The organism is Vibrio pomeroyi (assembly GCF_024347595.1).
GTDB lineage: Bacteria > Pseudomonadota > Gammaproteobacteria > Enterobacterales > Vibrionaceae > Vibrio > Vibrio pomeroyi.
In genome coordinates this window covers 1095759-1153429 of record NZ_AP025507.1, presented here as the reverse complement: position 1 = coordinate 1153429, position 57671 = coordinate 1095759, and the positions used below count along the sequence as shown (strand labels likewise).

At 44.0% G+C, this 57671-nt stretch carries 49 protein-coding genes (1 of these 49 only partly in view); 23 read left to right on the top strand and 26 right to left on the bottom strand.

Annotation, left to right across the window (positions count from 1 at the left end; translation table 11 throughout):
- Positions 1-83: 83 nt before the first annotated feature.
- Entirely contained in the window at positions 84-629 is a 546-nt protein-coding gene (locus OCV12_RS21200) for a GNAT family N-acetyltransferase (protein ID WP_017633065.1), read from the bottom strand.
- 166 nt (positions 630-795) lie between these two features.
- Between OCV12_RS21200 and OCV12_RS21195 the strand changes: the two genes are divergently transcribed.
- The gene (locus OCV12_RS21195; RefSeq protein ID WP_261886047.1) at positions 796-1938 is read left to right on the top strand and encodes an acyl-CoA desaturase; all 1143 of its coding nucleotides are present in this window, start codon (positions 796-798) and stop codon (positions 1936-1938) included.
- A 236-nt stretch (positions 1939-2174) separates the two neighbouring features.
- Entirely contained in the window at positions 2175-2465 is a 291-nt protein-coding gene (locus OCV12_RS21190; RefSeq protein WP_123300793.1) for a putative quinol monooxygenase, read from the top strand.
- A gap of 230 nt (positions 2466-2695) precedes the next feature.
- Here OCV12_RS21190 and manA read toward each other — a convergent pair whose 3' ends face one another.
- The 4 genes from manA to mngA all read right to left on the bottom strand — a co-directional run bounded on the left by manA (position 2696) and on the right by mngA (position 9910).
- A complete protein-coding gene (gene manA, locus OCV12_RS21185; protein WP_261886046.1) occupies positions 2696-3883 on the bottom strand; it encodes a mannose-6-phosphate isomerase, class I in 1188 nt (395 codons plus the stop codon).
- Positions 3884-3885: 2 nt separating this feature from the next.
- The gene (locus tag OCV12_RS21180) at positions 3886-5052 is read right to left on the bottom strand and encodes a glycerate kinase (protein WP_261886045.1); all 1167 of its coding nucleotides are present in this window, start codon (positions 5050-5052) and stop codon (positions 3886-3888) included.
- A 45-nt stretch (positions 5053-5097) separates the two neighbouring features.
- Positions 5098-7737, bottom strand: coding sequence for a mannosylglycerate hydrolase (gene mngB / locus OCV12_RS21175; protein WP_261886044.1), 2640 nt, complete (start codon positions 7735-7737; stop codon positions 5098-5100).
- 238 nt (positions 7738-7975) lie between these two features.
- Positions 7976-9910, bottom strand: a complete 1935-nt coding sequence (gene mngA, locus OCV12_RS21170) for a PTS 2-O-a-mannosyl-D-glycerate transporter subunit IIABC (protein ID WP_261886043.1) — start codon at positions 9908-9910, stop codon at positions 7976-7978.
- Positions 9911-10227: 317 nt separating this feature from the next.
- Between mngA and OCV12_RS21165 the strand changes: the two genes are divergently transcribed.
- The 5 genes from OCV12_RS21165 (at position 10228) to OCV12_RS21145 (ending at position 15451) form a co-directional block, all read left to right on the top strand.
- Positions 10228-10944, top strand: coding sequence for a GntR family transcriptional regulator (locus OCV12_RS21165; RefSeq protein WP_261886042.1), 717 nt, complete (start codon positions 10228-10230; stop codon positions 10942-10944).
- 221 nt (positions 10945-11165) lie between these two features.
- A complete protein-coding gene (locus OCV12_RS21160) occupies positions 11166-12062 on the top strand; it encodes a hypothetical protein (protein WP_261886041.1) in 897 nt (298 codons plus the stop codon).
- Positions 12063-12240: 178 nt separating this feature from the next.
- Positions 12241-13059 (top strand): DUF481 domain-containing protein, encoded by an 819-nt coding sequence (locus tag OCV12_RS21155; RefSeq protein ID WP_261886040.1) that lies wholly within the window; start codon positions 12241-12243, stop codon positions 13057-13059.
- Positions 13060-13313: 254 nt separating this feature from the next.
- A complete protein-coding gene (locus tag OCV12_RS21150; RefSeq protein ID WP_261886039.1) occupies positions 13314-14270 on the top strand; it encodes a polysaccharide lyase family 7 protein in 957 nt (318 codons plus the stop codon).
- Positions 14271-14539: 269 nt separating this feature from the next.
- Positions 14540-15451, top strand: a complete 912-nt coding sequence (locus OCV12_RS21145; protein WP_261886038.1) for a 2OG-Fe(II) oxygenase family protein — start codon at positions 14540-14542, stop codon at positions 15449-15451.
- A 160-nt stretch (positions 15452-15611) separates the two neighbouring features.
- Here OCV12_RS21145 and OCV12_RS21140 read toward each other — a convergent pair whose 3' ends face one another.
- The 4 genes from OCV12_RS21140 to OCV12_RS21125 form a co-directional block, all read right to left on the bottom strand.
- On the bottom strand, positions 15612-18689 hold the full coding sequence (locus OCV12_RS21140) for an efflux RND transporter permease subunit (protein WP_261886037.1): 3078 nt from the start codon (positions 18687-18689) through the stop codon (positions 15612-15614).
- Complete coding sequence (locus OCV12_RS21135; RefSeq protein WP_176679598.1) at positions 18676-19998, bottom strand: efflux RND transporter periplasmic adaptor subunit; 1323 nt, start codon at positions 19996-19998, stop codon at positions 18676-18678. Before OCV12_RS21135 ends, OCV12_RS21140 begins: the two co-directional genes overlap by 14 nt.
- A gap of 193 nt (positions 19999-20191) precedes the next feature.
- Positions 20192-21385: an outer membrane protein transport protein gene (locus OCV12_RS21130; RefSeq protein WP_261886036.1), complete on the bottom strand. Its 1194-nt coding sequence runs from the start codon at positions 21383-21385 to the stop codon at positions 20192-20194.
- Positions 21375-23594: a lipase gene (locus OCV12_RS21125; RefSeq protein WP_261886035.1), complete on the bottom strand. Its 2220-nt coding sequence runs from the start codon at positions 23592-23594 to the stop codon at positions 21375-21377. The genes OCV12_RS21130 and OCV12_RS21125 overlap by 11 nt, the downstream gene beginning before the upstream one ends.
- A 356-nt stretch (positions 23595-23950) precedes the next feature.
- Between OCV12_RS21125 and OCV12_RS21120 the strand changes: the two genes are divergently transcribed.
- The 3 genes from OCV12_RS21120 to dcuC all read left to right on the top strand — a co-directional run bounded on the left by OCV12_RS21120 (position 23951) and on the right by dcuC (position 26962).
- A complete protein-coding gene (locus OCV12_RS21120; protein WP_261886034.1) occupies positions 23951-24655 on the top strand; it encodes a winged helix-turn-helix domain-containing protein in 705 nt (234 codons plus the stop codon).
- Positions 24648-25154, top strand: coding sequence for a hypothetical protein (locus OCV12_RS21115; protein ID WP_261886033.1), 507 nt, complete (start codon positions 24648-24650; stop codon positions 25152-25154). The genes OCV12_RS21120 and OCV12_RS21115 overlap by 8 nt, the downstream gene beginning before the upstream one ends.
- Before the next feature lie 440 nt (positions 25155-25594).
- Positions 25595-26962 carry an anaerobic C4-dicarboxylate transporter DcuC gene (gene dcuC, locus OCV12_RS21110; RefSeq protein ID WP_123285646.1) on the top strand — a complete coding sequence of 456 codons (1368 nt, stop codon included), beginning with the start codon at positions 25595-25597 and terminating at the stop codon, positions 26960-26962.
- A gap of 189 nt (positions 26963-27151) precedes the next feature.
- Here the strand turns inward: dcuC and OCV12_RS21105 are convergent, their stop codons facing one another.
- A complete protein-coding gene (locus OCV12_RS21105; protein WP_008219279.1) occupies positions 27152-27784 on the bottom strand; it encodes a response regulator in 633 nt (210 codons plus the stop codon).
- The gene (gene narQ / locus OCV12_RS21100) at positions 27771-29501 is read right to left on the bottom strand and encodes a nitrate/nitrite two-component system sensor histidine kinase NarQ (protein WP_261886032.1); all 1731 of its coding nucleotides are present in this window, start codon (positions 29499-29501) and stop codon (positions 27771-27773) included. Before narQ ends, OCV12_RS21105 begins: the two co-directional genes overlap by 14 nt.
- 253 nt (positions 29502-29754) lie before the next feature.
- On the opposite strand from narQ, the gene napF reads away from it, so the two are divergent.
- The 6 genes from napF to OCV12_RS21070 all read left to right on the top strand — a co-directional run bounded on the left by napF (position 29755) and on the right by OCV12_RS21070 (position 34380).
- A complete protein-coding gene (gene napF, locus OCV12_RS21095) occupies positions 29755-30234 on the top strand; it encodes a ferredoxin-type protein NapF (RefSeq protein ID WP_239846434.1) in 480 nt (159 codons plus the stop codon).
- Between the two features lie 22 nt (positions 30235-30256).
- Positions 30257-30562, top strand: coding sequence for a chaperone NapD (locus tag OCV12_RS21090; protein WP_017058194.1), 306 nt, complete (start codon positions 30257-30259; stop codon positions 30560-30562).
- Positions 30559-33048 carry a periplasmic nitrate reductase subunit alpha gene (gene napA / locus OCV12_RS21085; RefSeq protein WP_017633043.1) on the top strand — a complete coding sequence of 830 codons (2490 nt, stop codon included), beginning with the start codon at positions 30559-30561 and terminating at the stop codon, positions 33046-33048. Before OCV12_RS21090 ends, napA begins: the two co-directional genes overlap by 4 nt.
- A gap of 110 nt (positions 33049-33158) precedes the next feature.
- Positions 33159-33620 (top strand): nitrate reductase cytochrome c-type subunit, encoded by a 462-nt coding sequence (locus OCV12_RS21080; RefSeq protein WP_017062614.1) that lies wholly within the window; start codon positions 33159-33161, stop codon positions 33618-33620.
- 29 nt (positions 33621-33649) lie between these two features.
- Positions 33650-34231: a NapC/NirT family cytochrome c gene (locus tag OCV12_RS21075; protein WP_170964248.1), complete on the top strand. Its 582-nt coding sequence runs from the start codon at positions 33650-33652 to the stop codon at positions 34229-34231.
- Positions 34232-34242: 11 nt separating this feature from the next.
- Entirely contained in the window at positions 34243-34380 is a 138-nt protein-coding gene (locus tag OCV12_RS21070) for a TIGR02808 family protein (protein WP_010430103.1), read from the top strand.
- 175 nt (positions 34381-34555) lie between these two features.
- Here the strand turns inward: OCV12_RS21070 and phaC are convergent, their stop codons facing one another.
- The 5 genes from phaC to OCV12_RS21045 all read right to left on the bottom strand — a co-directional run bounded on the left by phaC (position 34556) and on the right by OCV12_RS21045 (position 40171).
- The gene (gene phaC / locus OCV12_RS21065) at positions 34556-36382 is read right to left on the bottom strand and encodes a class I poly(R)-hydroxyalkanoic acid synthase (protein ID WP_261886031.1); all 1827 of its coding nucleotides are present in this window, start codon (positions 36380-36382) and stop codon (positions 34556-34558) included.
- A 75-nt stretch (positions 36383-36457) separates the two neighbouring features.
- Positions 36458-36805 carry a phasin family protein gene (locus tag OCV12_RS21060; protein WP_132764780.1) on the bottom strand — a complete coding sequence of 116 codons (348 nt, stop codon included), beginning with the start codon at positions 36803-36805 and terminating at the stop codon, positions 36458-36460.
- A gap of 121 nt (positions 36806-36926) precedes the next feature.
- The gene (locus tag OCV12_RS21055) at positions 36927-38138 is read right to left on the bottom strand and encodes an acetyl-CoA C-acetyltransferase (protein WP_261887117.1); all 1212 of its coding nucleotides are present in this window, start codon (positions 38136-38138) and stop codon (positions 36927-36929) included.
- 26 nt (positions 38139-38164) lie between these two features.
- Positions 38165-38905, bottom strand: a complete 741-nt coding sequence (locus tag OCV12_RS21050; protein WP_239846429.1) for an SDR family oxidoreductase — start codon at positions 38903-38905, stop codon at positions 38165-38167.
- A gap of 585 nt (positions 38906-39490) precedes the next feature.
- Positions 39491-40171: an SH3 domain-containing protein gene (locus OCV12_RS21045; protein ID WP_261886030.1), complete on the bottom strand. Its 681-nt coding sequence runs from the start codon at positions 40169-40171 to the stop codon at positions 39491-39493.
- 96 nt (positions 40172-40267) lie between these two features.
- Here OCV12_RS21045 and OCV12_RS21040 point away from each other — a divergent pair, with 96 nt between their 5' ends.
- Positions 40268-40843 carry a hypothetical protein gene (locus OCV12_RS21040; protein WP_261886029.1) on the top strand — a complete coding sequence of 192 codons (576 nt, stop codon included), beginning with the start codon at positions 40268-40270 and terminating at the stop codon, positions 40841-40843.
- 270 nt (positions 40844-41113) lie between these two features.
- On the top strand, positions 41114-41356 hold the full coding sequence (locus OCV12_RS21035) for a hypothetical protein (protein ID WP_146490726.1): 243 nt from the start codon (positions 41114-41116) through the stop codon (positions 41354-41356).
- 170 nt (positions 41357-41526) lie between these two features.
- On the opposite strand, the gene OCV12_RS21030 is transcribed toward OCV12_RS21035, so the two are convergent.
- Positions 41527-41985 (bottom strand): Lrp/AsnC family transcriptional regulator, encoded by a 459-nt coding sequence (locus OCV12_RS21030; RefSeq protein ID WP_132969305.1) that lies wholly within the window; start codon positions 41983-41985, stop codon positions 41527-41529.
- A 149-nt stretch (positions 41986-42134) separates the two neighbouring features.
- Here OCV12_RS21030 and OCV12_RS21025 point away from each other — a divergent pair, with 149 nt between their 5' ends.
- Complete coding sequence (locus OCV12_RS21025; RefSeq protein ID WP_261886028.1) at positions 42135-43064, top strand: DMT family transporter; 930 nt, start codon at positions 42135-42137, stop codon at positions 43062-43064.
- 146 nt (positions 43065-43210) lie between these two features.
- Positions 43211-43675: a hypothetical protein gene (locus OCV12_RS21020; protein WP_008219313.1), complete on the top strand. Its 465-nt coding sequence runs from the start codon at positions 43211-43213 to the stop codon at positions 43673-43675.
- Positions 43676-43740: 65 nt separating this feature from the next.
- On the opposite strand, the gene OCV12_RS21015 is transcribed toward OCV12_RS21020, so the two are convergent.
- From OCV12_RS21015 to OCV12_RS20995, 5 genes are all read right to left on the bottom strand, one after another.
- Positions 43741-45114: a sensor histidine kinase gene (locus OCV12_RS21015; protein WP_261886027.1), complete on the bottom strand. Its 1374-nt coding sequence runs from the start codon at positions 45112-45114 to the stop codon at positions 43741-43743.
- Between the two features lie 45 nt (positions 45115-45159).
- Positions 45160-45891: a response regulator transcription factor gene (locus tag OCV12_RS21010; protein WP_261886026.1), complete on the bottom strand. Its 732-nt coding sequence runs from the start codon at positions 45889-45891 to the stop codon at positions 45160-45162.
- An 81-nt stretch (positions 45892-45972) separates the two neighbouring features.
- Complete coding sequence (locus OCV12_RS21005) at positions 45973-46653, bottom strand: spondin domain-containing protein (protein ID WP_261886025.1); 681 nt, start codon at positions 46651-46653, stop codon at positions 45973-45975.
- A gap of 9 nt (positions 46654-46662) precedes the next feature.
- Positions 46663-47346: a spondin domain-containing protein gene (locus tag OCV12_RS21000; RefSeq protein ID WP_261886024.1), complete on the bottom strand. Its 684-nt coding sequence runs from the start codon at positions 47344-47346 to the stop codon at positions 46663-46665.
- Positions 47347-47730: 384 nt separating this feature from the next.
- Positions 47731-48072 carry a YggL 50S ribosome-binding family protein gene (locus tag OCV12_RS20995; RefSeq protein WP_008219317.1) on the bottom strand — a complete coding sequence of 114 codons (342 nt, stop codon included), beginning with the start codon at positions 48070-48072 and terminating at the stop codon, positions 47731-47733.
- 254 nt (positions 48073-48326) lie between these two features.
- On the opposite strand from OCV12_RS20995, the gene OCV12_RS20990 reads away from it, so the two are divergent.
- Complete coding sequence (locus tag OCV12_RS20990) at positions 48327-50354, top strand: PhoX family protein (RefSeq protein ID WP_261886023.1); 2028 nt, start codon at positions 48327-48329, stop codon at positions 50352-50354.
- Positions 50355-50591: 237 nt separating this feature from the next.
- Here the strand turns inward: OCV12_RS20990 and OCV12_RS20985 are convergent, their stop codons facing one another.
- From OCV12_RS20985 to OCV12_RS20970, 4 genes are all read right to left on the bottom strand, one after another.
- Positions 50592-51212, bottom strand: coding sequence for a LysE family translocator (locus OCV12_RS20985; RefSeq protein WP_239846419.1), 621 nt, complete (start codon positions 51210-51212; stop codon positions 50592-50594).
- A 136-nt stretch (positions 51213-51348) separates the two neighbouring features.
- Positions 51349-52635 carry a DEAD/DEAH box helicase gene (locus OCV12_RS20980; RefSeq protein WP_017631840.1) on the bottom strand — a complete coding sequence of 429 codons (1287 nt, stop codon included), beginning with the start codon at positions 52633-52635 and terminating at the stop codon, positions 51349-51351.
- A gap of 181 nt (positions 52636-52816) precedes the next feature.
- Positions 52817-52948, bottom strand: coding sequence for a hypothetical protein (locus OCV12_RS20975; RefSeq protein WP_390904581.1), 132 nt, complete (start codon positions 52946-52948; stop codon positions 52817-52819).
- A 966-nt stretch (positions 52949-53914) separates the two neighbouring features.
- On the bottom strand, positions 53915-54898 hold the full coding sequence (locus tag OCV12_RS20970) for a CobW family GTP-binding protein (RefSeq protein WP_261886022.1): 984 nt from the start codon (positions 54896-54898) through the stop codon (positions 53915-53917).
- A 609-nt stretch (positions 54899-55507) separates the two neighbouring features.
- On the opposite strand from OCV12_RS20970, the gene clcA reads away from it, so the two are divergent.
- Both clcA and OCV12_RS20960 read left to right on the top strand, forming a co-directional pair.
- Positions 55508-56914 carry a H(+)/Cl(-) exchange transporter ClcA gene (clcA, locus tag OCV12_RS20965; protein ID WP_132764817.1) on the top strand — a complete coding sequence of 469 codons (1407 nt, stop codon included), beginning with the start codon at positions 55508-55510 and terminating at the stop codon, positions 56912-56914.
- A gap of 230 nt (positions 56915-57144) precedes the next feature.
- Positions 57145-57671 carry the 5' portion of a TDT family transporter gene (locus OCV12_RS20960; protein ID WP_449361573.1) on the top strand. It continues 454 nt past the right edge of the window, so only the first 527 of its 981 coding nucleotides appear in the window; the start codon lies at positions 57145-57147; its stop codon lies beyond the right edge, outside the window.

Here is a 57671-nt window from a genome sequence, read left to right as displayed (position 1 = left end):
TTCAGCTTTACCGTGTCTTCAGGAAAAACCTACGTCAAAGCAACAAACTTATATTCAGCCAACTCTTAATCAATAAGAAGCTATTAAGAATACGCTGCGCTGGCTGTCTTCTGTTCAAGTTCGACCGGAGAGCCCCAAGAGATGACTTTTTCGTTCACTTGGCTGCCACAGGGTGCGTTCCAAACTTGTTCTAGTTCTTCTTTACCACCAATCGCTTCATAGAATGCAATGGCTTGATGGTTTTCAGACATCACCTCTAGGTAGAGCCCAGAATCCGAGTAATATTGTTGCAACCACTTCGACAGTTCAGACAATAAGCGCTTACCTACGCCTCGTCCACGATAATTATTATCTACATGTAACGCATCAATGAACGTGCCACGCTCAAAGTTGTGATTACCAAACGCGCAGACAAAACCAACCAGTAAACCGCCTTCCTCAAGCAATAAAACGTGTTGGTTGAAAGGAGGATTTATCAAACGAGTCTGCCAAATAACAGATCTGTCCTCCAAAACATCATGTTCTAGGTAATCATCAGCAAGAATGCCACGGTAATATAGCTTCCAGCTATCCGCGTGTAATTGGGCAATCCGCTCATAATCTTTATATTCAGCTACCTTAATTTCCATTTATTAGCCCTTAGTACTTCCATTTATGACTTGCTACTACATTTCACACTACCTTTATACAATATTTAAGCAAAACATACTAATACACGTTTACACTTTCAATATTGACTTACACGTGTACGCTGATATTCTAGCGCACAGATGTAAGCCCAATGGAAATTTGCTAATGAATAGTGCTGACAAACCATCAACAAAAAAGCCGCCGTTAATCTGGCTTAATATTTTTGTATTTTCTTTTAGTATGCTGCTCGCTGTTGTTGCGGCTCCCGTTTATGGCTACTTTTTTGGCTATGGAATGGAGCACTGGGTATGGCTAGCGATCTGTTTTACGCTTTGTAATCTGTCGATCACGACGGGGTATCACCGTTTATGGTCACACAAGGCGTTTGAAGCGCATTCAAGCCTAAGATTTCTATTTGCATTAGGTGGTGCCTTTGCCCTGCAAAACAGCGCTCTACACTGGTCGTCTGATCACCGTGTTCATCACAAGCATGTCGATAACAATGACAAAGACCCGTACTCTGCAAAACGCGGCTTTTGGTACTCGCACATTGGTTGGATGATTCGTAACTACAGCACCTCAATGTATGAAAACTATGAAAACTGTCGAGACCTGAAGAAAGACAAGATCGTAATGTGGCAACACAAGCACTACGTTCTTCTAGCGTTGATCATGAACTTCGGTGTTCCTATCGCATTAGGTGTGATTTACGGTGACGTGATTGGCATGTTGCTAATCGTCGGTGCGGTTCGTTTGGTCCTTAACCACCACACAACATTCTTCATTAATTCTCTTGCTCACATCTGGGGTAGCCAACCTTTTACTGACAAAAACACAGCGCGTGATAACGGTGTGCTAGCAGTACTCACTTTCGGCGAAGGCTACCACAACTTCCACCACATCTTTGAGAATGATTATCGCAATGGCATTTACTGGTGGCAATATGATCCAACGAAATGGTTGATTAAGAGTGCTTCATTGATGGGCTTAGCAAGCAAGCTAAAGAAAACGCCTCAAGCCCGCATTGAAAAGGCAGAAGCGACCATGCTGCTTAAGCGCACACAGCAAAAGATCATGCACCGTGCCGACAAGCAACAAATCGCAGACAAGCTTCAACAAGAGTTCGATGCTCTAGTGTCAAACATGAACGAGTACTACGAAGTCAAAAAGCAGCTACTTGAAAGCAAGCGTGAAGACGTGGTGAAAAAATACGAACACTCTGTACTTAAAGTTCGTTATCAGCAAATCAAAATGAACTTCGAACAGCAGAAAAAAAATTGGGCGATGACGGTTGAGCAATATGCTTAAGCTAAAACAATACGCTTAACACACCAATAACAAAGCTGTTTGCTTATTATTCGAAAGCCCTCATATTGCTATGAGGGTTTTTTATTAGCATAACCTACTCGGCTCTAGATCTATGCTCTCAATTTTGAATTGTGGATGCCAATAACCATAGTTATTGGATTTCAGAACTCTTTCTTCAATCAAAATTTATACTTATATTACTTGAACTTATCGAGTTGAAAGCCGAGGAATTGAAAATGAGCAAGCTAACTATTATAGCAACGATCGTCTCTAAAGAAGACAAAACTGAGCTAGTTAAATCAGAGATGATTAAATTGATCGATAAAACCCGTGTTGAAGACGGCTGTATTAACTACGATTTGCACCAAGATAACAGTAACCCTGCTCACTTTGTTTTTCATGAGAACTGGGAGTCTGAAGCTCATCTAGAGAAACACTTAGCGAGCCAACACATCGCTGACTACATGGCTGCGACTGAAGGTTGTATTGAAACCTTTATGCTTAACAAAATGACGCACATTGCTTAGCCAGTCACTCAATACTGATTCAATAAAAGCCCTGCTCTGATTGCAGGGTTTGCCTTTTCTACCGGCTTATATCTGCTCATTCTAATAATGAAAAAACCCGCCAGAGTAGCGGGTATGGTCAATAATCATGACTGTAAAAGACAGATAGGTAACAACCATCAATCCAATATTGAGTACCACTTTACAGTGGCACTCTGACATTTCTTTTGCTGATCGCTAGCACGGGGGCACTAGTTAAAAGCACGAGCCAAAATGCCATTCCCTTGATATTGGTAAACACTTGAATTACTACTTACAAAGACCGATTCTCCGGGCTTAAGTGAAACTGACCGTCCTTCTGAAGTGATGGTCGCCTCTCCTTCCACACAGAACAAGATCTCCGCGCTACGTAGATACTGCGACTTACTCTCATCAGTCGCAGACAAGATATCAAAGCCAAAGTCATCCACTGGAATCGGATAGCTCATCTTGCCCTCTTTCAATACAGGCTTAAGGCAGATATCTTCTGGCTTAATCGGCTCAAAGATTGTGTTGTCGATAAGCTCAGGAACATCGATATATTTGGGAGTGAGACCGGCACGCAGCACATTGTCTGAGTTTGCCATAATCTCTAAACCCGTACCTTGAACATAAGCATGTGGGGTTTCTGCGAACAGGAACATCGCTTCACCGGGCGCCAGTTCAACCGTGTTAAGCATTAATGGCGCAAATAAGCCAATATCACCTGGATAATGCTGCTTGAACTCAATGCTGTATTGAAGAGCTTCACGCCCCATGACCGTTTTGGCTGGTCGCGCATGTGCAGCATAAAGCTCATTAAGCGCAGACGCTTTGCGGTCACCTTCAAGAGACATAATGGCGCTAAAGAAAGACTTCAGAGAATCACTGTCGGCATTGGCTTTTAGGACATTAAGCTCAATCGCTAGCGAAGGAATATCCGCTTCTTCGAACAGGGCAATGATATCGTCGATTGGACGAAAGCCATTCATCGCTTTGTAAAAGGTCAACGCATAAACCAACTCAGGTTTATGATTTGGATCTTTGTAGTTACGATTAGACGCATTCAAAGGGATGCCAAGTGCATTCTCTCGCTCAAAACCTAACTCTGATTTTCGCTTATTCGGATGAACCTGAATCGATAATGGCGTTTCAGCGGCCAACACCTTAAATAGAAAAGGTAATTCACCGAAACGTGCCGCCGTGTACCCGCCTAAGACATCGATTTTGTTTTCATCGATCATGTGAGAAAGCGACTCACCGGTATCACCTACTTTTGAGCAACCATTAGGATGAGCACCCATCCAAATTTCTGCTTGCGGTTCTTGGTTTGGGTTCACAATACCAAACAGTTGGTTGATGGAGTCTTTGCTTCCCCATGCGTAGTTTTGAATAACGTTGTCGAGTTTAAATAGAGACATAATTACTTCTCATTAAAAATCTGGCCGCCAAGCTTGAGCGTTGCGGCGATATTACGGGCACTACGAGTCAGGTTTTGATTCGCTTCTGATAAAACTTGGTCTAAGGACTGAGGTGAACGCACGGTTCCAAACAGGCTAGACATTGAACCGTAAAGCTTTTCAACGTCTTCACCCAAAGAACCAGCGATACCAATGGTCGGAATATTCAGTTTTTGAGCACGCTGAGCGATACCAAACGGAGTCTTACCTTGCAGGGTTTGGTTATCCATCTGCCCTTCACCCGTCACGACCAATGAAGCGCCTTCAAGCACCTTATCCGCATCCAACGCATCCAGTACCATCTCTATACCCGCTTTAATATGGATATTGAACGCTAGGCTTAGCCCTAACGGCGTTCCACCAGCAGCACCAAAGCCCGTGCTGTCACGATGATTAACACCTGTCTGCGCCTGAGCAATATCCGCAAAGTGCCCAATGGCAGCATCAAGCTGTTGAACGTGAATTTGTGATGCGCCTTTTTGCGGGCCAAACACGGCACTTGCTCCGCTTTCGCCACATAATGGATTATTCACATCACATGCGACCACGAACGTCACTTCTTTGCATCTAGGGTGCAGTCCATCAAGATCGATGCTTGCTAGCTGACTTAACTCGGCGCCGCCACCAGATAACTCGTTGCCTTGCTTGTCTAATAACTTGCCTCCCAGCGCTTGTAAAATGCCTGCGCCTGCATCATTGGTTGCGCTGCCGCCCAAACCAATAATGACTTGTGCAACACCTTGATCTAATGCATCTTTAATCAATAACCCTGTACCAAACGAAGATGCGATTAACGGTGCTCTTTCTTCTACGGTTAGTCGGTCTAAACCCGATGCTTGAGCAAATTCCACCAAGGCAGTTTTTACGTTAGCGCCATCAACTGTCTGTTCTAACGAAGCCCAATAAGCCGTACATTCTCGACCTAGTGCGTCTGTTGTTTGTAGCAGCTGTTTCTTACCATTAAGCGCGGTTAGCAACACGTCTACGGTACCTTCACCACCATCAGCGAGAGGCAGTTTTACGAACTCTGCGTAAGGGAAAACATCGGCAAATCCACGCTCAATGCAAGACGCAACTTGATGAGCGTCGAGTGATTCTTTAAATGAATCAGGGGCAATTACAATTTTCATTGTCGTTCACCATTCCCGCCCACCAAGGTGAGCGGGTTATCGAAATTAGAATTTGATTTGGAATGTTTTTGCCTGGCAAGAAGCCAGCTGGCCGAAAGTTTCAGTTACTACATCACCTTCACGAACGCGTTCGTCCATGCTTGTTTCTTTCCAGCTTGAAACCGCTTGAGTGAAAGAGATTGAATCCGATACTGAACCCGATTCTGCTGGGTTGTAGACACGCATGATCAGTGCGTCTTCGTCTTCAGCTTTCTTAAGAACGCTTAGCACCGCACCTGCTTGTTGCTTCGATAGCAAGCTGAAGCTCATCGGTAGGTTTTGCTCGCCCACATTCAGCTTCATCGCGTTGTAAGGGATCTTGTTGTAGCATTCGATTTGAGTGACATTGTCACGTGCTTGCGCCATGATGTTCGCGTCAATGTGGTTGCCAGAGAAGCCACACAGTGTGAATTCACAAACCAACTTGCCGCGCACTTGTGAATCTGGGGTCGGGATCTTGATACCAGAAGGACGACCCGGACGAAGCAATAGCTCTTCTTTACCCAACACGCCAATACCACGGTATAGTGTCAGTGCGAAGGTATCTCGGTTTTCGTCACCTTGAGATGCAATCACTTCAAATTCACGCAGGCCATTCGACATAATCGCCATACCCGCTTTGCCGTTTTCTAACGCTGCAAAGTTCATTAACTGGTAAACCGGAACTGGTGCTTCTTTCCACTTCTCTTCTTCCCAAACCGCCATTGCAGGGTCGTTGGTCGGGCGAGTAATACAACCGAACTGGTTATCTGCAACGACAGTTTCAGAAACGAATGGCGTTGGTACTAGCACACGTACACGGTGGTCGTCGGCTTGGTTGTCTAGTTCCATGCGAACTTCGATACGGCGAGAGCCTTGTTTCAATACCACTTGGCATTGCGCTTCTACAAAACCGTTTTGACCCGTGCGTTCTTCACGCTCTGCAAGGTTTGCAGGCACGTTCATACGGAAAGCGATGTTCGCTACCGATTGGAAGCCTTGGTGGTCAATCGATGTTTCTACCGGGAATTCATCTGAGTACAACAGCCACTCTTGACGAGATGGTGAGTAATCGTACTCATCACCGTCATCAGAACCGTCTTCTAAACGAAGTACTTGGTCGAATACTTGCTCTGTCTCTTTATCGAAAATAGTCAGAGTACCGTTGTCGTTTACATTGATTCGGTAGTACTCGTTCTCTAGTAAGTAGTCTTTTTGTTCTGCAACTTTTACTGCACCCTTCTCGTTACCTTGGATGTGTAACGTGGTGAAGCCCATCGCTGGCACAGTGCGTTTGATTTGAATATCAAACTCCATAAACGGGTCGTAGTTACCGTAGTGAACGATTTGACGGTCTACTTTACCCGGGTCAATTTGGCGCTTGTCTTGGATGAAGTACTCTACTGGGTTTTCGTTTTCATCAAAGATAGAGAACTCTTGAGCACGGATAGTGATAGTAGTGTTAACCACTTCTTCACGCTCGTATGGAGAAAGGTTGAACATCGCCAGTTTGTCGCAACCTTCGCGATCTGGCATGTGGTCAACAATCTTACGCTTGTAGAAGTGAATCAGGTTGGTCGCCATGTCGTCAGCAAGGATGTAACGGTTTAAGATTTCAGCGTGTACCTTGTCTGAACAACAGCAACCAATCGAATCGTGAGCGTGGTTCTTCATGCTCTCTTTCCACATTTTCTCGATCAAACCGTGGTGGTATTCAAAGCCTAATGTCCAAGCGATAGACGCTAGCGGTTCTAAGATATTTACAATCTTGTTTTCGATTTCTGCGTGGATCAGTTTGATGTCCATACGCGTAGAAGAGATCGTACGGTGAACACGCATGTATTTACCGTCGTTGAACTCGCCTTTGATTGTGTCGAGTTGGTCGCGCGCCGCTTCTACTTTCTCGAACACTTCTTCGTAACGGCTCATTGAGAATTCACGATCTGGGTAGATTTCGCGAAGCTTGTCCATTACTTCAAAGATGTCTTTTTGAATTGGCATTTGGTCATGACCGTTCGGCAATAGGATGTCTTTGGTTACCGATGGTTTCTCTAGCACCGGGAAGTACTTATCTAGACGAGCACGCAGGCCTTCTTCATCTTGCGGAAGGTACTTACCAATCGCGTAACCCAGTGGAAGCACTTGTGCCGTTACTTCACTGCCATCATTAGACTGCCATAAGAATTCTGTTTTGTTGGTGCCGTGACGCTCTGAACAACCACGCCAGAACATTGCACGCGTGATATCGAAGCCGTTGTAGATCATCGGCAGCTGAGAGCTCATGCTGAATGAATCTGGTAGGTAACCGATCTTCATTGCATCGCCAAATTTCATACAGTCGCGAATGCCATACATCATGTTACGTACAATCGACTCACCAGAAACTTGCATTGTGTCGGTTTGAGAATACCAAGGGCCAATAATTAGCTTGCCCGCTTCAACCAATGCTTTTACGCGTTCTGTGTTCTCTGGTTTGATTGCGAAGTAATCTTCTAGAACGGCTGTTTGACCATCTAGAACGTAGTATTTGTATTCTGGATCGCTCTCCAGACGGTTCATGATTTCTTCCATGTTGTTCACTAGAAGAATACGAGACTCTTCTGTTGTGAAATACCATTCACGATCCCAGTGCATGTGTGGAGTAATATGTACGCGTGATGTAGTCATAATCATTTACCTAAATGTGTCGCTTCGAGTAAATCTTAAATTCGAACTCAAATACGACTAAATTAAAGTTTTTCAAGGAGTTAAAATTGGCTGACACTAAATTTAGGGTGCAGAAAACCACGCCCAGAATCTGTGTGAATAAAACCGTTAGGAGCACAGATATTTAGGACAGCCAAATTGTTCGTTATTTTTTATAAGGTGTTTTTAATTACGAGCTATAAGTGAGCTCAAAATTTAGTTAGTTCTGTGTTGCAGTACTTGCTTCAAACTTACCCTTTTTTACAGCGTGACCACGCCACATTAGAAGAGTAATGGTTGAAATCACTGTGCCGACAATGGCAGCACCGAACCAGATTGCAGCAGCAGAGAATGCGCCCAAACCAGAATCGTGTAACAAGAAGATAGAGAAGATACCTGCGCCCGGAGTTGATAGACCAATACCTGCCGCACCCACCATTGCCCCTGTAACCACAGAGCCTAGTAAGAATGAGCCGATTACACGGATTGGATCTTCAATCGCCATTGGGATTGCACCTTCGGTAATACCCGCTAGGCCAAGTAGCCATGTAGATTTACCGGTTTCAATCTCAAAGTCTTTAAATAGGCGTGGAGCAATCATGGTTGAAGCCGTTACCGTGAACGCCGATACCATTTTTACTGAGCCAAAGATTGCGTAAGGACCATAAACACCGTTCGCCATTGCACCTAAGCAGAATGCGTAAGCAGCTTTGTTTACCGGACCACCTAAGTCGAATGATACAAACAGACCTAGAATCGCACCCAATAACAATGCGTTAGTGCCTGACATACCGTTCAACCAGTCCGTTAACCCTTGGTTTAGGAACGCTACAGGTTTACCGATAACAAACAGCATCAAGCTACCTGCCACCAAAGTACCAATCACAGGGTAAAGGTAGAAAGTAAGGAAACCGTTAAACGCAGGACCCAAGCGAACATGCTCTTTTACCCAACGCATTACGTAACCAGCAATCAAACCACCAACAACACCGCCTAGGAAGCCAGAACCGATGATGTTTGCTGCGATACCCGCGGCAAAACCAGGACCAAGTGCCGGCTTGTCGGCTAATGAGTAAGCTGTGTAAGCCGCCAATACTGGCACCATCAATGTACCCAGTAGGCCGCCACCTAATTTACGATACATCCACAACCAAGAATCTTTTGTTGCGTAAAGCTCTTGCAGGTCAAAAATTTGCGCGATAAGAACAGCAACCGCAAGAACAGTACCACCAGCAACGATAAGAGGAACTGCGTAAGAAATACCAGAAAGCAGCGCTTGTTTAAGCTCAGTTTTCAGTGGCAATTTCTTAGGCTTGTCATCAGTAGCCACTGTGCGTTCTGCACCGTTACCTTTTTTCGACTCTTCTATCGCTTCATTGAGAATGCGTTCACCGTGTTTAATCGGTTCTGCAACTGGCGTTTCAACACGAGGGATTCCGTTAAAACGCTCCACTTCTTTAATCGCTACTTCAGCAGCAAAAACACATGCTACAGCATTATTCAGTTGTTCAGCCGTTAAGCGATCTTCAATACCGTTTGCGCCCTGCTTTTCAACATGAACCTTGTAGCCAAGCTTTTTGCCCGCTTTTTCTAGGTACTCAGCCGCCATATAGGTGTGAGCAATGCCTGCTGGGCAAGCAGTAACACATACAATTGTCGGCGCATTTGTATCTAAATTGTCTTGTTTTTCTTCTTGCTGATTATCGCCATCAAGAAGTGCGAAGATTTCATCAGCGGTTGTCGCTTTTAATACTGCTTCACGAACATCGTCATCAACCAATGTAGTTGTCAGTTCGGTCAGCAGGTGCATGTGGGTAGAACCCGCTTCTGCATTTGGAATAGCAATTAAGAAGATAAGATTCACATCTTCGTCTTCATCTAGGCCTTTCCATTTCATGTCTTCTTTAAGTGTTGCCACAGCGAAGCCAGCTTCTTTAACCGCGTCAGTCTTGCCGTGCGGTACTGCTAGGCCTTCACCAAGCGCTGTCGGGCCTTGCTCTTCACGAGCAAATACTGCATCAAGATACTCTTGCTTGTTGTGCAGTTTGCCTTGCTGATCCAGTTGGTCAGCAAGTGCGTAAATCGCTTCTTCTCGACTGCTAAACGTAGTTTGCAGATTTACGAGCGACTTATTCGTTAGAGTAGTAAGTTTCATAACCTTTGTCCCATAGTCACGGATTAGTACGACAGTCGTCCCTGCCGACGATGATAATAATACAACTTCAAGACATTTAATCCGTGATCACGATCTCACCAATACATATTTGTATTTAATTTGTATTTAAATAGTGTTGGTGAATACTTTAAGAAAGCTTGTTATGTATCGTTTAATTTGTATTATATGTACTACAAAACACCGATACGATGCTCACACTAACCTTGAGAGCAGGGCTTATATAGAGCAAATTTACGTATTTAAGGTACAGGTTGTTAAACAAAGTCTAGTTGTTCTAGCGCACAAATGAGGCAAAAATGGCAAGACTCCCGATGTATCGCCAAATCGCAGATGCAATACGAGAAAAGATCAGTTCTGGTGAATATAAGGTTGGAGAAGCACTTCCAACAGAAGCGCAGTTACGCGAAGTATTTTCTGTCAGCCGTGTAACGGTTAGACAAGCGCTGAAGCTACTGATCGAAAATGATGAACTTGAAAGCGTGCAAGGCAGCGGCACTTACGTTAAAGAGAACAAAATCAATTACGACATCTATAAACAGTCTAGCTTTCAAGAAAAGTGGGCACATTTGGATGTCGTTACCCACAGTGAAGTGCTGGCTTTTGAAATGAAGCCCTGTTCTTTAGCGATGTCTGAACACTTAGATATCAAAGAAGGCGAATTGGTTTTTTACGTAAAGCGTGTCCGTTTCATCGACAACAACCCAATCACGGTTGAAGAAACCTGGTTGCCTGTTGCTCTGTTCCCAGACCTTACGTATCAAGTCATGCAAACATCAAAATATGACTTTATTGAAAACACCAAAGGTATGGTGATTGATCGAAGTGAGCAAGAACTGGTACCTATCCTTCCACCTGAAGACGTTGCTAGACAGTTAGGTATTGACCCAGCTCAGCCTATTATTGAAAAACGTACTCGTGGTTACCTAGCCAATAACACGGTATTTGAATACAGCCGCAACTACTTCACATCTAACGATTACCGATTCACTTTGGTCGCCAGACGCCAAAGGTAAGACTTAATCTAGCACCGCATATAGCCAACACAGAGGGCGCCTGTTCTCTGTGTTGATGCACATCCCCTACTCATAATACTAGTTTCAACCACCCCAAATATTCCTAAACCGATATCAAATAACCTCACGAAAGATCATTCACCTTCATTCAAATACCGTTCGTACACTTTGACCATAAAATGAACGCCCAATGACAAGAGCAACCGTCGACAGGAATGTAGATGAATACCAAACAACTTGAGGACGCGGTCAATGAAGTGACCTTGTTCAATCAACACCTGCACTTAATCCAATCCGTCCATACCATCCCTACACCTAAAGTGAATTGGGAGTCGATTGCCATGGAACCGGCACCTGTAATGCCAACGGTTCGCTTCGACCATAAAGTCAAAGCCATGGAAGCGCTCGACGAGTACAAACCCAACTGGCTCGACATGCTTCTGGGCAACAAATCTAAATTGTATTCCCTCACTGCCAATATTGAGCGAGCGGCAGAGAAAGACATCGAACAATACAAAACTGAATTTGTACATTGGGTGCAGAACTACAGCTACTGGGCAAAAGGCAATCAATTGTCGAAAGGTGTTTTGAATAACGATAGCCAAGCGAAGCTGTCTGCCCTTTCTGAAGCTCAACAAAACACGATGAACGCCGCAGTGGTCGACACTAAGCTGATCAATCATCACTTTAATACCTATAAGAACGGCCACCTGTTAGAAATCAATATTCAGGTGAATAAGCACAACGTCATCCCTAAAGAGAAAAAGGTATTGTGCCAAGGTGAGGTAAAGCTAGAGACCCTCTCTCTATCTGAAAGTAATGCACTGTATCGAGAGTATGTGTGCAGTTGTGTTCTTAAATGCGCTCAGGATTCTTTCAATGTATTGCCTGAAACAAGTGTCGTGATCAATGTTGAGCAGGTTTCGGCTGGTCATTCCAATGAGACCATTCTTTCATGCCATATCGAGAAAGGCTTGCTGGAGTTCTTATTAATTGAAGACGACAAACCTTCTGAAATCCTTGAATTCTTTGTGCACATTGAAGATTTTAACCCTCATCGTGGCAACGGTTTCTCTGAGATTAAAACCATCTTCTCCCCTTTACCTATTGCGTCGTAACTCAGTCCATCTTTCGACTCGAACACTGACCACTCATCACGACTAACTGTTAGTTGGTCGTGTTCAATCACTTAAGTACCTAGCCATTATGTCGATCTACGCTATCTCAAGAACAATACGTCTAATACAAAACTCAGCTCTAAATAAACTCCATTTCAACCCGTTACCTTTGGTCATAATGGTCTTATCCATGCCATTGTTTGCTGAAGAAACGGTACCGACCGAAGAGCCCATACTTACAGAACCACTTGAGCTTACAGAGCAACTTGAATTTACAGAAGAACAAGCCTTACAAGATGAAGCTATATTGGAAGAAAAGGCGGAACCAGAAGTTGAATCGCCCTTCACGACGTTAACCAAATTGGGTTTTATCTACTCTCAAAACACCAGTTCATCTTTGTCTATTAATTCTGGAATATCCGTAGGCTACAAAAAGGAAAACTGGGGACAACGAGTCCAGTTCGATACCTATTATACCGATGCTGAAAATGATGAAGATGGTACTAATCGCTATACCACCAACTATGGCATTAGTTATGATTTGAACGAGGTGACTTACTTAGTCGCGACAACCCGTTTTGAACACGACCACTATGGTACCTATCGTAAACAATTCATTACCGCGACCGGATTGGGTCGTCACTTTTACGATACCGAAAGAATCAAGCTTCAAGGCTCTGCGGGTCCGGGTTATCGAATCAGTAAACGACAATCCTCCGACGAAGAGTTCCCAAACAAAGAGAACTACGAGCTGATCGTTAATGCCAGTATTGATGGCTCGCTAACGCTTACTGAAACGTTCTCTATGGGTGCAACTGCAAACATGGCCTACGGTGAAGAGAACACAAACTACAACCTAAAGGGCTATTTAAAGAACATTCTGATGGGCAATTTAGCACTAACGTTTGATACCGAATACATTTACAACACCACTGTCGCCTCAGACCAAAGCAACAGCGAGATCTACAGTTCAATGAACCTAAATTACGACTTTTAAGAAAAGTTTCCCCCATCGAACATGCAAAAGGATTTGCGTGATCGTCCAGCCAATCATTACTAGAACCTATAAAAAACGTTACTTCATTGACCCAACGCCTACTTCCATTACTTAGAAAAATTGTATTGAGATGTGTTTCTGGAATCGGTCGCTCAAAGCTCTGTCAGATAAATGTAAAACCACTATTGAACCAATGAAAACCCCGTAATTTATCGCTAAAGTTCGCCTACCTTTTGTATTACAAATAAATTTTTATGTTCAACTCTCAACACACTTTAAAATACTTCAAGATTGCTGCACTTATTTCTAGCGGTTTATTACTCACAGGCTGCGAAGCCAACGCTACAAGCGACCAATCAGACCTTACAACATGTACCGACTGTAACTGGAACATAGAACAATGGAAAATCACCCTTCCATTCAGTGGCGACGATTATTACGAAAATGGTCGTAGTAGCGCAGCCGAGCTCATTCCCCAAGAATGCAATGGTAAAGAGTACTTAACCAACGGCACTAATCTCCCTTGGTTCTCTCGTGAATCAGTTAACGGAGAAGAGCGTCTCAAATTTACAGTCGATCTTGGCGGCCAAGTTTCTACAACACCAAACACAAAATACGTTCGTTCTGAGCTTCGTGAGCTATACAACTATGATTCCGAAAATCGTTGCAGCACTAAAGAGCAAAACTGGGCAGTAACAGGAACACATGAACTCAAAGCAACACTAAGCGTTGATCAATTTCCGGATAAAGATGTAACGGGTAGTGACCCAAAAGTGGTTCTTGGCCAAATCCATGGTAAAGACATTAAACAAGCGCTCGTGAAGTTGCAGTGGGATGGTGAAAACAAACCAGTACGTGTCGTTCTAAATGATTCCTTTTTGTCAGGAAACCAAGTTTGCAGCGACTGTAAGCCTTTTAGTGTCAACCTAGGCTACGCGCCTGCGAACCTCGATTGGGATTATACAATTCGTCTCAATGACCAGGGTATTTACCTTTCAACACTCATTAATGATGAATTAACAGAGCAATTCTTACCTTGGGGTATCGAAACAGAAGACCGCGATGGCAACAAAGTTACCCTTTCAAAGGCATGGTTAGAGGAAGAGTACTACTTTAAAGCCGGCCTTTACGCTCAAATAAAACCTTCAAGAGAGTTTGCAGGGCAAGTGTTCTCGGTCAGTTTCTCGAAGATCAATATTGATCATAACTAATCACGCTTAACTAAATCTTAGATACAACGAACAGCAGGCTCTAACCCGTTAAGCTCCCACTCTCTATAAACAGCGCATTGATTCCTTCAGCCATGCGCTGTTTTTGCTTTTAGTCACCAATATAGAACCATCTTGTTCGCCTTCCCTTTCTTCTCAATTTCCTGTTGATTATATAGAAAACGTTAATTCTGTTTTGCGTAACGCCCCGTTTATCTACAAACCTTGGTGTAATAGATTGGACTCAAGCAAACAAAAGGAGCGAATACATTATGTTATCTAATCAATTAGAGCGTGCACGCGCCATCGATTTACCAACACGCGAAGCGATGCTTCAACGAGCTCCTTCTGTGCAACAGTTTTGGGACAACAATAAAAGTCTGTTCAGTGAAGCTTGGAAAGAGTGGGAAGTGAGAGAAGAAGGCAGCCAGCTAAATTTCGATGATTCATTACTGGACGCTCGTCTGCGTGAAGCCGTTAAACAGGCGTGGCAAGATCCAACGAAAGAAATTGCAGTGCAAGACTTACTCCAAGAAGTCTCTCCTGGTGTGTTTAAATTCCAGTTTTTTGACCCTGAGCGTTTAGTCGGACTGCGCGATTACTTAGAAGAAGTATCAAACGCTCAAATCCCATTGCGTCCGCCTTATGGCATCGTCCTCAATCGAGGTGGTGCGATGCTAGACAGCCGGTCTGAAGGCTACTTAGCAGCGCCGAGTTTCCAAGCGTTTTATCGCGATCTGCTCGACAGTTACATGCGTCCAGTTGCGCGTTTGTTGTTCCCAGAAATAATGGGGTACGATACGCAAACTTTTGGATTCTCTATTCAGTATCAAGCGAACAAAGACACATCTTTGCGCCTTCATACTGATGCATCTTCTGTGACGCTCAATATCAACCTGAATTTACCCGATGAAGCGTTTTCAGGCTCTGCACTCAACTTTTATGACCCGGCAACAGGCAAAATGAATGAGGCGACATTTACACCCGGCATGGCAATGATCCACCGAGGAAACGTAGCACACGCAGCACTGCCTATTACCAGTGGTGAGCGCTCTAACTTCGTATTGTGGTTGTATGGCGACCGTGGACAGATCCCACAGCACAACTCAGGATTGGAACCGGTAGACGCTCATCAGCGTTGGACTGTCCCTAAGGTTGTGCCTGACAGCTTCGCGCCATTTTAGATAGGTTCCACCATTCTAGATAGCTTCGCTCCGTTTTAGTCGGTTCGGTTCGGATTAGCTTGTTCAAGCGACTAATACAATACATAACAAAGTGCCCACCATAATTTTGGTGGGCGCTTTTTGTATCTTCAATTACGTTAATCGTAATCGATTAGCTAGATTATGCTGGTTTGGTTCGTAATCGAGTCAACACATCCATTTGCTTTAGGTTGGCCATACCGACATACGCGACTGGCACTAAGAACAATGAGAAGAAAGTTCCGACAGACAAGCCGCCGACCAGTACCAAACCAATGTTAATACGACCCAATGAACCCGGTCCATCAGCCAATGCTAACGGCAATGAACCTAGGATCATCGTGAGTGACGTCATCAAGATAGGACGTAATCTTGAACGTGCACTGCTGATCGCCGCTTCTTGCGCACTCGCACCCGATTTACGTTTCTCGTTCGCAAATTCCACCAGCAAGATACCGTGTTTAGTGACAAGGCCGACCAAAGTCAGCAACCCGATTTTTGAGTAAATGTTAAGGCTTTGGCCAAATACCGATAGCGTTAGAATCGCGCCTACGATACACAACGGAACCGTTAGCAAGATGATCATAGGGTCGACAAAGCTTTCAAATTGCGCTGCCAGAATCAGGAAGATAAAAATCAACGCCAATACGAATAGCACCTGTGCACCGGCGGTTGAATCAACGAGATCTTTTACAATGCCGTTAAATTCGTAGCTCTGCGCCGGTTTCAATAAGCTTGGAACCGTATCATCAATATACGCTTTCACATCACTTGCCGTATATCCGGGCATCAAGTCAGCCGTAATTTCAGCGCTGTCTTTACCCATGAATGTCTTAAAGTTCGATTCCGACGTCACTTGTTTAATCGATACAAACTGAGACAAAGGAAGCCTTTGTCCCGATTGTGAATCCACATACAGCTTATCCAATACCTTGAAATCACCAAGATCGCTCAGGTTGACTTGAACTTGGATTGGGTATGTATAGCCATCATCCGCTTGCAAATCCGCGGCTTTCACTGAACCAAGGAATGTCGATAACGCATTGGTGACATTGCCGTAATCCACGCCAGACAACACAATCGCATTGCGGTCAATCGATAAGTCATAGCGTAACTGGTCACGCAACATTGAGTTCTTAATGTTGGTCACACCCTCGTAATTCTCAAGTGCCTCTACCACTTTGCTCGCCGTTTCAGACAACACTGTCGTATCGCGGTTAACCGTCGTTAGCTCAAGAATCATATTGGTAGCAATGTTTAGGTTATCCGCTGAACGAACCTTGAAAGACATGCCATACGCAGAGACTGAACTTTGCGCTTTGGCAATAAACTCGTTCACCAGCTCATCTGCAGATTGGTCACGCTCTCCCCATGGTTTTAGCAAAACGTGATTGGTCGGTGTACCTTCAATGTAAGACAGGTTCGCTTCAACCGATTCATCGCCTTTAAACACGCTGTTTAACTGTTCGTTGTTATCGAGGTGATACTGACGGCCTACTCCTGTTGGAGGCGTTGACGTCACCTCAACAAAACCCGTGTCTTCCGTTGGAAGCAGCACTTGAGGCATCTTCCAAACCGCTAACGCAGACAACGCAATTAGAACCAAGGCGATACCACTCATCAGGGCTTTCCGTTCAAACCACTTACCTAGCTCCTTGGTGTACACGTCAGACAGTACATTGAGTTTTGCATCGACCTTTTGGTACCACTTTGCTGGCGTTGAAACTGGCTTCATTAAGTAAGCGCTCATCACTGGTGAGAGTGTTAACGCCACAAATCCAGAGATGATCACCGCTGCAGCAAGTGTGAACGCGAACTGCCTGAATAGATCGGCGGTTAAGCCAGCCATCAAGCCAATTGGTAAGTAAACAACCGCCAAAGTTAGCGTCATCGCAATCACTGGGAAGACGATCTCTCGGCACCCTTTAATTGCAGCATTGAACGGAGTTTCACCCTCTTCGATATGACGGTAGCAGTTTTCAGCCACAACAATCGCATCATCAACCACCAAACCAATGGCGAGAATGATAGCCAGAATCGTCAGTACGTTGATGCTAAATCCAAGTAAATGCATGACAGCAAATACACCGATCACACACACTGGAATGGTGATGATCGGAATTGAAGCAACTCGAAAAGAGCCAAGGAACAGAACCACAACCGCTGAAACCAAAACTATCGCTTCAACTAAAGTCATGAAGCCTTCATCAATTGCGGTTTTAATGAAATCGGCTTGGTTGTAGACCATCTTCATCTCAATGCCTTCTGGCAACTGAGGCTGAATCACATCAATCTGTGTCTTAACTTTATTCGCAACGGTTACTGGGTTTTCACTTTTCAGTGGCAACACCTGAATCGACATCGCTAGATTGTCATCTACACGCAGAATACTTGGTGTAAGACTCACCTCACCCATTTTGACTTCAGCAATATCACCTATACGAATGATCTTACCGTTATCAACACGAACCACTAAGTCTCTTACATCATCAACGCTGGTTACTTGGTTGACTGGGTTGATGGAGAAATCTCGCACCTGCCCCTTGATGGTACCTGCGGTAAACGTTGCGTTGTATGAGCTCAATGTTCCAACAACATCGGATGCACTCATATTGAGCGCCATCATGCGATCCGGTTGCAACCAAACACGCACCGCCTTCTCGCTACCACCATACGGTCCCCAAATGCCACCCACACCTTGGATGTGCTTAAATTGAGGCACGACTTGTTGGCTAATGTAGTCGTACATGTCTTGCTTAGACATCTTGCCAGTATTCACAAACGTGATGATGTTACTCGGCATACTGGTGTCAGAAGAATCATCCGTGACCGTTGGCTTATCCGTCATACTCGGCGGGAAATCACCAATCGCTTCAACGCTGCTGCGCAGGTTGTTCATCAGGCTTGTGTATTCAACTTCATCAATGTCGTCTTCAAAGATGATTTTTAGATTACACGTGCCTTCCTGACAGTCCGTCGTCATGGTTTTCACGCTGTCGAGGCCTGTTGCAGCGGTAATGAGCTTATCTGCCACATTACGCGACATGAACTCAGCACTAGCGCCATTAATCGCAGCCGTTACCGTTGCTGACGGTGTTTTATGTTCTGGAAAGTATTGGATTGAGAGCTTTTGAAACGACAAAAGCCCAAGCAAAACAATGGTGATGCTCAGAACTGACGCAAACACAGGGTGCTTGATACATATCTCAGGAAGCTTCATTCAGATTCTCCTTCGTTCCAGCTTCCTTGCTTAATGTTTCCTTGCTGTGAGTTTCGCTTGATGATTCCTCAACAGCCGCGCTAGTCTCTGCTTGCTCGCTGTTTTCGTTGATCGCTTCATCTACACCTTTCGATGCTTCCGTCCAATCAACCGAAGGTTCAATTGGATGTGCTTCGTCCACCTGTGTTACGGTCTTTTCTACTTTAGGCTCAGCGGTCTTCTGAGTGTTCTCTTTGCTTGTCGGTTCCGTTATTAACTCAACAGTTTTCTGTTCAGCATTTGGGTTCATGACCTTAACTAACGACGCTTTCTTAAGGTTCTGTTGTCCCGTCACAACGACGTTATCGCCAAGCTTCAAACCTTTCTCTACAACAACGTAACCATCGTTAGTATTCACGCCTAATTCGACAATACGTTGCTCGATTTTTTCGCCATTCACGACCCAAACAAAACGCTCTGCATCTTTGGCTTGAACGGAGTTTTGAGAAACCACCATCTGCGTTGAATCTTCGCTCGTCATCTGACTTACTTTGGCAAACATACCCGGAACTAAGCGATGCTCCGGGTTAGTCACGTGCGCGTGCACTTCTACACGGCCTGAGCTTTCGTCCACCGCTGGCGCAATGTAATCCACCACGCCAGAAAACGCTTCATCGACAAATGCATCAACTTGGATGGAAACATTCTGCCCAAGCTTTGCGTTGCCTAAGTCCGACTGTCCAATGGAATACTGAACTTCGACAGGATCGAGTTTGATCAAACTGACCAACGCGGTTGCGCTATCAATCTTACTGCCCACTGAGTGGGTGAAATTAGTTAGCTGCCCATCAAATGGCGCGACCAATAAATAGTCATTCATCAGCGCTTCTTTCTGACGGAAATCAGCTGCGGCTAGGTTCGCCTGTTCTCCCAGTTCTTCCACATCTTGTTGAGACATAGAGTCAGGCTGTTTCTTTAGTAATTCTTGTACACGTTTTAATTTCGACTTTGCTAACGCTAGAGAGCTTCTTGCTTTGTCTAAATCGGCTTTCGCTTTGGTATTGTCCAGTTGAGCGATCAGTTCGCCTTTTTTAACTGAATCTCCATCTTTGAAATGGATGTTGAGAATTTTGTCGGAGGCACTAAATGTTAATGCAGCAGAATCCGTTGCCCTGATTTTGCCAACCTCGTTGATTGAAGAAGTGAATGCTTGTTTGTGAGCTTTTTCGATAGTCACAGGAATTAAGTTTGAGTCTTGGGCAAACGATGGAGAGATATGTAAGGCAAACAGTGCCAAACAGATTGTTTTACTAAGCTTTGTAAATTTCATTTTTAATAACCATAACCGTTGAATTCGTCTGAATTAAAACGTTTTTCTAAGCAGCTATTTCTTACTTAATGAGCTTCCAGCTATTTAAATAATGCTAAACAGCTAATAATGAGAAAAGGGCTCAACTCACTGTCGAGCCCTGCAATTTTTATATGATTCCTAAATTTTTACGTTCTGAACTCCAAAGTAAAAGTTAAAAACGATGCTGATACTGTACACCTAGGAGTAAGGCATCAGCAGTCACATCAGCAGTTATATTGGAACTCGTTCCTGGGATCGTCGTCAGGCTTTCGTCAATATCTTGTGATTCTCCGATGATAAATCCGACACCAATATCCACAGAACTGGCAGCCGTGAAGTTATATGTCCCTCCGACCGTTAGCCAATGACGGTTAACATCAGGAATTGATAACGATGTGAGTTCGTCAGTTGGGGAAATGTCGTACATGTAACCCGCTCGTAGAACGATGTCTTTCGACATGGTGTACGTACCACCGACAGAAATATGCCCTGCATCTTTCCATTGGTACTCTTTAATTGAGTCGTCATAAGAGTCAGATGTTAGCGAGTCAAATTCAGACCAGTTCACCCACTGTAGGCTGTAATGGAAAGCCCACTGTTCGTTGAGCTGGTGCCAACCGGAAAACTCTAGAGTGTCTGGTAACGGAACATTCATCTTGTCGGCAGGGACACCGCCTTTGGTAATGTCACCTTCCACTTCAATATCGGGGCTGTAACGGTAAGTAATACCAAATTTATTGCGCTCATTTACCTGATACGTTGCACCAATATTGGCACCTAAACCAAAACCGTCGGCATCAACATCAAGTAGGTTCTTACGGTGAATTTCACCTTCACCGTAGATAACATCAATACCTGCGCCCAAGTTGATCTTTTCAGATAATTCATAAGCGACAGCAAAGCCAACGTTGATGCTTGAGAGTGCCGTTTTTCCTCCAAACTCATCTGCTGAAAATGAGTCATCAAACTCAACATCAGTGCCGAAATTGGAATGCACGGTAGCACCCAAAGTGAACTTTGAGTCTTGAATTGGATGGACGTAATGGATGTTCGGCACTAACGTACCTGCGCTAAGTTCTTGGTCATCCAATGATGTGGTATCACCCATTAAAGGTGTGTAACTGACATTCGACACATCAATTCCGCTATCGATATAGACAGCACCTACCGATAACATAGGTTGTTCGATATATGCCATTGCAGCGCTATTCTTAGCTACAATCGCTGCGCTATCTGCCATTACAGCATCACCAGCGAATGCACGACCTAAGCCAGTTGCAGATTGTGCGTTCAGTTGAAAACCAGCTGCATTGGTTAGACAAGGGACAAGAGCAACTGTAGTGCCCAATAAAAGTTTATTCTTCATCTTGAGGCACCTCTGTTTCGATGTGATCTTCGTTATTTATGACGACTACTGCACCGTCACTCATTACCATTGAAGCAACGGCGATTTGTTGAGTGTCCACAGCTTCCAGTACATCAGATATGTTTTCTCCCGGCATACCCGGTAGCCCGTCTTCATCAACAGGACCTTCATACGGGAACAAATACGTACCGTGCCCACCCGTGGTGGTTCTAACAGCACCACGTTTTTCACTTATATTTTCTGATGTGCCTGTTATAGGGTCTAAGCCAAGTGCAGTAATAAGTGGCTCGGTACCAGTGCGAATGTTATCTGGCGCCGTGTTTGGAATTACGCTGTCTGGCACGTAATCAACGCCTACATCACAGGTTTCACCACAATCTCCGACGGCTGCTAACAAAAGCGTTGGTTGCTCAGCCTCAACTTGACGAGAGATGAAGCTAGCAGGATCAGCACTATCAATCGTTGCTTGAACCCCTTGTTTAAGGTCAGTTACAACCAGATCAAAGATGTCATTCTCCAACTGACTCACAAGCAGCGCGTTATCTGTTGAAAGTGCGACAAACTCACGAAGTGCTTCAATGCACTGCTGGTTTGTTGCCTCTGCGGTACAGATATCAGGAATGACAGTCTCAGCAATGCCACGCTGAACATCAGGAGACTTCTTTACACCTTCAGACATCTCAGGGCCTAAAGTCTGCGAAGACAAAACCAAGTTAGTCAGCCCCTGCCCCGGAACAACAAAGTTCACCGTGTTGAATGCAAAATCAGTATTAGTTGGGAAACCATCTTCAATCTGGCTAAATTCACTGACCATCACCGACATGATTCCACCCAAGGATTGTCCAATTAAGTGAACATCATCTTTTTTCACCCAATGCTCTTGGCTCAACGCGTAACGAAGCCCCAAAAAGTCAGACACCGATTGCTGGAGGTTAGAACGAAGCGCTAAAGGAGAATCAATATTGATGAAGAACGCCTTGTTTGCTCTAGCGCTTATTTCCACATGTTCAGAACTTGAGTCATAACGCATGCGTTCCCCGTGATATGGCATGTCAATCGCAACCACGGCATAACCTTTTTTTGTATATTCCGCAGCCATCAACGATGCTGTACCGCGCTCCGCAGTAACACCATGAATAAATATTGCTGTAGGTAACTGACTACTTTTGTCCCATCCATTAGGAACATAAATATCTGCAGTTATATCTAACTCTTCAGTTATCTTCGGAGTTGGGACTCTTTCCGTAGGAAAACCACCATCGATGTTTGTAATCCATTCGTAAAGTGGAGGACAGTTCTCCTTCGGTTCAAACTCATCAATGATACACTCTGATTCTCTCGCTTTAGTAAAAGGTAAATAGGAAGGAATCTTAAGCTGTTTGGTATAGAGATCGTAATCTTTCTTCCGTTCTGTAATCGGATTTAACTGACTAGTAAAGGAACTTCCAAATACCTCATGGTTGTATTTCATCGCATCCAAGGGAGCATAAGAACTCTGAGTTTTAAACTGCGCTGCATATACAGGAATTCCTTTACCCGGATATAAATCTTCATATGAGCTTATAGCGCTGATAACTTGAGTATGAAGGTCTTGTTCCTTCTCGCTATTAAATTGTGCCTCAGAGTATATTAATTGCTCAAAACTGGCGTCTGCTTTTAAAGGTTCGTCAAATTCAGTTTTTACCCCATCAGTCACAACGATCGAATAAATCGTCCCTTCTTTTAATCCTGATTCGCACTGAATAATAATATTGGAACCATCAGCGGATATTTGAGTACCAACTTCCTCACCAGTTGACTCATTAATTAACACCACGTTCCCTGTTAAGGTTTCATTATTCAATGGATAACGCTTATCTGAATTAACACTCTGTAGCGGAATTAAAATAGGCTCTGCACAAAGTCCCCAACCATCTAAAGCGGCGTATGAGTTGTTGTAGTCCTGATAATAGGCATCATTGGTCGATGACATTGCGGCAGCGTGTTCACCGACTCCGGTAATGGTTCCGTCGTCGTCATACCCGTATCCATCGTTCGGTTTTGGTAATTCATTAATGTTGTAAGGAACTAATACTGAAACGGCTTCTTGAGTCGAGTCTTCTGACTGACAGCCGAGTAAGGCAAGCGTGATTAGTCCACATAAATATGGCTTATTGAATTCTTTCAAAACAGCTCCTTCGTAGCTTTCGCATTTAACTGGTGTGGTCATGCGATTTATCGTTATTTGAGTTGCCGGTTGAGTCGGAGGTAAGTTCGACTTTTATTCGCAGAGAGCAAGGCAACACGAAGTTGGAATGACACGTTGATAGAACTACGTAAGAAATTTGAGCACTTAACCCACACCCACTAAATCAGCGTCACCAGTTAATGATCTAATAGCTACTAACACCAAGCACCTGAAACCACATTAAACAACCTCAAAAAGGTATATAAGGAAATCTAATCAGGTTGATAATTCAATTTAAATCATAAGCTTAAATATCAAAGACAACGAAATCAGTAAGTTTATATTTGTAGCGACATTTGTTATATTTAGGTAGAACGCTTATTACAATGAGAACCCAGATGTCTGCTGAATTTATTATCAATGATGATATACAGGTCAATTTAGAAGAGAGTGAAATCCATCACTTTAAGACAGGCCGTACGTACCCAATAGGTTCTAACGAATCAGAGCTCCTTAAGTTTTTGATCTCTAGACCCAATGAGGTGATTACTCGCCAAGTTCTAATTGAGCAAGTATGGGTATCGAAAGGTATCTATGTTGAAGATGGCAGCTTAATGCAAACCATCTCTATCTGCCGAAAAGCGCTTGAAGACAAGAGTGGAATGATCATTGTCACTGAACGCGGCAAAGGCTACCGATTTGCAGGGCAAGTAACACAAGATAAAGAACGCGCATTGCGTAAAATTCAAGCCCAACCCACGCAGCGAACTGAACAACCAACAGAGAGCTCTATAGAGGAAAGCTCGACAGCAGAAAAAGCAGCCCCAACGAAAAAGACAAACCATGTGTTAGCGCTAATTGCTTTATTTATAGTGACCGCGGGTCTATCACATTATTTGTTTGCTTATTTAGACAGAAATAGTTTAGGCGAAGACCTTACAGGCCAACATTTTATCTCTTGTACAATCGAGACCGACGAGTTCACCTTTAAAGAACTCTACAACGTCACTCTTTATGAATATAAGGGTCGAAAAATCATCATAGATAATTCAGGAAAATCTTTGAGCTTCCCTAGCGAATTTAAAGGAGTTACTTGTGAATAAAAAAAAGCAGATATTCGTTGTCGTCGCTCTATTAGGTATTTTGGTCGGCTGGTTAACAACCTTTATTCCGAAAGAACACCTTAAAGGTCATTATTTAGCCAATACAGCATCAGTGGTCAATCCGCCTGAGAAAATAATTTATAATCAAGCTTCTGTTAATATTGAGTTTAAGAAGAATAATAGTTACGAGCTGTTATATGTTTCGACTAAAGAAGCTGGTTTCACATCGTCAGGAACTTACGTTGTCACTCAACACGATATTTCGTTAGACGAGACTCAACACGAGCAGATCATCCCAGATAGAGATCTCACATTTTATGAGAAAGTCATGATCAGTGAAGGTGCGGTGCTCTCTTCCGATGCGATGACCTACATTCCATTGAATGACAAAGAACTGTTATTGGTAACACAACGCGGAATGATTCATTTCTGCAAAAAGGTGGCATGTGCTGATTTGCCCGCTTATTCAATTTCGGAACCGGACGTAAATATCAACTAACCCTTCCTCACCAAAAGGTCGAACTCTGTAACTTTTGTGAGACTTAACTCTGGCGTCTGCTATTTCCCAAATAAAGTAGGCGTCAGATTCTAATCCTCAGATTCAAAAAATACCTTCCTAAATGTAAGAAATGACCCTTTCCTCTTGATTTCAACCACTAAGCTAGAAAAAACATAATTTTATAAATCAAAACCTTTATATGCAACCTCACACAACAAAGGTGATCCAAGCTATATTCTAGCGAACGATATAATTTGTTTATTAACATCTAAACAACAGTAGTTATGCATGATTTACAACCACAATTAACATCGCAAAAAATATTTGTCTTAGATCATATCAACCTCAACTATGCCTCGTGCCACAGTGCAGTTTTCTGTACATTCATTGTCATATTCTGAAACACTTTCTTATATTTTTTAAACTTTGTGGAGATTTCTATGTTAGAGCTCTTGATCGGATTAGTGATTACCATCGCTGTTGGTTACTTTATTGTAAAAGGCTATAAAGCAGCAGGCGTATTATTAACTGCTGGCCTTGCCCTACTTCTTATTACTGGCCTTATTGGTCACACAGTTTTACCAGCTAAGGTAGCTTCAACAGGTAACATGGTTACCGACTCACTAGAATTCGTTAAGTACATGCTTCAGTACCGTGGCGGCGGCCTAGGTATGCAAATCATGCTTCTTTGTGGTTTCGCTTCTTACATGACTCACATCGGCGCAAACAACGTGGTAGTGAAACAGTTCTCTAAGCCACTGTCTGTTATCAAATCTCCATACGCACTGCTTGTTGCTGCGTACATCGTGGCGTGTCTAATGTCTCTTGCAGTAAGTTCTGCAACGGGTCTTGGCGTACTATTGATGGCAACACTATTCCCAATGATGACGGCAATGGGTATCTCTCGCCCTGCTGCGGTTGCGGTATGTGCATCTCCAGCTGCGATCATTCTTTCTCCTACATCAGGTGATGTTGTTATTGCTGCAGAAAAGTCAGGCTTAGACCTAGATGTGTTTGCAGTTCAAACAGTACTGCCAGTGTCTATCTGTGCAATCATCGTGATGGCTGCGGCTGCTTTCTTCTGGAACAAGTACCTAGATAAGAAAGAAAACACACCAATGGAAAAAGTAGACGTTTCTGAAATTGAAACAACAGCGCCAGCTTTCTACGCTGCTCTACCATTCCTGCCAATCATCGGTGTTTTCCTATTCAACGGCCGTACGATCCCAGGTCTTAAGCTTGATATCTACACTATCGTTGTTGGCTCTATCTTCGTAGGCGCGATCATCGATTACGTCGTGAAGAAGTTCGACGGTGAGAAAACGCTAGAAGACCTAGACTCTTGTTACCAAGGCATGGCAGAAGCATTCAAAGGCGTAGTAATGCTGTTGGTTGCGGCGGGTGTATTTGCTCAAGGCTTAATGTCTATCGGCGCAATTGATAACCTAATCGGCCTTGCTGAAGCAGCTGGTGCTGGCGGTATCGCACTGATGCTTATCCTAACAGGTCTTACGGTTGCTGCCGCTATCGCGACAGGTTCTGGTAACGCACCTTTCTACGCTTTCGTAGAGCTTGCGCCATCGTTAGCCGCGAAAATGGGTTTAAACCCTGCATTCCTAATTATCCCAATGCTTCAAGCATCAAACCTAGGTCGTACTATCTCTCCAGTATCTGGCGTAGTGGTAGCAACATCAGGTATGGGTAAAATCAGCCCATTCGAAGTTGTTAAGCGTACATCGGTACCAGTAATCTGTGGTCTTATCACGGTTATCTTCGGTACGCTTGTGTTGGTTCCAATGACGGCTTAAGCCTCAAGTTCCTGTGTTCCACTAACTAAGAACAGAACACGAAGACAGATATAAAATGCTTAAACAAAAAAGGCGCTGAACTTAATAAGTTCAGCGCCTTTTTAATATCACTTTCTCAACATGGTTAAAGCTGTGGAGATATAAATAAACAGTACGGCTTGAAATAGTTTGATTTCAAAGGAACAAGCCCTACTTCATTTCTCCATAACGTTCTAAGTAAAGAACGGTTGCTGCGGTACGTGAAGGCACTTGTAGTTTCTTCAGCAAGCTTTTCATATGTACCTTAACTGTCGATTCAGAAATGAACAGGTGGTCAGCGATCTGCTTGTTACGGTAACCTTTTGCGACTTCTTGAAGGATCTGCATTTCACGTTCAGTCAGTTGGTCGAAGATGTCGTTGCGGCTACCAGCATCGTTTAGGTAACGAGCAACCACACTGCTGTATGCTTTGTCGCCACTGTGTGCTTGCTTAAGCAGTTCGATCAGTTCATCAGGCTCAGTGTCTTTCAGCAAGTAACCATCAGCACCCGCTTTTACAATCGCTTCAATGTCTGCCGGGCTGTCAGAGACAGTTAGGATTACAATGTTTGCGCTTGAGCCGTCAGTACGAAGTGCTTTCAAGGTATCTAACCCAGACATGCCTTTCATATTGAGATCCAAAAGGATCAAATCAGGTTCTTCTTCATGAGCGAGAGCAACTGCTTCAGTGCCGTTACTTGCCTCTGCAATCACTTCGAATTCGTCTTCAAAGCTCAGTAATTGGCTTATACCTCTGCGCATCAATGGATGATCATCAACCAGCATTACTTTACAAATCGTCAACTTTAACTTCCTTCAAACTTTTATATTTCAATATGACTGTACAGCCTTCACCTTGAGCCGCTTCAATCGTTAAGTCGCCATTCAGTCTTGCCGCACGCTCCTGCATAATGCTCATCCCATAGTGGTTCGTTTTAGAACTACTTGAGTCAAAGCCGTCTCCATTATCTTTAATCACGACTAACACTTCACCGTCCTCATCGATACAGCATACATCTATCAAGTCGGCATTGGCGTGTTTTATTGCGTTTATTGTTGCTTCACGAATCAATTGAAGCAAGTGAACCTGACTGTGTGCATCAAGTTCAATCGATGAAAGATTATTGGTGAGGTTAATCTTCGCATCGGTCCTTTCACTGAGTTCCTCAAGCATGGTGCTCAAGGCATCTCCAAAGTTGCCCTCTTTTATGGTCAACCTGAATGTGGTGAGTAGCTCTCTTAACTGAGTATAGGCATCAGCCAAACCATTACCGATTTCCGACGCGATTTGCTCTGACTGCTCTCTGTGTTGCTGCTCTGGCAGTTTACCAATCACACGCTTTAATAATGTAACTTGGATTTTCAAGTATGACAGTGATTGAGCCAGTGAATCGTGTAACTCACGTGCGATCGTCGCACGTTCTTCCATAATAATAAGCTGTTCGGCTTTCTTTTGGGCGCGATTATAATAAATAGCTCGAGATAACAGTTGAATAAAGCTCTCAATCAACGCCTTGGTAGAATGCCCGTGGTGATAAGAACAGTACAAGTAGCCAAGAATAAGTTCGTTATCATCCAACTTCATCTCGAACTTTTCGTAATCTAAATTCGAATCGTAACCTTCATCCATAATCAATGAACGGCCTGAGTTATCTACGATCTCAAGTCTCAGTGATTCTATTCCTTCCAAACTCACGAGGTGTTGCAAGATAGCTCGGAAGTTTTCAGGAGCAATACGTGTCACCGTGAGCTCTTGTGACGAGTTATAAAGTGCCTGCAGTGATTGGTTGGCATTTTGTAGTTCTACCGTCTTAGCATTCACCACATCTTCAAGATTGCGATAAAGCACGCCGAGGTCTTTCGCCATCGAGTTGAAGGTTTTCGTCAGAATACCCATTTCATTGCTACTGGTCACTTTGAGTTCTACCTCAAAATCACTGTTCTTGATTCGCTGGCTCGCTCCCACTAAAGCATGTAGAGGTTTAACAACCTGTTTACGTACAAAGTGAACAACAAAAAGAGATATGACGAGAATTCCGCCTAAACCAATACCACCAGCCCACGCCAGTTTTATCAGCTTGTCTTCAGAGAACTCTTGCAGCTTAAAAACGAAGCCATCAATTTCAGTCACGAAGTTTTCAACCAACACGAGATAGTGTTTGCGATCTTCACTGTTTAATACGCGTTTCAGCTCATGCCAACGGCCAATGATTAGATAGTAGTCTTCTGTGATGTCTGTCGGAACTTCCCAACTTACTAAGTTGGTCATCGACGGTGAGTAAAGAGAGCTTTCGAATTCACGGATATGAGAATCATAATCAACTGATTCTATTTGAATATCATGGGCTAGACGGTAGCTCTGCATTCGCATTGAACCTGCGACGTTCACCGCTTCTGCATCATTCAGACTTGAAGCCAATGTAAAGATAGCAAAGCCAGTCGTAGCAACCGACAACAACAGTATAGATAGCAGTGACTTAGCTATCGTACTCGTTACAGATGAAACCGGTTTTATAAGCAAAAGAGCCTTCCTATTGATAAATGACTTGCCAGCAAGATCGTATTGTCACACATCAAAAATCATAGCTCCATTCAATATGTGATCACTCGCTTCGTAATTTATTGATCTGAGACAACATATGCCCCCAATTAGCCCTAAGGGGGTATTTATACAATTGTTTCTAAAACTACACTACTTGTGAGGACAAATTACAAGATATTAATGGAATAATGACCTACAATTACAACATCTTAGCAACATCTATGGGTATCTAGTGGTAGATCTATCAAAACGCCGTCTATTTTCTAGACGAAAAGTTGATTCAAGCCAGATTCGTTTGCCTTGGATTAAAAACCTAGAAAGCTTTGCAGATGACTGCACTCGCTGCGGTAAATGCATCGAGAGTTGTGAGACTGAGATAATCATTGTAGGCGATGGTGGGTTTCCTACTGTCGATTTCTCAATTGATGAATGTACGTTCTGCTATCAATGCGCAGACGTTTGTCCTGAACCCATTTTTACGCCAAAGCAAGGAGAGCCTTGGCAAGCAAAAGCACGTATTTCTGATAAGTGTTTAGCGCAACAAAATGTTGAATGCCGAAGCTGTGGTGACATGTGTGAACCTATGGCCATTCAATTTCAACTTAGAGCAGGCAGTGTTGCTCTACCAAAAATCGAGTTAAATGAGTGTAGCGGTTGTGGAGCCTGCGTAGCAGTTTGCCCTACTTCAGCTATTCTTGTGAGTAATGCATAAATAAAAATAACGAGAGCAATTTATGGCACTAAATGAAGTGCATATATCAAGTTTAGTCGTGCATGTGAGCCCAGAGCATCTCAATGAGATCAAAGCAGAGATCGAGCAATTCGATAACGCTGAGATCTACGGAGATAGCCCTGAAGGCAAAATCATCGTGGTCCTAGAAACCGAAAACCAAGGTTTTGTAACGGACACCATCGAAGCAATAAACAACATTAAGAACGTTTTAGGGACAGCTTTGGTTTATCACCAAATCGAAACTGGACTAGAAGAAACGGATTTAGAAACTGGAAGCAACAATTCTCAACTTGAGGGTGAAGTATGAAAATGACAAGACGTGCGTTTGTGAAAGCAAACGCAGCTGCATCAGCGGCAGCCGTTGCAGGTGTAACACTACCGGCAACAGCAACCAACCTGATTGCTAGCTCTGATCAAACAAAAATCACGTGGGATAAAGCGCCTTGTCGTTTTTGTGGTACGGGCTGTTCGGTACTAGTAGGTACTCAAAACGGCAAAGTGGTTGCAACTCAAGGCGACCCAGAAGCACCGGTAAACAAAGGCCTTAACTGTATCAAAGGCTACTTCCTTTCAAAAATCATGTACGGCAAAGACCGTCTAGAACAGCCTCTTCTTCGTATGAAAGATGGCGAGTTCCACAAGGATGGTGATTTCGCACCAGTATCTTGGGACAAAGCGTTCGACGTGATGGCTGAGAAATGGAAAGCATCTCTTAAGAAGAACGGTCCAACAGGTGTTGGTATGTTCGGTTCTGGTCAGTGGACAGTAATGGAAGGCTACGCAGCCGTTAAGATGATGAAAGCGGGTTTCCGTTCAAACAACATCGATCCAAACGCTCGTCACTGTATGGCTTCTGCGGTAGGTGCATTCATGCGTACCTTCGGTATCGATGAGCCAATGGGTTGTTACGATGACTTTGAACACGCAGACGCATTTGTCCTGTGGGGTTCAAACATGGCAGAAATGCACCCAGTACTATGGACTCGTATTACAGACCGTCGTCTAAGCCACCCACACGTTCAAGTAAACGTACTGTCTACTTACTACCACCGTTCTTTTGAGCTTGCAGACACTGGTTACATCTTCAACCCTCAGTCTGACCTTGCGATTGCAAACTTCATCGCAAACTACATCATCCAAAACGATGCAGTTAACTGGGACTTCGTGAACAAACACACGAACTTCAAGCAAGCAACAACAGACATCGGTTACGGTCTTCGTGACGATGATCCTCTACAGAAAGCAGCAGCAAACCCTAACTCAGGCGCAATGACTGCTATCTCTTTCGAAGATTACAAAGCATCTGTTGCTGAGTACACAGTTGAGAAAGCGTCTGAAATGTCAGGTGTATCTCAAGATGACCTTATCAAGCTGGCTAAGCAATACGCCGATCCAAACATCAAAGTAATGTCTCTATGGACAATGGGTATGAACCAACATACTCGTGGTGTATGGATGAACAGCCTTGTGTACAACATCCACCTTCTAACAGGTAAGATTTCTACTCCAGGTAACAGCCCATTCTCACTAACTGGCCAACCATCTGCGTGTGGTACAGCTCGTGAAGTAGGTACGTTCTCTCACCGTCTACCTGCAGATATGGTGGTTGCTAACCCGAAACACCGTAAGATTGCAGAAGACATCTGGAAACTTCCAGAAGGCACTATCCCAGCAAAACCTGGTAAACACGCAGTTGCTCAAGACCGTGCATTAAAAGACGGTACGATCAACGCTTACTGGGTAATGTGTAACAACAACATGCAAGCTGGTCCAAACATCAACACTGAACGTCTGCCAGGTTACCGTAACCCAGATAACTTCATTGTTTGTTCAGACCCGTACCCAACAGCAACAGCTCAAGCGGCTGACCTTATCCTTCCTACAGCAATGTGGATTGAGAAAGAAGGTGCTTACGGTAACGCTGAGCGTCGTACACAAGCATGGTACCAACAAGTGAAAACGGTAGGTGAAGCTAAGTCTGACCTATGGCAAATCATGGAGTTCTCTAAACGCTTCACTATTGAAGAAGTTTGGGGTGAAGAACTGGTTGCGAAAATGCCTGAGTACCGTGGCAAAACCATGTACGACGTGCTTTACAAAAACGGCAATGTTGATGCATTCCCTCTGTCTGAAGCTCAAGAGCTTAACGACGATGCACAAGCACAAGGTTTCTACGTTCAAAAAGGTCTATTCGAAGAATACGCAGCCTTTGGTCGCGGCCACGGTCACGATTTAGCACCATACGATCGCTACCACAAAGTACGCGGCCTACGTTGGCCTGTTGTTGACGGTAAAGAGACACTATGGCGCTTTAAAGAAGGTTCAGATCCATACGCTAAGAAAGGTTCTGATTGGGACTTCTACGGTAAGCCAGATGGTAAAGCACTGATCATCAATGCTCCATACGAGGCGCCACCTGAAGTACCAAACGATGAATACGATATGTGGCTATGTACAGGTCGTGTTCTTGAGCACTGGCACACAGGTACTATGACTCGTCGTGTACCAGAACTTTACAAAGCAGTACCGGATGCACTTTGCTACATCCACCCTGCTGACGCTAAAGCTCGTGGTCTTCGCCGTGGTGATGAAGTTCTTATCGAAAACAAACGTGGTGAAGTTCGTGTGCGTGTTGAAACTCGCGGCCGTAACCGTCCACCACAAGGCTTGGTATTCGTACCATTCTTTGATGCAAGAATTCTGATCAACAAGTTGATCTTGGATGCAACGGATCCTCTGTCTAAACAGACGGACTACAAGAAGTGTCCAGTTAAGATCACTAAAGTCGCTTAAGCCTAGGCTTAGAGAGACGATCTTAAGTATCTAATATTGCGACTACTTTTTTCACTGTTTTGAAAAAAGTAGTCCTCTCAAAGAATTAGCCTTTAGGCGGAGAAATTAACATGAAAAAACTGATTACTGCCCTACTATCAGCTGGTCTTTTACTAGCTGGTGCAGTTCAAGCTGAAGCTGAGCTGGATAACCCAGGCGGCATTGGTGGCGTAGAATCTCTACGTGGTGCAAGTGAACTAGAAGCAACTCGCGCAGCGGACGACTTTAAAAAGTTCCCACGCGACCAAGTACTAGAGAGCGATTACGTATACCAACCACCATTGGTACCTCACACAATTCGTAGCTACGAAGTTTCTTTAAACGCAAACAAATGTCTGTCTTGCCACAGCTGGAAAAATGCAAAAGAAATGGGTGCAACTAAGGTGAGTGTAACTCACTACATGAACCGTGAAGACGCCGTTCTTGCTGATGTGTCACCTCGTCGTTACTTCTGTCTGCAGTGTCACGTTCCTCAAGCTAATGCAAAACCACTAGTTGAGAACGAGTTCAAACCTGTAGATTCACTGCGTTAATCGTAGCCGGACTGTAAGAGAGGCTATACATGATAAAATTACTTAAAGCGTTTTGGAAAAGACTCGCGACACCAAGTAAAGCAGCGGTAGGCGTTGTTTTATTCTTGGGTTTCTCGGGCGGTCTTTTGTTCTGGGGTGCATTTAACACGGGTATGGAAGCAACCAACACAGAAGAATTCTGTTCTGGCTGTCACGCACCTATTGTTGAAGAGATCCAAGAAACGATTCACTATTCTAACCGTTCAGGCGTTCGTGCAATTTGTTCAGACTGTCACGTACCGCATGAGTGGACTGATAAAATCGTTCGTAAAGTTCAAGCATCAAAAGAGCTATATGCGCACTTTATTTCTAAGACGATTGATACGCCTGAGAAATTCAAAGAGCGTCGTCATCACTTAGCAGAGCGCGAATGGGCTCGATTGAAAAAGAACGATTCACTTGAGTGTCGTAACTGTCACCAGTTCGATTACATGGACTTCTCAGAGCAGAGCCCTCGTAGTGCGAAACAGCACTCGACAGCGCTAGCTTCTGGTGAGAAAACGTGTGTAGACTGTCACAAAGGTATTGCACACAAACTACCAGACATGCACGGCGTTGAAGGCTGGCAATAAGGAGCGATTGAATGAGTACTTTAGAAAGCGTAATTTGGCACATCCTAGGTTACAGCGCTATGCCAGTTATCATTCTGGGCGGCTTCGCAGGTGTTGCAGCCGTATCTCTTTGGATTTTATCTATGGGTAAAGACAAAGAAATCGATTAAGAATCGAGATTGCGTTAACTTTTTCCAGTTATGCTTGAGATAAGTTGACACTAAAAAGCCACTGAATTCAGTGGCTTTTTTATTATCTGGCGTTTCTGTTTATTGCTCGGGGGATGATGAAACCTTAGTAAAGCGACATCGCAGCTAATATAAAGAAAGCCTTATATAACAAAACCTAGGCTTCGTTTTTCGGAGCTTCTGTGTCAGCAGGCTCTTTATCGACCGCTTCTTGATCAACAATCGGCAGCACCTGTTTTACATAGTTACCTGGTGCCTTGCCAATCACAGGGTTAAGCTCAGAACCTTGATTGAAAGGTTCGATTTTCTCGTCAGTCTCCAAGCCCTGTAACCACTGATCCCAGTGTGTCCACCATGAACCTTCATTATGGCTCGCGTTTGATAGCCACTCATCAGCAGAATCATCAAGATTGTCATTCAACCAGAACCCATATTTCTTCTTGTCTGGATGATTAACAATACCTGCAATATGACCAGATTCACCCAACACAAAGGTTTTGTTGCCACCTGTGTTCAATGCACCACGGTAAGTCCCCTGCCACAAGGCAATATGGTCTTCTTTGGCTGATATGAAGTAGCTCGGTATTTTGATTTTATTCAAATCAATCCACACGCCGCCCACTTTCACGCCTTTGTCTTGAACGAGTTTGTTCTCAAGGTAAAGCTCACGCAACAAGAAGTTATGGCATTTGGCAGCCACGTTTGTGCTATCACTGTTCCAATACAATAGGTCAAACTCCATTGGGCTGCTGCCTTTTAGGTAGTTATCAATATAGTAGTTCCAGTACAGACTGTTTTCGCGAAGCAAACTGAACGTCACGCTCAGTGAGCGACCGTCCATATAACCTTTGGCGTCGTTCTGTTTCTCAATCGCGTTAATGATCGTTTCGTTGATATACGCGCCAACCTCACCCGGCTGCGAGAAGTCCAACAAGGTGGTAAAGAACGTCGCGGTTTTGATGCGCCTCTTCATGCGCTTCGCCGCGTAGTAAGCAACCGTAGAAGCCAATACAGTGCCACCGATACAGTAACCTGCTGCATTGATCTGCTCTTTACCGGTAATGTCTTCAATCGCTGCGACCGCTTTCACTACACCTTCCGTGACATAGTCACCGAATTCTTGGTCTTTCTGAGCCTCGCCCGGATTACGCCAAGACATCATGAACACACTGTGCCCTTGCTCAAGCAACCAACGTACCATCGAGTTCTTTTCACGAAGGTCAAGAATGTAGTACTTATTGATGAACGGAGGAACGATCAACAAAGGCGTCGCGTTCACCTGAGGTGTTTTTGGATAGTATTGAATAAGCTCGAACAGGTCGTTTTGAAAAACAACATCACCTTCCGTGTTCGCAACATCCACACCTAATCGGAAGGCGTTATTGTTGGTCATACGAATCTTTAGGATATCAGCACTCGCTTCAACGTCTGCTTGTAGTTGCTCTAGCCCATCAAGCAGGTTTTCGCCATTTCGCTCAAGCGTCAGTTTCATCAGCTCTGGGTTAGTCGCAATGAAGTTGCTTGGAGAGAGAGCATTGATGGCCTGACGTGAAAAGAACGCTACTCGCTCTTTGGTTTTCTCGTCGATGCCTTCGATAGAGTTGATAGTATCGATGTAGCTTTTGCTGAACAACAAATAGGATTGCTTAATAAAGCTGTAGAACGGGTCGTTTTTCCACGCCTCGTCAATAAAGCGCTTGTCGCTATGATCTTCAGCTATCACACTCTCGGTGTTGCCCATCAGCGCGGCATTTTGCCAGATCTTGAGTTGTTGTTCCCACCACTGGGATTGTAACTGAAGAAGAACAGCAGGTTGGTTAGCGGCTTGCTCGAAGATTTTTGATGCGTCATCAAAATTCAGTTCTTGCATCGCTTGGTTGAGGGGAGATTGCGCGGCTTCCTTGTTTTGTTCAAAGTTATCCCACCATTGCTGGTTTGTTTGTTGAAGTTTAACAAGGTAGTCCGAAAAGAAGTGTTGAAACATAACATGACTCCAATAATCGGAAAATCGCCACCGAGCCTCACAGTAAACACTGCGCTAACTCGATGGCGATTAAATTTATGCAGGTGTAACTGTTTTCAAGTTTTCAGTTGTTAGTGTTTCAACATCTTCTTTGAATTCTTTAGCCACTGCTTGAAGCTTAGAGCTATCACTCATCATCTGTTGAGACAGTTGAGTTAGCGCTGCTAGCTGTTGGCTGTTGAATGCAGTTAGGCTGTTTACATCTTTGATTTCGCTTACTGCTTTCATTTGTGCAAGACCCATGTCCGTGTAAGTCTGCATCGCATTCATTTGCAGTTCCGTCATTGTTTGGACGTTCTTTGCAACCAACTTGTTGAACTTGAAGTACGGTTCAAATTGCTTTTCAGTTTGGTCAGTAATTGTTTTGAAAATATCCGTGTACATAAGTAACTCCTGATGAATACATAGTTTAGTAATACAAGTTTAGGTAATGTCTTTCTACGAAGGCTCACCAGTGAGATAAGCGACTTCGATAAATTGTTAAGCTGCCATAGGCAAGTCGGGCTTAGCCTTCAATACCTTTAAGCAAAACAGCGGTTCCCATTCCTCCACCCACACAGAGTGAAGCAACACCATAAGTTGTCTTTAGTTCGAGCATCTCATGGATAAGTGAAACAATGATTCGATTGCCTGAAGCTCCTAGAGGATGGCCTAGCGCGATCGCTCCACCATTCACATTGACCTTAGGTTTAAATGCTTCTAGAGGCAGGTCGTGCTGCTCAGAAAGCTGATACATCACACCAAGCGCTTGTGCTGCAAAGGCTTCATTCAGTTCGAATAAATCGATCTCTTCGAGCGTTAGTTCAGCTTTGTCGAGCGCTTTCGATACCGCTTCCACAGGACCTAAGCCCATAATTTTTGGGTCTAAGCCGGATTGTGCATAGCTGCTTAGTTCAACCAGTGGTGTTAGTCCGTATTTCGCGACTGCACTCTCTGATGCCAAGATAATTGCGCTCGCGCCGTCATTGATACCCGAAGCGTTGCCCGCCGTTACGGTTCCTTCACGGTCGAATGCCGGACGAAGCTTTTGTAGGCCTTCGAATGTTGCGTCAGATTTCGGATACTCATCAGTATCAAAAGTGACAGTCTGTCTGCGTTGCTTCACTTCAACGGGCACGATTTGCTCTGTGAATTTGCCAGCTTCTATAGCCGCGACCGCTTTCTGTTGGCTCTCTAACGCATAGTTATCTTGAGCAAGTCGTGAAATGTTCAATGCATTCGCGATGTTTTCAGCCGTCATGCCCATGTGGTAATTGTTAAACGCATCCGTTAAACCATCACCTACCAACAGATCTTTCATCGAAATGTCGCCCATCTTGTGTCCGTTACGAATACTTGGCGGAACCACAAAAGGGATTTGAGACATCACTTCAACACCAGCAGCAACCACCACTTCAGCGTCTTGCGCCTTAATGTGTGCCGCAGCGTCCATGACTGACTTCATGCCACTGCCACAAATCATGTTGACGCCGTACGCTGGCGTTTCTTCTGCAAGCCCTGCGTAGATTGAAGCTTGACGCGCTACGCCCATGCCTTGACCTGCAGAAATCACGTTCCCGACGATCACTTCATCAACCGCATCTAGCGGAAGGTCTGCAGCTTCTAGTGCACCTTTAATCGCGACCCCAGCTAATTCGCCTGCTGACACGTTCTTTAGCGAACCTGTAAACGCCCCAATAGGTGTGCGCTTTGCTGCAACAATAAATACTTTTTCCATCATTCCATTCCCTTGAAGTTCACCGATTAGTGCATGTACAAGCCGCCATTCACAGACAGAGTCTCGCCTGTAATGTACGCACCGGAATCACTCGCTAAAAAGCCCACTGCATCTGCAATCTCAACAGGTGTAGCCAAGCGCTTCATTGGGATTTGGTTCTTGATTGAATCAAGGACTTCAGGCTTCATTTGCTCAACCATAGGTGTTGCTGTGTAGCCAGGGGCAATCACGTTCACTGTTACGCCGCTACGAGCGCCTTCTGCAGCTAACGCTTTAGAGAAACCAATCATTCCCGCTTTAGCCGCCGAGTAATTAGTTTGCCCGAATTGACCTTTAAGAGCGTTCACTGAAGAAATATTGATGACTCGGCAGTTGCCCTTTTCGCACATAGGCGCAAACAGAGGCTGTGTTACATTGAAAAGACTGTTGAGGTTAGTCTCAATCACCTCTTTCCATGCTTCCGCGTCCATCTTTTTAAAGACGCTGTCACGCGTAATGCCTGCATTGTTTACCAACACATCAACCGTGCCTTCTTCTTCCAACAACTTGCTTAAGCTCAGTGCACATTCAGCGGTGTTAGTTACATCTAATTCAAACAGTCTCACTTGATCTTCAGTGAATTGTTTTTCATTAAACCAATCTAATGCACATTGATAATTCCCAGTAAAATAGGTCGCGATCACACGATATCCATCCGCGACTAATTTCGAAGATATTGCTGATCCGATACCGCCTTTTGACCCTGTAATTAAAGCAAGCTTTTTCATTAATGGTTCCATCCCTTACAAGCAATTAAATAACAATGGTGTTAATAAGATAATGTCTTATTTGATAATTAAACTTTACGTTTTGCTTTAATTAAACCCTACATCTCAAAATCAAAAAGTATTATTACAAATACAAAATATTTTGATGTTATGACTCAAAACTTGACTTGCATCTCAAAACCCATGAAATGTTATGAGCATGTAAATAGCGGTAACTCGCTGATATTATGTAGATTTATTTAATTTCAATTATATCACCAAGTCGATAAGCCATTGTTTACATTAAATAAAATAATGTCCTTTAACTTATTTCAAGAATAATGCAACATTGAAAAATTAAACAATTGACGGTGCAAATAATAATCAGACCATTATTTCTTATTAATAAATCTATCGAAGCTAACCTATATCGAGTTCAATATAATTCAATGCTTAAATTCATAGTAACTAACCGTTTGATTAGGATGATAAAAACAAATGGGCAATAAAAAGCCCACTCTCACAGAGAGTAGGCTTTCGGTCTAAATCAATAAATAGAAAGGTTAATCGCTATTAATACATCTAATATTAATAACGGAGTGGATCTTACTTAGTAAATATTTCATTTGTATTTACATCCAAATAAATTTTATTTTCAAGAGATAAACCACCGCAATAGATAAAATAGACATCTCGGTCACTGTACTTCACCGATTTAACCCAACCGCCTAATTCTTCGAAATCACTTGGGGCACATTCGCCTTCAGAGATCAGCTTCGCGACCGTATTACGAAACTTCTCTTGATGGATCTTAAGGTCATCGGATTTAACCAAGTAAGAATCCAATATCTCTTTATTTTCTTTCTCAGAAATAATCACTTCGTCGTTAGATAAGCCCGACATCGAAACCCATTCAGCAGTCTGTGGGCCCCCTTCTTTTAAGACGATGTAATCTGAGATGCGAGCCCATTCCCCCTGCTTCTCTAATACTTCGACTTTTTCACCTTTATAGAGATAATCGGTTATCAAGCCATCAACTTCTGGCTGCTCTACCACTTCTAGTTTTCTATCTTGAACGTAAAACTCAGTTTGTTCTGGCTCAGGTTTAAGTTCCATGATCGGTTCTAAGTCTACATCAGACTGTGGAACTACTTCTGTAACGGGCTCTTCAATTTTTTCTGGTGGTGTTGGGTCTTCTTTCATAACGAAGAAGTAATACGCAGCTCCTCCTCCACCTAGTACTAACAACACAAGTAAAGCGATCAGCGCTTTTTTCATCAAATCCACCAGCTCTTCCGTTTTAGGTATGGTTCAAGTGTACATCAACTCATGCTGTCACTCATCTATACTCTCTAATGAGAACAAGGTAAGTAGAGGAAAGTCATGCGTTTTTGGGTGAAGGTTATAATTGTGAGTGTACCTTTAAGTGCTAATCTCACGTTCGCAAGCCATTGTGATCGTGAAAACTGGCAAATACTGTTGGATCGCCAATTGGCATTTGAAGGGCGTTACAATCAATACACCAAAGAATTTAACCAAGTTCTCTCCACCTATAACTCCCAAATCCTACTCTCTAAACATTTCACCGAAACACAGATCATTGAGCTTTGGGCAAAGTACGAAGAAAGGTTTAATGTGCAGCTCAAAAGCCACATGAATACCGCTTATGATGTGTCTGAGGTTTTGCTCAAGCAGGCATACGTTGTATCTACAGAACTTGAGGGGGCTCAGTCGCTCACTCGTTCATGGCAGGCTGTCGCTAAGCACTGCACAAAGGCCAAGCTTCCACGCCAATCAGAAAGCGCACAGGTGCATGTGGCAAGCTCACAGTCACTTTCTCAAGATCTCCATACACTCAGCGAAAAATTCCGCCAGCTGTCATCAAAGTATCGTCAAGAAGCCACTATGATAGATGAAGCGCGCCACTCAAAGTCCACCCAAAACGATGTACCAGACTAAAATCCAAACCCGACTTTCACTGCTTTGCGACTGGATTTATTGTGATAACGAACTAGCGTTCTAACCAAAACACTCCCCTAAATCGTTAATCAAAGCTTTATCAATAAGTTGTGAAACTAATGTGCTAACTATCAACAATAAAGTTCAATTTCCAATCAATGCAAGCGAGTATGTGAGATATTCATCACAAAATAGATTTACAAACGCCAGAAAATTGTTATCATGAATCTTCATATAACTTAATAACAAGAAACATTTTGGCTAGGTAATATGCAAAAAACTATGGCTTTCAACTGCTTGAGTAACACGGAATGGACTGCAGAGATAAGAGGTAAACTTTTATCTGTAGCTAAACACATGGAAGAGTTCGGTTCAGTAAGTGAGCTAGAGCTATGTAAGATATTTGGAGAAACAATTTGGAATGATGGTGTGGATTACCATTCACATGCTTTTTCATTCAGAATTAATGCACAAACTGGGGATTGTTCAATCTCTCACTTTAAGTATCACTAAGTTTTGCACCTATCATATACGGAGTACCTTTCACGAGGTGCTCCGTTTTTTATTGCCGTGAGTTTGGCATCTTGTGAAAGATCTTTGGTCATCTTCGCATTGTTATCCAAAGATCAAACCATTTCGTTTTCAGCTCACTCTACTCGATAACACTCATCCTTTCCTTCTGCTTACTCGGTATAAACAGGAAGCGGCGCGTTCCCTTTCACTTGTCTTATCGCGAGATGAGTATGGATATCTTTAACATTAGAGAGACGTTGAAGCTTTCTGGTAAACGCTTCATAGGCCATTAGATTCGGACTGACGACTTCTAACAGATAATCATAAGCGCCAGACACTACATGGCAGCTGATCACCTCCTCCATCTCGACAATCGCGCCTTCGAACTTATCGATCGACACTTCTTGGTGATTGTTTAGGCTCACTTCGACAAACACACTCATCGCCACACCCACCTTTTCTCGAGATAAGCTCACGCGGTAACCATCGATAATACCTTTTTCTTCAAGCCTTTTGATACGTCTCGCGCAAGGTGACGGGGATAAGCCAACTTCATCGGCTAACTCAGCCGTGGTTAATCTACCATCCTTTTGCAGCAACTCGAGAAGATGTCTATCAATTCTGTCCATAGTGAAAGCCATTCATTAGTTAAATTCGTTAGCAATTGAAAGAATATTAGCAGGAATCATCAACGACAGGGTAAGTTAGAACGAAACTTGCCAACTTGAGGCATGAACTCTCCCTCATAATGAGTCATCATTCACTTTCATTGTTTATTATGAATCTTGGCTATCTATCAATTACCGTCACTCTGCTCATCTGGGCGAGCTTTTTCCTTTCTCTTAAAGGCGGTGCGAATTCAGCTTTAACGCCTGCAGACATCGCACTGACACGCTTCCTTATTCCTGCCTTGGTACTGTTACCTTTGGTGTGGAAAGCGCGTAGTGCCATTACAGCTGTACCTAACCGTTACTTAGCAGGCATGTTTGTCGGTAGTGGTCTGCCTTATCTGCTGGTTGCAGGCACGGCCATGCAGTTTGTCCCAGTTTCCCACGGCAGTGCTTTAGTGCCCGGCACGCTTCCTCTGTTTGTAACCGGGATTGCGGTGCTCTTTTTCAAACAACCACTTAGCCGCCACCGAATTGTTGGTCTCGCTTTGGTGTTACTTGGTATTGTGTTGTTCTTGGGGAGCAGTTTAAGTAGCTTCAATTTTGAATACACTAAAGGTCACTTACTGTTCCTGTGCGGTAGCTTGATGTGGGCAACCTTCACTATCTCCGCTCGTGTTGCCAACTTAGATGCTTTGGTCAGTGCTGGGTTCATTGCTCTCTGCTCTACTTTGTTATTAGTGCTTCTGATCCTGACAAGAACGCTACCTAGTCACTTAATGGATACCCCTATCGCTCAATGGCCTTTCACAGAGCTTGCCATTCATTCAATGGTCCAAGGTGTTGGAGCGGGTTTAATTGCCGCATTCACTTACCTATATGCAGTGAATACCTTAGGGGCTGAGCGTTCTGCTGCGTTTGGAAGCGCGACACCTGCTGTTGCGACACTATTGGCGATTCCACTGTTTAACGAAGTGCCAGATGCGATGACTTGGCTTGCCCTTGGTTCTATTTGTATTGGTAGCTTAGTCGCGAGCAATATCTTCATGAGAAACGACCAATCCATGCAATATCAGCCACCAAGTCATAGCAAAGCGTAGCACTTTTAATATTCACCATTTCCGCCAGTTTTCAGGTATGCAACATCCAGATAAGCTTATAAAGGTAGGCTTATCTAAAATCTGCTTTTTCTAAGCTCGCTTCTCCATTAAACTGTCCGACCTTTTTGCAGATTCAAGAGAACACCATGCAACGCGACTACACCTTAAATTGTTTAATCACCATGCCTCGCCATGAACTAGAAGAATTTAGTTTAAGAATGATCCATCGCCTTGTTCCTGAAGACGCAATGACAGAATTGTTCACGTTCGAACAAGAAGAAGTGACCAGCGAAGAACGCATGCAGTCGGCAAAATTCGATGCGATGCTACGAATGACGGCTATTGCACTTGGCGAAGTAAACCTAGCGTTTTCTGAGTCGGACAATTCACAACAGAACATTGAGCGTATGACTCGCCTACTGCTTTGGCACTTCTACTCAATCTCTTTCAACCTTGAAGAAGCTATTGCGATTGAAGTGCACTGCGAGAAAGTAGAGAAGATCTTAAAGAACGCACCTAAAGATGCATTCGGTTGGGTTAAAGAGTTAACGGAGTTGCTTCACTTCTACGCAAAAGTAAATGAAGGCAACGAAGAGAAGAAAGACGCGTAACCTCGCTTAATCTTTGGCTGGCTGCAATTCAAAAACAGTTCAGCGAATATCAAAGGCAGAAAGAACTATATCGAAGGCAAGTAAAAGCTTTGCTGAAATGAGTTCTCTGCCTTTGTTGTTTCTAGCACACTGTGATGCAACATCAGTATCGACTGAGCGATCTTGGTTCCTATTCCCAACGAACCATTCGGTGCTTCTTGCTCTACCTCATTGTGAATTACGACTCTCACTCGCTTCGAATCCGGTTCTAAATCAACACTCAGTGAAACTGCTGTGCCACTCGGGCTATGCCTCAACGCATTATCTAATAAGTTCAAAATCAACCTTTCAAGCAAGTCACTGTCACCAGCTGCTTTTACTCCATCAGGCATGTCCACCTTAAGTTCGACATCTTTGTGGCGGTACTGACTTTGAATCGTTTCTAAGCACTCGCTAAGCAACCCATTCAAATCTATCGATGCATATTGATAGGTAGGGACAGGATTGTCATGTTTGGCACTATCAAGTAATGAGTGAAGTTGTTCAGACAGTTTATTGCCATTGCGGTAAGCCACGTCTATTAATGGATCCGAGTGTGGATTTTGGATCTTCCACGTTTCTAAGTAACCCAACACACTCGACAATGGTGTTTTCAAATCATGGCTCAGTTGCAATAAACTTTGTCTACGATGCGAAGACTGATACTCAAGCTGCAAGAATTGCTGTTGAATGTGTTTCGCCATCAACTGATAAGAGCGAGCAATCGGCACTAATTCTGGTACTTGATGAATGAAGTTAGGGTCAAGGCGGAAATCTTGTTCTGCTTGCTGCTGTAGTTTGTTGGTGACGTCTTCGATAGGGTTCAACAGGCTACGTTTCACGAGCAGATACGCCCCAATCGCAAAACCTAAAATAGAGATAAGCATAAGCCCGGCTAGCGCCATATAAGGTGTATCGACTTGTGAATTGGCAATCACAGTATGGCGGTTACTGCCAATCAACACATACAGGTACCCCACGGTTGAACCCAACTCTTCAATCGCAGCAACGGAAAATACCTTACGAGATTCAGGATTGATCGGGTCTTCGCCTAGAATCGGATAAGGCTCGTCATTTAAGAATTGTTTAATGGGTGCTAAGTCTATCTTGTTTGCCAACACAGTGCCTTCTGGGGCAGCGTGTGTCGTGATATTTCCCTGACTGTCTAGAAAGTAGATGTCGAAATCGGGACCAATCAACATCAAGGTGTGAAATATGGACTTAAGGGCTTTGGGGTTGTAGTCAGTCCCAATCATTAGCGGGTTATCATCGCGCATGTGAACCGCGAGCTCTTTGTGTAAGCTCTGTTTGGTTCTCTGTTCTATGGTCTCTTTTTGCCAATGATAGGTATAGGCGATAACCACACTCACGAGCAGAAACCACAAACTGGTAAATAGCACTAAACGCGATTTGAAACTCATGTTCTCTCCTCAATGGCTCTTAAGCTTAGGACGCGACACATAGCCCTAAACTTTCGATTCGAACTTATAGCCCACACCCCAAACGGTTTTGATGAAGTCATCGTCGCTATTCGGCATGGCCAACTTTGTTCTCAATCGGTTAACCGTGCTACACACCGTGTGGTGATACCCAGAATGGTCGGTATTCCAAACGTGGTTGAGCAGTTCGTCTTTGCTATAGACGCGCCCCGGTCGGGTGGCTAAAAAGTGAAGTAACGTAAACTCGGTTGCTGTCAGTGGGACATCTTGATTATTCAATGAAACCTGATGACGCTCAGGTTGGATGGTAAGCCCGCCAAAACTCATTACGAGTTCGGTTGATTGCGGATCTTTCACTGTTGCTTCAGAGTGACTTAAGCGGCGCAGTACGTTCCTTACTCGAGCTTGAAACTCAAGAACGCTGAAAGGCTTGGTGATGTAATCATCAACCCCAGCTTCTAAGCCAGACACCTTATCGAGCTCAGTATCTCTTGCAGTGAGCATTAGCACAGGCGTCCAGTCTTCTTGCTGACGTAACAATCGACAGAAATCGAGACCATCGCCATCAGGCAAGCCTCGATCAAGCACGATCAAATCAAACTGGCTTCCCTGATATAGCGCTTGAGCCTTTTCAATTGAGTTGGTTCTTACAACATCATGCCCTTGGAACTTAAGGTGCATCTGCACCAGCTCAGCCAAGTCATCATCGTCTTCAACCAACAATATGTTTGCCATCAAATTTACCGCAGCACTGTTCATTATCCCTGCTCTATTCGGAGTCTGCCCACCTTTCAATTGACCGGAACAGAGCAGGAATTCTTTCATCGTGTGTTCAACCAGTTACTCTGTGCGAGTAATCGTGATTCGCGCACCGGGATTAAGGAATCGATGATTGCCACTTAATGCGGAGGTCGCAAGACCATCATCTTGACTGATGACTCCAGAGTGGAAGCTGACGACATCGGTATCGTTTCTATCACTGTTAAAGCCCTCCCCACCGCCAGCAGGCCCTGGGATGGTTGCAGCAAGCTCGTCGTTGAGTTCCGTTCCTGAGTCCCACACGTTCATATTCATCGTGAACGTGTCACCCACCGCTAACGATTGGAGCGATAAACCAGATTCACCAACAAACGCATCATTGGTGTTCACCAACATTGAAGCAACAGAGATATACCCTTCTTGGTTTGGGTCGACACGAATAGACACCGTGTCTTGTTCTCCGGAAAGAATCAGCCCATTTCCTGAGATGCCTTGATAAACATTAGCGTCGCTGTTGCTGAGTGCGATGAGTTCAGCATTACTACCACCTTCAGCTAAGTATTCAAGGTCAACGGAAGCACTTTGGCCGATCTCAAACAGCTCAAAACTGGTGTTGTGCGTCAGCACTGCAAGTGGCGACATGGGTTGGTTGGGAGTGAGGTTAGTAACGCTCACATCGTAACGGTAGTAATCATCGTCATCATCAGGACAACCGGCTAACACGGCGACAGAAGCAGCGATAAATAAAATTCTAGCTTTCATACATCCCCCTTACTTAACGACGATCGTGATGGTTGCCACAGGGTTTAACCAGCGATGGCTACTGCTGTCAAGGTCACTAATTCCACCCGCAGCATCACTATCACCAATGTTGCCCGGATGAATATGAACCTTAGCGTTAGACACGGCAGTCTCTACACCTGTACCACCAGCACCAAAGGTAATAAAGGGAGGATTTGGCATGCTAGCAGCCAACTCATCATTGGCTTCAGTCCCTGCATCATAACCATTCAGTGTGGCTTTATAGGTACCTGCTTGAGTTGGGATCTTCCAACTGTCTAATCCAACAAAACCATCATTGGTTGGCAACAACATCGCGCCGAGCGACAAGTAAGCCAGATCTCCAGTATCAATATCGAATGTGGTCGCGACACCTGGGTCAAGAATACCGCTAGCAGGGTTTTCAACGACGACACCACCGGCATTGGCGATGACACCAGATAAGCCCGAGATATCTCCACCTTCCGCCATGGATTCCAACTCAGCAGAAGCTGCCTCCCCCGTTCTAAACATGAACAAGCTTGAATCATGAGCCGCTGCCAAGATTGGCGTAAAGTAGATTCCTTTCGTCGCATTAGTCACTGTCACCTCAAGCTGCGCTGCCTGAGCTTGAGCAGTCCCAAAAGCGAACATCGCTGAGCCGATCATTAAGCTGATTTGAGTACGTTTATTCATTTTGATTCCATCCTTTATCGAGTCCTTTCGTGACCGGTGAATCAATAACATCGAAATACGTGTTATCTAGTCAGCCACGAACTGTGGTGTTGTTGACTCTAAGAATGGCGATCAAATCTATCAGCAACTTCATTGAATTCTCATAAAAGTCTCACAAGTTTATCCAAACTTATTACAGCCCAGATAAGTAGCCATAGAGCGCTGATATTTAAGTTAAATTAGTCGATTCACACAACAAGAGGGAAACGTTAAAAATAGAATAACAAAGGAATAAAACGCAAAAAGGCCGAATCGATATACCGATTCGGCCTCTGTTTTTGTGTATTGTTGCTCGTTCTAAAAGCCGTATAGGCCTCTTAGAAAAGCTAACAGTACAACATCAATTTAGAACGCGTAGTTTGCGTCAATAAGCTCGCTTACTTCAACTTTCGTTACTTCAGCACGCGCTTCAAGCCACTGTGCAACTTGCAGTTGTTCTGCTTCAGTTACTGAACGGTAACGCTCGATAGAACATAAGAAACCTTCAAACAGCTCTAGGCCACCGCCACCAAAGCATAGGCCGATGCTGTCGATGAAATCGATGAACTCGTCAATGAACACATCGTATTGGTCAAAATCAGCAATCGATGTCTTGCAGCTTACTTCAAAACCCAGAATCGCGAATTCACCTAGGTATAGCTTTTTGCGTAGGCGACGATTTTTGTTTTCGATTTTATCTAATTTCATAACTGTCTCTCTTTTCATTTGATTAAGCATTTATACACAGTTCTAACCCAATCCCCAAGTGTTTTGTCTTGCATGAGAAGTGTTATGGCAAAAATCGTGCTACAGAAACAAAAGCTTAATAAAAACTATAAAAATCTGTCACTTAACTGCTTCACGATTGGTCACACATTTACCCAACTTATTAACCAATTAGTTAGTACACGGGTAAGTCATAAATAACGAATAATAAAGTCAGCCAATAGGAAGCAGTCGCGATGAGCAAGGAAACATTTGATAGTACTCGTTTTAACAAGAGTAAAAACAAACCCTTCGAAGAAGTTCTAGATGCAAACCTTTCAAGAAGAAACGTATTAAAAGGCGGTTTAGGCATCAGTGCAATGACCGCTTTTGGCGCGTTTGGTTTAGCGGGTCACAGCACAGCTAACGCCGCAACAATGCAAGCAACAGGCGTACAGAAAAGCACCGCAACGCTAGCATTTGAATCGGTTAAAGGCTCATTGACTGACAGTGTTGTCGTACCGAAAGGCTACACAGCACAAGTTCTCGTTCCTTGGGGTACGCCACTTAACAAGCAAGGTAATGCTTGGTTAAAAGACGGTACAAACAACGCACAAGACCAAGCTAATGCACTGGGAATGCACCACGATGGCATGCACTTCTTCCCGCTTGATGGCAACAGCAATGATGGTTTGTTGGTGATCAACCACGAATACATTGACCAAAAAGCCCTGCACGCTAATGGCCCGACATACAATGAAGGCGCCCGTCCTAACATTGATGAAGTACGCAAAGAGATCAATGCGCACGGCGTGAGTGTGGTTCGCGTTAAGCTTGAAGGCAACCAATGGGTAATGGTCGACAACGATCCGCTTAACCGCCGCTACACAGGCGCGACCGTAATGGATCTTTCTGGCCCTGTCGCTCACAGTGAGTTTACCAAAACCAAATTCTCACAAGACGGCAGCCAAGCTCGTGGCACATTGAATAACTGTGGCAACGGCTACACTCCTTGGGGCACTTACCTAACTTGTGAAGAGAACTGGCCAGGTTACTTCGTCAATAAAGGGACAACGACACAAGCTCAAGAACGTATCGGCATCGCTACTGACAAAACACGCTACGGTTGGGACACGCTTTCTGGTGACAAACAAGAACGCTTGGATGAGTTTGCACGCTTTGACGTAACACCAACCGCTGATTCTCCAATGGACGATTACCGTAACGAAGCACACGGTCACGGCTACATTGTCGAGATCGACCCATACACAGCAAACTCTCGCGCGAAGAAACGATCTGCTCTAGGTTGTTTCCGTCATGAAGGTTGTACATTTGGTAAGTTAACTGAAGGCGAGCCGATCGTATTCTACTCTGGCCACGATTCTCGTTTCGAATACCTGTACAAATTTGTTTCTGAAGCAAATTGGGACCCGCGTGACGCTGAGCCAAGCAACCGACTAGGTGCGGGCGACAAGTACATGGACAAAGGCACGCTTTACGTTGCTAAATTCAACGACGATGGTTCGGGTGCATGGTTACCGCTAACACTAAGCAGCAAAACCACCAACGGTGGCAAGCTAGGTGATACGTTTGACTCTCAAGCGGCACTTATCGTTAATACCGCAGGCGCAGCCGACCTTGTAGGCGCAACCCCTATGGATCGCCCCGAATGGTGCTCTGTTGACCCAATGACAGGGACGGCTTACCTAACGCTAACGAACAACGATAAGCGCAAAGAAGCGAATTCAGCGAACCCTCGTGTAAACAACAAGTTTGGTCATGTTATCCGTTGGGATGAAGGCAAATCGGCAGGCGAATTCGATTGGGATATCTTTGTATTCGGCTCTCCAGCAGTGGAAGACAAGTCTATCAACCGTTCAGGTCTAACAGACATGAACCAGTTCGCGAGCCCTGACGGCTTAGCGTTTGATGCTCGTGGCATCCTGTGGATTCAAACTGATAACGGCGCAGACGAAGTAACGGGCTACACCAATGACCAAATGCTGGCTGTTGTTCCATCTCAATTAACGGATGACAAAGGCAACAGCGCGGTAATTGATGCTAACAACCAAGCACAACTTAAGCGCTTCTTTGTGGGTCCAAACGGTTGTGAAGTGACTGGCTTTACCATCAGTCCAGACTTCAAATCACTATTTGTGAACATTCAACACCCTGCAAACTGGCCATCATCAGACGATGCAACGGCTCAAACTCAAGGAAATGTTCGCCCAAGAGCATCTACCGTTGTGATTCGCCGTGAAGACGGTGGTGAAATCGCGGTTTAATAAGCAAATCTAGCTAAGGTCAGCATTCTTACTGTTATCTAGTTTCTGTTCGCTAGCTAAGTAAAATCAAAAAGAGCGATAAGGCCAAATGCCCTATCGCTCTTTTTCTATTCTATCAATCTTCGGTTAAAACAAGAGTCCTAGCCCTCGAGCTCATCGTCATCCTCGAGAAGGAGGAACGACTGAGTCGGGGATCTTTCTACCCGTTCTCGTTAATCGCAATACCGTTAATCACAGTTAACTCACGAACAACCAAACACCAACACCCATCATCAGCGTACCTGCAATACGGTTCATCAACTTCACATTGTCTGCCTTGCCGAGCATGTGTTTAAGGCTCTTACCGCCTGTCGCGTACAGAGTCATACAAACAAACTCAGAGACAAGAATAATCGACACGAGAATCAACAACTGTGGTGCTAAATCTTTACTGCTGTTAATAAAAGGAGGAAGTAGAGAAATCATAAACGCCCAGCCTTTCGGGTTAGCAATCGCAGTAACAAAACCTTGAACCACCAAGTCCCAATCATTATTCACTTGAGCTTCTTGATTATCAGTACTGATCGCCAGTTTCCCTCTTGAACGCCACATCTGAACGCCTAAATAGAACAAGTACCCTGCGCCCACAAACTTGAAGCCTGTAAATAGCCATGGGTAATTCAGCATGATTGAAGCGATACCTAATACTGCGGCCACTGAAACCACCGCTACACCGGCCAGTTCACCGACCATCATCCATAATGTGCGCTTGTAGCCGATGCTCATGCCTAGCGTTAACGCCAAGGTCATACACATACCAGGCGTAATTGATACAAAGAAAAACGTGGGAATAAAAGCCCAAAGTAGCGCGCTATCCATATTATTACCTTATCGACTTATTTTTGTTTGAGTGTTCAGCTTGTTGAGTTGTCTTTGTAAGGAGCGACCTTGTATTTAGCTACACAACGAAAAAGAGCCACAATACAGTGGCTCTTTTTCATTACCAACCGTAAATTTACTTACGACGGTTTTTAATTCGCTTCATCATAGTCAAACGACGTTCTGCGCTTGCTTGATCTTGAGGCTCTTCGTTCGCGTTGTTTTTACGACCTTGGCGGTTTTTGTAAGCCGACTTAGTGTTCAGCTTTTCAATGTAAGCATCACGTTTCTTCGGTTCGTAACCCGGTTGCTCAACACGGCGAATGCGCTGTTGAATCAGTTTTTCAACTTGAACCACAGTCAGCTCTTCTTCGCGGTTAACGAAAGACACAGCGTGACCTTGCTTACCAGCACGACCTGTACGGCCAATACGGTGAACATAGTCTTCTGCCAGGAAAGGCATGTCGTAGTTGATTACGTGTGGTAAGTCTTCGATATCAAGACCACGAGCCGCAACGTCTGTTGCTACCATTACACGCGCTTTACCTTCTTTAAAATCGTCTAGAGCACGACGACGAGCACTTTGTGCTTTATCACCGTGACACAGTACTGCTTTGATGCCATCTAGCTTAAGCTCTTTAACCACATCGTTCGCTGTTTCTTTATAGTTCACGAACACAAGCACTTGGCGCCAGTTTTTACGACCAATCAGTTCAGAAAGCAGTTCTGTTTTACGTTCTTGATCCACTGGGTAAACCACGTGGCCGACAGTAGCAGCCGTTGAGTTTTCACGTTCAACACTGATACGTTTTGGTTTACGTAAAATATCTACTGACAGTTGGTTCAACTGAGTCGATGTTGTCGCCGAGAACATCATGATTTGTGGAGAGGTTTCTACATCCAACATGATCTTACGAACAGCATTGATGAACCCCATATCTAGGATACGGTCAGCTTCATCAAATACTAGGAATTCTAGGTTAGCAATAGACACGTTACCCGCTTCTAAGTGCTCTTCTAAACGGCCTGGAGTCGCAACCAGAATATCCACACCTAGCTCTAATTGACGAACCTGTGAAGACATCTTGTTACCACCGTAAACCGCAGAAACGCTTAGTTCAGTGTATTTAACGTAGTCTTTGATGTTTTGAGCGATCTGCGCAGCAAGCTCACGAGTTGGAGCAAGAATAAGGCCGCGAGCCGTTCCTCGAGATGCTTTTTTACCGCTGTTCAGTAGGTGCTGAATAACAGGCAACGAGAATGCCGCTGTTTTACCCGTACCGGTTTGAGCAGTAGCAAAAATATCATGGCCTTTACGAGCCATTGGAATCGCTTTTTGTTGAATTGGAGTGAGTTTTTCATAACCACACTCAGTCAACGCTTTGACTAATTCAGGAGCAAAACCTTGAGAGGAAAATGACATTGTTACGGGTTCCTTAAGCAGACAGCCTACATTCTTATTTCAGCCGAGCACTATAAAGTAATTAGAGTGATTTATCTCACATTTATCGTGATATAACGCAAACTTTCTCATTTAATCCGGTGTTTACCACGCCATCGACGAAGCAAACACCCAATTATTCAGTTCAAACAGAGATTAAATCCTATTTGATGCCACATAGCTTGAGCAGAATCTGTTCGAGATCGCCCCATGGCATTAGCTGTGAGTCGATCACTTCCAATCGAGAGTCGAAGCCCTCAAAGAGAACTTTGCTCAATACTGACAGAATGAGCATTTTAATGAATACCGATATAACTTACTACGTTTTGCAAGGCATGAACTTCTAGAGTTAAAACTTAGTTCGAACAGTCTAGAAGCTTAGTACACCCTAAAATCATCTACCTATACCTAATATCAAGATTTGTCGCGTTGTCAGGGTCATTCTTCACTGGCGTCTCATTTGAATAATGAGTGTGTTCCATCAAATCAGCTTTGTGATAAGCAAATCTCACCTCAGATTTACGCATATTTTTAGCTCGTAGAGACGCTTTGGTTTTCTTTGCCTCCACTCTCACTTCCTTCACCTTAGCCATCGCTAACTTTTTAGTTTGGTATTCAGAATAAGATCCGTCTCCAAAGTAAACAAAATGCTTAGCTTTCTTCTTAGTACTTCGTCCATAACACCTCATGAGTATCAACCCAGTCAGTAAAAAAAGTACCGTCAATGAAATTACGCTCACAATGTCCCCGTTATCGAATATTTGAATCTATTTAGTAGATTATTAGTACTAGGCCTATAAACAATAAAAGACACAGTTTAACCTCAAGGCCGTTCATACTATTTTAAAAAATCATCTTATCTTCATCGTATTAATCAGGCTTAGATCACCGAGCAATTAGGTGCTTAGCCTGGTTTTAGGTTTCATAATCTAATGCGAATGTACGTAACCAAAAGAGGTGACGTAAGCACATGATTTACCTGAGCTACAGTATCACCAGCCAAAATATGAATGAAAATATGCCAAAGCTATCAATGAGGTTCTTTTAATATCAATGAGGCCGGAAACATCCTTCATTAGGACTGTTCTGGGTAAAGGAAATATCGATAAGTATTTAGAGAGGGAAACGGCGTGATGAGTTCAGACTAAATGCCATAGAAGTAAGTAATAGTAAGATATGAACATAAAGTTATATATGCCAACCATTAAACCGACATATATAACTCTAGACTAACAGGTTATGTGAGCACTAATTTATGATGTTATTTGATGCCACACAGCTTGAGTAAAATCTGTTCAAGATCGCCCCAAGGCATTAGCTGTGAGTCGATCACTTCCAATCGAGACTCAAAGCCATCGAGGGAAATTTCATTCACTGACACGACTTGATTCGCCACATTGAATGCGTAGCAACCTTGGTCTGTATTCACCACAGCTTTTACACGCTCAGCCGTCAGATCAGACAACATTGAGAATAGCGCATCGAAATCAAACTTATGCTCTGCGCCAAATAGCCAACCACAACTGTAGTAACCCTGCCCTTTGTTCTCTTTTCGGATGAACGCTTCACCTGGAGGAAGTTCGAATTGAGGTTCTTGTTCAGCGTGATCATGATGGTGCGATTCAATATGAGTTGAAGCACTGCCATGTACTCTTTCAATGTCCAGCACTTCCAATGGCACTTCACCATCGTGAATCAGTTTATGGAAAACTTTTGCTGGCGTTTGATCCGTTACCCAATCGTTAAACACGTCAATGTCTTCAGAATGCACAAGATCGACCTTGGTGCCGAGAATCACATCTGCACTGTCTAATTGATCATTAAAGTTCTGATTAGACGTGTATTTATCATTGGATAGATTGCGTGGGTCAACCAAACCTAGTGTCGCTTTTAGGTCAACATACGGCGTGTACTGCTCAGAAGTCAGCGTCGCAATCACTTGTTTAGGGTGACCAAGGCCTGTTGGCTCAATCAGCAAGCGATCTGGCTTTTGGCGAAGTAAAGCATTAATACCTACAGACATAGGTACTCCCGCTGTACAGCACATGCAACCGCCCGGCACTTCTTTAATCAAAGCACCTTGGTCCGTCATTAACGCGCCATCGATGCCGATCTCCCCAAACTCATTAACCAGAACAGCCCAGTTTTCATTCTCAGGTTTGTTTTTAAGCAGGTTCAAAATAGCTGTCGTCTTACCAACACCTAAGAAACCCGTAATTATGTTTGTAGGAACTTTTTTGGTCATATCAGTTCTCCTTTTTTAGGGAGTATATACTCAATTACCAAAAAGTTGACCCCAATCGCTTGTTTATACTCAGATTGACGAGCAGGAGAATGGGTTAACTAAATCGAGGGTTAGGCTGATTTAAAGAAATTTAGCGCTTTGCGCAGTGTGAAGAGTTGAGCAGGTAGATAGATAATAGAAGTGAAAAGCAGAATTTTGGATGCTCCAGACGGACTAAAGGCGTACTTGTCAGTACGCCTCACCCTCGTTACTCAATCGTGAGTTCGCGAATCAGGAAGCCTTAAATATCGACCTGAACATTTAACGAGGAACTAAAAACTTTGTTTCTGAATCCATCCAAATTGTGTGTAAAACCTCACTTCTCCTTGCGGTTCGTTATGTTGCTTTACGATTTAACTATGGTTCATTTTTGGCGTAATACAAGTTGCCACCTGAGAATCGCTCAAAACTGTGACGGCGATTCCACTATATTGTCCATACATTCCATTTATGTAATACACTTCTTTCATAAATGAAATTCAACTTTGCATCTTTGCTGCTATAGGATATGCAGAGGAGGCGTATAATTTACTAAGACCCTCCCCGCATCAACTCAGGAACCAAACTTAAATGACCAATAGAGAGAGAATTAAGCAATCCCTTTTAGCAAAAATGCCAAGGGATGCTATCAACCAATTTCTCTCTAGAGACAAAACACCCGCTTCCGTTCTTTTCCTTTCTTGCATTGTCGGTATCCTTGCTGGCGTGGTGGGCACCTATTTCGAAGTTGCTGTTCATTTCATCACAGAAACTCGTACCGATTGGCTGAAAGATGAAATCGGTAGCTATTTACCACTTTGGCTCGCGGCTTTCCTTATCAGTGCTGCATTCGCCTTTATTGGCTATTTCCTCGTTCACCGTTTCGCTCCAGAAGCCGCTGGTTCTGGCATCCCTGAAATAGAAGGTGCGATGGACGGTATGCGACCTGTTCGTTGGTGGCGAGTATTACCAGTAAAATTCTTTGGTGGTATGGGCGCGTTAGGTTCAGGCATGGTGTTAGGTCGTGAAGGGCCAACCGTGCAAATGGGCGGAAGCATCGGACGTATGGTGACTGACATATTCCGAGTGAAAGATGACGATACTCGACATTCATTACTTGCTTCAGGTGCGGCTGGTGGCTTGGCTGCTGCGTTCAATGCACCATTAGCAGGAATTATGTTCGTTGTTGAAGAAATGCGACCACAATTTCGTTACTCACTCATTTCAATCAAAGCCGTTATCATCTCTGCGATCTCAGCCAACATTGTATTTCGTTCGATCAATGGTCAATCTGCTGTTATTACCATGCCTCAGTACCAACAGCCTGAACTAAGTGCACTTTGGTTATTCCTATTACTCGGCGTGTTGTTCGGCTTGTTTGGCGTGATCTTCAATAAGCTAATAACACTTTCGCAAGATATGTTTGTTGCCATACACAAGAACGACCGCAAACGCTACTTGATAACTGGAACCCTGCTTGGTGGCTGCTTTGGCTTGTTACTGCTTTATATTCCTGAATTGACTGGCGGTGGTATTGGTATCATCCCAAACATCACTAACGGCAGTTACAGCACCAACATATTGCTACTGATCTTCCTAGGCCGTGTTATCACCACCCTACTTTGTTTTGGCTCTGGTGCTCCGGGCGGTATCTTTGCGCCGATGCTCGCACTCGGCACACTCTTTGGTTACGCATTTGGGCTTATCGCTGCGGCATTCTTTCCTGAATTGAATATCGAACCGGGCATGTTTGCGATTGCAGGTATGGGCGCATTATTCGCTGCAACCGTGCGTGCACCAATTACAGGTATATTGTTGGTTATCGAAATGACCAACAACTATTACCTTATCCTACCGTTGATCATCACCTGTCTAGGTGCCGTAATCATTGCTCAGATGTTAGGCGGTCAGCCGATTTATAGCCAACTACTGAACCGTACGCTGAAAAATGAGAAGTTAAGACAACAAGACCTGCCTCAGCAAGAAGAAGTGCGTTAATTACAAATGACTCATGAAACAAAAGCACACATTCAACGTGCTTAATGTCCCGATTCCGCATCAAAATCAAAAAAGCAAACGTTAAACTTGGTATCATCCACTCAAAATTAGTTGAATGCCCTCAACATCTATTGATGGCACAACTGCACGCTCTAACTAGAGCAAAGAATCTATTACTCACTAATATTCTGAAAATAAACCACATTCTATAAATAAGTTGGAGCAAGCTGTTGAACTGGAGAAGATTAACCCAAGTAAAAAATGTGCCGCCATCTCAGGCGTCTTTAGCACTTGGTGTAATTGGACTTGGACAAGCTTGGGCACTGTATCTCCCAGGGATTGGAGAGATTATTCGCCCTTACCTTGCTGCATTCGGCGCGCTGTTATTACTGCCCGTTTTACTTCGTTACCTCACCAGCTTTAATACCTTCATCAGTGATATCCGCCATCCTCTTAGCGGAAGCTTAATGGCACCAATGAGCATGGCACTGTTGATTCTGTGTGACTACTTAGCCGAGATATCGCCAATAATCGCCTACCCAATTTGGTTCTGCGCGTTATTGCTGCACTTTACGATGATGGTGTTGTTCTTCGGTTTCCAGATCATCAATTTCAAAATGTCGAACATCGTTCCGAGTTGGTTTCTGTACCCAGTAGGCTTAATCAGTAGTTCGTTAGCGGGTACGCAATTTGGACATACCGTATTCTCAGAAACACTTGCCGCGACATGTATCGGTATCTACTTCTTCATGCTGCC

Coding starts and splice junctions, on each gene's coding strand:
- OCV12_RS20970 (WP_261886022.1), bottom strand. CDS start 54,898: ATGACCAAAAAAGTTCCTACAAACATAATTACGGGTTTCTTAGGTGTT.
- OCV12_RS21055 (WP_261887117.1), bottom strand. CDS start 38,138: ATGGAAAAAGTATTTATTGTTGCAGCAAAGCGCACACCTATTGGGGCG.
- OCV12_RS21075 (WP_170964248.1), top strand. CDS start 33,650: ATGATAAAATTACTTAAAGCGTTTTGGAAAAGACTCGCGACACCAAGT.
- OCV12_RS21070 (WP_010430103.1), top strand. CDS start 34,243: ATGAGTACTTTAGAAAGCGTAATTTGGCACATCCTAGGTTACAGCGCT.
- OCV12_RS20990 (WP_261886023.1), top strand. CDS start 48,327: ATGAGCAAGGAAACATTTGATAGTACTCGTTTTAACAAGAGTAAAAAC.
- OCV12_RS21010 (WP_261886026.1), bottom strand. CDS start 45,891: ATGAACAGTGCTGCGGTAAATTTGATGGCAAACATATTGTTGGTTGAA.
- OCV12_RS20995 (WP_008219317.1), bottom strand. CDS start 48,072: ATGAAATTAGATAAAATCGAAAACAAAAATCGTCGCCTACGCAAAAAG.
- OCV12_RS21040 (WP_261886029.1), top strand. CDS start 40,268: ATGCGTTTTTGGGTGAAGGTTATAATTGTGAGTGTACCTTTAAGTGCT.
- OCV12_RS21090 (WP_017058194.1), top strand. CDS start 30,257: ATGGCACTAAATGAAGTGCATATATCAAGTTTAGTCGTGCATGTGAGC.
- OCV12_RS21195 (WP_261886047.1), top strand. CDS start 796: ATGAATAGTGCTGACAAACCATCAACAAAAAAGCCGCCGTTAATCTGG.
- OCV12_RS20980 (WP_017631840.1), bottom strand. CDS start 52,635: ATGTCATTTTCCTCTCAAGGTTTTGCTCCTGAATTAGTCAAAGCGTTG.
- OCV12_RS21155 (WP_261886040.1), top strand. CDS start 12,241: ATGGTCTTATCCATGCCATTGTTTGCTGAAGAAACGGTACCGACCGAA.
- OCV12_RS21080 (WP_017062614.1), top strand. CDS start 33,159: ATGAAAAAACTGATTACTGCCCTACTATCAGCTGGTCTTTTACTAGCT.
- OCV12_RS21180 (WP_261886045.1), bottom strand. CDS start 5,052: ATGAAAATTGTAATTGCCCCTGATTCATTTAAAGAATCACTCGACGCT.
- clcA (WP_132764817.1), top strand. CDS start 55,508: ATGACCAATAGAGAGAGAATTAAGCAATCCCTTTTAGCAAAAATGCCA.
- OCV12_RS21050 (WP_239846429.1), bottom strand. CDS start 38,905: ATGAAAAAGCTTGCTTTAATTACAGGGTCAAAAGGCGGTATCGGATCA.
- OCV12_RS21165 (WP_261886042.1), top strand. CDS start 10,228: ATGGCAAGACTCCCGATGTATCGCCAAATCGCAGATGCAATACGAGAA.
- dcuC (WP_123285646.1), top strand. CDS start 25,595: ATGTTAGAGCTCTTGATCGGATTAGTGATTACCATCGCTGTTGGTTAC.
- OCV12_RS21150 (WP_261886039.1), top strand. CDS start 13,314: ATGTTCAACTCTCAACACACTTTAAAATACTTCAAGATTGCTGCACTT.
- napA (WP_017633043.1), top strand. CDS start 30,559: ATGAAAATGACAAGACGTGCGTTTGTGAAAGCAAACGCAGCTGCATCA.
- OCV12_RS21140 (WP_261886037.1), bottom strand. CDS start 18,689: ATGAAGCTTCCTGAGATATGTATCAAGCACCCTGTGTTTGCGTCAGTT.
- OCV12_RS21000 (WP_261886024.1), bottom strand. CDS start 47,346: ATGAATAAACGTACTCAAATCAGCTTAATGATCGGCTCAGCGATGTTC.
- OCV12_RS21160 (WP_261886041.1), top strand. CDS start 11,166: ATGAATACCAAACAACTTGAGGACGCGGTCAATGAAGTGACCTTGTTC.
- OCV12_RS21200 (WP_017633065.1), bottom strand. CDS start 629: ATGGAAATTAAGGTAGCTGAATATAAAGATTATGAGCGGATTGCCCAA.
- OCV12_RS21035 (WP_146490726.1), top strand. CDS start 41,114: ATGCAAAAAACTATGGCTTTCAACTGCTTGAGTAACACGGAATGGACT.
- OCV12_RS21190 (WP_123300793.1), top strand. CDS start 2,175: ATGAGCAAGCTAACTATTATAGCAACGATCGTCTCTAAAGAAGACAAA.
- OCV12_RS21060 (WP_132764780.1), bottom strand. CDS start 36,805: ATGTACACGGATATTTTCAAAACAATTACTGACCAAACTGAAAAGCAA.
- OCV12_RS20975 (WP_390904581.1), bottom strand. CDS start 52,948: ATGCTCATTCTGTCAGTATTGAGCAAAGTTCTCTTTGAGGGCTTCGAC.
- mngA (WP_261886043.1), bottom strand. CDS start 9,910: ATGAAACTTACTACTCTAACGAATAAGTCGCTCGTAAATCTGCAAACT.
- OCV12_RS21025 (WP_261886028.1), top strand. CDS start 42,135: ATGAATCTTGGCTATCTATCAATTACCGTCACTCTGCTCATCTGGGCG.
- OCV12_RS21005 (WP_261886025.1), bottom strand. CDS start 46,653: ATGAAAGCTAGAATTTTATTTATCGCTGCTTCTGTCGCCGTGTTAGCC.
- manA (WP_261886046.1), bottom strand. CDS start 3,883: ATGTCTCTATTTAAACTCGACAACGTTATTCAAAACTACGCATGGGGA.
- OCV12_RS21125 (WP_261886035.1), bottom strand. CDS start 23,594: ATGACCACACCAGTTAAATGCGAAAGCTACGAAGGAGCTGTTTTGAAA.
- OCV12_RS21030 (WP_132969305.1), bottom strand. CDS start 41,985: ATGGACAGAATTGATAGACATCTTCTCGAGTTGCTGCAAAAGGATGGT.
- OCV12_RS21135 (WP_176679598.1), bottom strand. CDS start 19,998: ATGAAATTTACAAAGCTTAGTAAAACAATCTGTTTGGCACTGTTTGCC.
- OCV12_RS20985 (WP_239846419.1), bottom strand. CDS start 51,212: ATGGATAGCGCGCTACTTTGGGCTTTTATTCCCACGTTTTTCTTTGTA.
- OCV12_RS21145 (WP_261886038.1), top strand. CDS start 14,540: ATGTTATCTAATCAATTAGAGCGTGCACGCGCCATCGATTTACCAACA.
- OCV12_RS21020 (WP_008219313.1), top strand. CDS start 43,211: ATGCAACGCGACTACACCTTAAATTGTTTAATCACCATGCCTCGCCAT.
- phaC (WP_261886031.1), bottom strand. CDS start 36,382: ATGTTTCAACACTTCTTTTCGGACTACCTTGTTAAACTTCAACAAACA.
- OCV12_RS21120 (WP_261886034.1), top strand. CDS start 23,951: ATGTCTGCTGAATTTATTATCAATGATGATATACAGGTCAATTTAGAA.
- mngB (WP_261886044.1), bottom strand. CDS start 7,737: ATGACTACATCACGCGTACATATTACTCCACACATGCACTGGGATCGT.
- OCV12_RS21015 (WP_261886027.1), bottom strand. CDS start 45,114: ATGAGTTTCAAATCGCGTTTAGTGCTATTTACCAGTTTGTGGTTTCTG.
- OCV12_RS21130 (WP_261886036.1), bottom strand. CDS start 21,385: ATGAAGAATAAACTTTTATTGGGCACTACAGTTGCTCTTGTCCCTTGT.